Source organism: Nonomuraea sp. 3N208 (genome assembly GCF_052245935.1).
Classification (GTDB): domain Bacteria; phylum Actinomycetota; class Actinomycetes; order Streptosporangiales; family Streptosporangiaceae; genus Nonomuraea.
The window spans coordinates 1-55,428 of the sequence record NZ_JBQQBR010000025.1 but is presented as its reverse complement, the minus strand read 5'-3'; the positions used below and the strand labels follow the sequence as shown (position 1 = coordinate 55,428).

Here is a 55,428-nt window from a genome sequence, read left to right as displayed (position 1 = left end):
CGCACGGCGTCGTCAGCGGCTTTCCCACGGTCGAGCTGTTCCGGGACCGCTGGGTGTTCCTGGTCGCCGAGGACAATCCCAGGATCGGCGACCGGCTCACCCTCGACGACCTGGCGCGCCTGCCCTGGGTGACCTACCAGCGCACCCACGACTCGCCCGCCGTCCGCCAGCTGAGCATGCTCGGCATCGAGCCCCGGGCGGAGATCTCCGCCAACGGCTTCCAGTCGCTGCCGTTCCTCGTCGCCGGGACCCACCGGATCGCCCTCATCCAGGAACTCCTCGCCGCGCGGCTGCTTGGCACGGCTCCTGTGCGCGTGATGGAGGCCCCCTACGACGTCGTTCCGCTCCAGGAGGCGCTGTGGTGGCATCCGGTCCACACCCACGACGCGGCGCACATCTGGCTCAGGGAGATCGCCGCTCGGGTCGGGGCGAAGCTGGACCCGGCCAGCGGCCACACCGGCCAAGGACATCGACCACAAGGATGATCACGATCAGGATTATCGATCGGCTGGAATCAAGCGAGAGCTGATCCACTACCTGCATCGGAACGGACAGGGCAGCCGCCAGGCCCCGCCCTTCAGCGTGAGGAAAGCCTGATCGCCCGGATAGGATTCGAGGGCAGTCTCGCAACCACCCATCCACCTCAGCCGAGCGCGCCCGCGCCGTAGGAGGAGAGAACGGCGACTATCTGCCATGATCGTTCTCGGCGATAGCGGGTGTCCGCTGGTTCCTCCACGCCGGAGTATGACGTGCGGCAGGGCCGCATGGCCGGCAACTTGATCCACACCGCCCAGGCATTCACCGGTAAGGGGTGCGCCGGGCGCTCGTGAAGAGGAATCCAGGGTCCGACGGAGCAATGGTGTGAACCACAGTGAACACACCCCCGTACCCGGCCGCCGGGAGGGCGCATGACGGCCCTGCCGAGGGTCTCCCACCCCCCGCAAGAGATTGACGACGCCACGCTCGTCGAGCAGTCTCGCCGTTTTCCCGACCGGTTCGCGGTTCTCTACGATTGCTATTTCCCTGAAATCTACCGGTATGTGGCCGGGCGGCTGGGGACGCAGGTTGCCGACGATCTCGCCGCCGAGACGTTCCTTGTGGCGTTCCGCAAGCGGGAGAGCTTCGACGGGGCACGCGGCCAGGTACGGGCCTGGCTCTACGGGATCGCGACCAACCTGGTCGCCCAGCACCGCAGGAGCGAGGCCCGCCGCCTCCAGGCCCTCCAGCGGACGCCAGTCGAGCGCCTGACGGACACCGGGCACGAGGATCTCGTGGCCCAGCGCCTGGCCGCCGCCGGCGTGCAGGGGCAGCTCGCGTCCGCGCTGGCGGTGCTTTCCGAGGCCGACCGCGACGTACTGATCCTCACGGCCCTTGCCGGGCTCGGCTACGAGGAGATCGCCCAGGCTCTCGACATCCCACTGGGCACCGTCGGATCCCGGCTCAACCGCGCTCGCAGGAAGCTTCGCAGCGCCCTCGGCGGCGTCAACCCGATGCACCAAGACTTTGGAGACGCAGATGGATGACCTCAACGCGGTGCGGGACCTGCTCTCCGCTCCCCCGCCCTCCCCGCAGGTGACCGCCGAGGGCCGTGCCCGGCTCGTCGCCTCCTTCACCGCCCAGACGACCACCCCGAACCCTCAGGAGAACTTTCACATGGCCACGCAGACCCCTCCTCGCTCGCGCCGGGCCGCAGCCGAGGCGGGGCACCGCCGCGGGGCGCTGCGCACGGCCAGGTGGACGGCGCTCGGGGTGGGGCTGCTCGGTGCGGCGGCCGCCGTCACCGTGGTGATCACGTCGGGCACGGCCCCGGGTGGCCCGGGTTCCACCCCCCTCGCCCAGCCGCCCTCGGCGGACGCGTCCACCGGCTCGTCCCCACGGCCCGACGCAAAACCGTCGGCCCGGCAGATCCTGCTTGCCGCCGCGGCGTCAGTCGCGAAGACTTCGGCGGACGGCGACTACTGGGTGAACCGGGTCGTCAGCGGCAGCACCGAGCCCGCCCCGAACGGAAAGTACCTGCTGGAGCGGACCTACTCCGAGGAACTGTGGGCGTCCCCGGTGGCGGGCAAGCCCACGTGGCGGATCATCCAGTTCCTCGGGGCCAAACCCGCCACCTCGGAGGACGAGGAGGCGTGGCGCGCCGACGGCTCACCGAAGACCTGGACGTACCCGGCGAAGCGCATCACCAAGGGCGGTACGTCCTTCGTGACGAAGAGCCGGACGGTCACCGGCACCCCGGGCGCGCGCGAGGCGTGGCGCGAGGACGCGGGCGGGTCGCTGGGCGTGCTGACCAACGGCGAGCCGATGACCCCTGACCGGCTGGGCAAGCTGCCGTCGACCCCTGAAGGGCTCCGGGACTACCTGGAGTCGGTCATCAAGAAGCACGCCGCAAACGGCACCGGGCCGCGCCTGGGCCAGGACGCCGACCAGCAGCTCTACAACATGGGTGTGCATATCATCATGCACTTCCCGGTGTCACCGGAGGTGCGGGCCGCTGCGTACCGGATGATCGCATCCCTGCCCGGCGTGACGGCCGTCGGCGAGGTCACTGACCCACTCGGCCGCCGCGGCCGGGCTGTCAGCATCCCGCGCACGACTGACAGGGGCGAGTCGGAGGGCGTGGACCGGCTCGTGGTGGACGCCGAAACCGGGCTGCCGCTGGCGCTGGAGCACACCAACGCACCGGACCCGTCGAGGCAGGGGGCGGCTGGCTTCTCCTACGAGGCAGTCAAGGAGACCGGCTGGACCGATGAGAAGCCCGACCTGCCCGCAAATCGACGTAGCCCCGTGGATGCCGTCGGCTGATCCAGGTCCTTCCCGGTCAGCCGGCCGCCGGCGAGAGCTGCCAGGATACGACCGAACTCGGGGGCGACGACCAGGCGTACCTGGCCGTCGCGCCCGGCCACCGGGTCGGCCCTGAAGTCGGCGTGCGAGGGCAGGTCTCAGTCAGGGGGAGCCTGGCCCGCGATTTCGATCTCGGCCGAGCGCAGATGCGCCTCGACCAACGCGTTCAGCCGAGCCCAGGCCGGCTTCTGCTCTTCTCCGTGGTGGCTGAGCAGCCCGTGCCGGATCGCGCCGTCGGTGCGGGCCTGGAGCCCGGCCGGGATGGGCAGCAGTGCGGGATGGGCGAGATAGTGGTCGGCCATGGCTGTGGGTGTTCGTCGAAATGCTCGTGCTTTGTTGCCGCGAGCAGGCTCGTCCGGCACGAGAGAAACCACTTGTCGGCCTACAGGTTCCAGTGCAGCACAACCAGGTGATCGCGGCGCCGCGACGCGTGCCAGCTGGGCGTCTCGCGTCCGGCCATCGCGCTGCAGCCGCCGCTTCGCGAGAAGCTTGTCAGTTCCAGTGGACGACCAAAGGTGAAGGCAAGAAGATCCCTCTCCTTGCCTCTCCTAACGTATAGCGCACCGGGGGGCTTGCGGCAAGACCCGGGTCGTACCGCAGAATCGTCGGCCGAGGCCACAACCTGCGGAATGGGGGCACGACGTGCGTGTGGTTGTCGACGTGTGGGGACGCGGTGAGGTCGAACCAGTGATGGGACTGGCGGTGCGGTTGCGGGCACGCGGCGCGGAGGTGCGGGTGTGCGCACCGACCGACTGGCCGGAGCGGCCGGCCGACCCGTCAGAGGGAAGGCAACGAGGGATGAGGACGTGCCCGACAAGTGTCTCGACAGAGCGCGAGGCGCCGGTGATTCGATCGGCCGGTGCACAGCGACGGAGCACGGCTGCCGCGGAGGTATCGCCATGATTGAGCAGTACGTGATGGGTCTGCAAGAGGTTGACGAGACGCAGGTCGCGGTCGTGGGCGGCAAGGGCGCGCATCTGGGCGCGCTGTCGCGGATCGAAGGGATCCGCGTGCCGGCCGGCTTTTGCGTGACGACGGACGCCTACCGGCGCATCGTGGCGGAAGCGCCGTCGATGGCCGATCGGCTCGATCAGCTGTCGCACCTGAACCCGGATGACCGGGAGGCGATCCGCACGCTCAGCGCGGAGATCCGCCGGACCATTGAAGGGAGCGCGATCCCTGGCGATCTCGCGTCGGCGATCACCCACGCTCTCGCTCAGCTCGGCGAGCACGCCGCATACGCCGTGCGGTCCAGCGCGACGGCAGAGGACCTGCCGACGGCCTCTTTCGCCGGCCAGCAGGATACTTACCTGAACGTCGTGGGTCCGGCGGCGATCCTCCAGCACGTCAGCCGGTGCTGGGCCTCGCTGTTCACCGAGCGGGCCGTGACCTACCGCCAGCGCAACGGTATCGACCACCGTACGGTCCGCATGGCCGTGGTCGTGCAGCAGATGGTCTTCCCGCATGCGGCCGGCATCCTGTTCACGGCCGACCCCGTCACGGGCAACCGGAAGGTCGCCACCGTGGACGCCAGCTTCGGCCTCGGCGAAGCCCTGGTCTCCGGCCTGGTCAACCCGGACGTCTACAAGGTGCGCGACGGCGAGGTCGTCACCAAGGCGGTCGCCGCCAAGCAGCGTGCCATCCACCCGCTGCTGGCTGGCGGGACGCAGGAAGTGGCGATCGACCCGCAGCGGCAGGAGCAGGCGGCGCTGACGGATGCGCAGGTCGTGCGGCTCGTGCAGCTCGGGCGGCGGATCGAAGCGCACTTCGGCCGCCCGCAGGACATCGAATGGTGCCTGGTCGATGATGGCTTCCAGATCGTTCAGAGTCGGCCGATCACCACGCTGTTCCCCATCCCCGAGACCGGCGACCAGGACAATCACGTCTACGTCTCCGTCGGTCACGGGCAGATGATGACCGACCCCATGAAGCCCTTGGGGTTCTCCGTATGGCAGCTGACGGCCATGGCGCCGATGCACGAGGCCGGCGGGAGGCTGTTCGTCGACGTCACCCGGCACCTGGCCTCGCCCGCGAGCCGCGCCGGCCTCCTGGAGATGGCGGGGAGATCCGACCCGCTGATCAGGGACGCGCTGGAGACCGTCCTCGACCGCGGCGACTTCGTCCCGTCGCTCCCGGACGGAGGTCCCGCCGGGCCGCCGGCCGGCCGCCCGCCCGCCCCGATCGAGACGGATCCGGCCATCGTCACCGAGCTGATCGAGCGCAGCCAGGCGTCCATCGCCGCCCTGCGGCGCGACATCCGGACGAAGACCGGACCGGCGCTGCTCGACTTCCTACTGGATGCCTTCGAGGAGCAAAAGCGAGTCCTCAAAGATCCGCTGAACTTTCAGGCGATCATGGCGGGGATGGAGGCCACGTGGTGGCTCAACGACAAGCTGTACGAGTGGCTGGGCGAGAAGAACGCGGCCGACACGCTCACGCTGTCCGCCCCCAACAACGTCACCTCGGAGATGGGACTGGCGCTGCTCGACGTCGCGGACGTGATCCGGCCGCATCCGCAGGTAGTGGCGTTCCTGCAGGGCGTCGAGGACGAGGGCTTCCTGGACGAGTTGCCGAAGCTCGCGGGCGGGACCGAAGCACGCGACGCCATCGAGGCCTACCTCGACCGGTATGGCATGCGCTGCGTCGGCGAAATCGACATCACGAGGCTCCGCTGGAGCGAGCGCCCCACCACGCTCGTGCCCGTGATCCTCGACAACGTCAAGCTCTTCGAGCCGGGCGCAGCCGAGCGGCGCTTCGAGCAAGGGCGGCAGGAGGCGGAGAAGAAGGAACGGGACGTGCTGTCACGCTTGCGGGCCCTGCCGGACGGAGAGCAGAAAGCCGACGAGACCAAGCGGATGATCGACCGGGTCCGGACCTTCATCGGCTACCGGGAGTACCCGAAGTACGGCATCGTCAGCCGCTATCTCGTCTACAAGCAGGCCTTGCTGGAGGAGGCCGAGCGTCTCGTGCGGGCCAACGTGCTTCCTGAGAAGGAGGACATCTTCTACCTCACACTCCAGGAGCTCCACGACGTCGTGCGCACCAACCAGGTGGATGACCAGCTCATCCAGCAGCGCAAGGACGCGTACCGGTCGTACCACGCGCTCACGCCGCCCCGGGTGCTCACCTCGGACGGCGAGGTCATCACCGGGGCGTACCGGCGCGACGACGTGCCCGCCGGTGCCCTGATCGGCCTACCGGTCTCCGCCGGGACCATCGAGGGCAGGGCCCGCGTCATCCTGGACATGGCGGAGGCCGATCTCGAAGCTGGCGACATCCTGGTCACGGCCCATACGGACCCCAGCTGGACGCCCCTGTTCGTCGCCATCTCAGGCCTGGTGACGGAGGTCGGAGGATTGATGACTCACGGGGCAGTGATCGCACGGGAGTACGGTTTGCCGGCCGTCGTCGGTGTGGTAGACGCCACCCGGCTGATCCGGAACGGGCAGCGGATCCGCGTACACGGGACCGACGGGTACGTCGAGATCCTGCCTTGACTGAGCCAATCACCGAGAAGGCCCGTGCGTCGCGTCCGGCCAAGAACAACACAAGCAGCTGATCTTTCTGGGTCAGCGGTCGACGGCCAGCCGCGCGATGGCGGCTTCGAGGTCGTCGGCGGGCAGGGTATGGAGATCCAGGTGGAGTCCGTGAGGCGTGCCCGAGCAGCTGGGGCGGCGGTGCCGGTATGGATGAGGTCGGTGGCGGACGTGGCGTGGCACGTGGGGCCGGGCGACGTCGGCCAGGCCAGCCGCGACGGCGAGGTGGGCGGGTCGGGCGTCTTTTACGCGCGTGTTCGTCTCGCTACGGTGTGGCGCGTCCGTAGGCGGGTTGAGCCGGGAGGCGCGTGCGGTGACGTCGGTCGAGCGGACCGCCTATCGGGTGTTCCCGCGGTTGATGATGACGCGCGAGCTGTACCTCTTCTACTCCCCCTCGCAGGAGGAGATGGCGTGGGCGCGGGAGAAGACCGACACCGATGAGCACTTGCTGGCGTTGACGCTCGCGCTGAAGTGTTTTCAGCGGCTGGGCCGTTTCGCCAGGGCCCGTGAGGTGCCGCCCGTGGTGGTGGAGCACGTACGGCGGTGCCTGGAGCTGGGCGAGGGCGTCGCGCCGGTGTATGCGTCGCCGCGTACGGCGGAGTCGCATCGGGTGCTGGTGCGGCGCCGGGAGGGGGTGGCCTACGCGCCGGGCAAGGCTCGCAAGATCGCGGCCAAGGCGATGACCCGGGCGGCGTGGGTGAAGAACCATCCGCCGGATCTGATCAACGTGGCGTTGGAGCGGCTGGCTCAGGCCCGGCTGGAGTTGCCGGCGTTCTCGACGCTGGACAGCATGGAGTCGACGATCCGCGGTCAGGTCAACGGGCAGATCTTCGAGACGATCTGGCGGCGGCTGAGCACCGGCGATCGTGCCCGGATCGAGGCGTTGCTGGTGGTCGGGCCGGGCGGTAAGAGTGATCTGGATCGGTTGAAGAAGCCGGCGCGGCGGGCGAGCTGGTCGAAGTTCAGGGAGCAGGCCGCCCACCTGGCGTGGGTGGAGGGATTGTGCGACACCGAGGCGGTGCTGGAGGGCATCGCAGCCTCGAAGATCGCCGATTTCGCGGGGGAGGCCGACGCGGCCGATGCCGACGTACTGGCCCGCACCTACAGTGGGCAGACCAAGCGGGCTTGAGCGGCTCGGTGACGTGGCCCGAGTGCCGCCACGGCGGACATCGGCGCTGCACCTTCGGCACCGACCGGCCTGCCTCGGATGCATGAGAACGGCCACGCTCTGCCCGGCCATGTGACGGCCGGGCAAGGTCGCCATCGGGTCAGCCGTCCAGTGAGGTCCAGAAAGCGTAACGGTGGTCACGGACGAAGTCGGCGGGCTTGATGCCGCCGTCGCCCGGGGCCAGGGACTGGACGAAGGTGCGTGCGGCGGTGAAGGGGTGCCAGGCGGGTGCGCCCGGGCCGTTGGGGTCGCCGGTACGGGCGAAGCGGGTCCAGTAGCCGATCATGTGGTCGGCCAGGCGGCGCTGCTGGTCGGTGAGGTCCTCGTTGTAGCCGACGTCGAACAGGTAGGGGAGCTCGGAGGCGTGGTAGGCGCCCATGTCATACGGCTTGGGGAAGGCGGCGAACCACGGCGCTGCGGGGTCGGCGAACTCGAAGGCGTACGCACGGGTGTGCCGTGACAGCGCCTTGCCGGTGTCGAGGGCTGGGCGGGCGTACTCGGCGTCGGTCAGCGCGGTGGCGAGCGCTTGGCTGGGCGAGGCGTAGGCGGACAGAGGGTAGCGGGCCAGGATCTTGCCCGCGTTGGCGCCGAAGGCGGCGCGGGCCTCTTCGTCGTAGCGGTCGGCCGGGATCGGGCCGCGGTACTTGGTCATCTCCAGGCCCCACACGTGCATGCGCTGCTCGTGACGGTTGATGCCGTACAGCACCGGCACCCGGGCGAAGTCGCCAGACGTGACCGCCCGTGCCGGGTCCAGCGGGAGAAGCGCGCCGCCGACGACCGGGCCGAAGCCGGGCTGGGCCGGATCGGCGGCCGCCTGCAGCAGCTTCTCGGCCGGGACCGCACGCAGTTGCCGGGCAGTTGCCGACTCGCCCAGGCCCAGCCGCTTGGACAACGCCCGGCCGTCGCGTTCGGCCTGGACGCGGGGGCGAGGGTTGTTGGCCATGGCCAGTGACGGCGCCCAGGTGGCGGTGCATGGGGCGCTTTGCAGGATCGCGCGGTGGAACAGGCTGGTCGATCCGGGTGCGGCCAGGTGGGCGCACACGGCGATGGCCCCAGAAGACTCGCCGAACAGCGTGACGTTGCCCGAGTCGCCGCCGAAGGCCGCCGCGTTGCGCCGGACCCAGCGCAGGGCGGCCTGCTGGTCGGCCAGCCCGTAGTTGCCCACCGGTCCGTCGGAGTCGTGCAGGGCGGGATGGGACAGGAAGCCGAAGGCGCCGAGCCGGTAGTTGACGGTCACCACGATCACGTTGCCCTGGACGGCGAGGCGGCGGGCGTCGTAGAGGTGGCCGGCGCCGTCTTTGAAGCTGCCGCCGTGGATCCACACCATCACCGGCAGCTTCCGGCCCTGCTGGTGGCGAGGGGTGGTGACGTTCAGGTACAGGCAGTCCTCGCTGGTGCTGCGGCCGCCCAGGTGGTCGCCGGTCTGGGCGCACATCGAGCCCGGCACGCCGGCCGGGCGCGGCTTGCTCCAGGCCGCCACCGGCTGCGGGGCCCGCCAGCGCAGCTCGCCCACCGGCGCGGCCGCGTACGGGATGCCCAGGAACGAACGGTGGTCGGCGGCGACAATGCCGCGCACCGGCCCCCGGTCGGTACGCACCAGCGCCTCATCGGCACCGGCGACCGCCACCGACGGGCTCATCATGGCACCCGCCATTCCCAAGGCGGACAGCCCCGCCCCGATCTTGCGTGTGCCGCTCATCTGCTCACGCTCCCCGCCTTGGCGATCTCATCGCCGCAACGACGCGTGGTGCCAGTGAGCGTCAGGCAGGCCGACGCCCTCGTGCATATATTCATGATCATTTCCTTAGACCATCGGTCGCCGCCCCCGCCGTACAGAGCCGGCAGCACTCGGGGAGCACCGGCGAACCTCACATAAACCCCATGGGGTGCTCTCGAACACTCCTAAGCCTCCGCCAGCGGCGATGCCGCGATCAACGTAGACTTCGTGCACCGATTGATAACCGTGGAGTTATCGGGAGAGGTCGTGGAGCTGCGGGACATCGAGATCTTCCTGGCACTGGCCGAAGAACTGCACTTCGGCCGCACCGCCGAGCGCCTGCACATCTCTCAGGCGCGGGTCAGCCAGGCCATCAAGAAGCACGAGCGCCGCCTGGGGGTCGCCCTGTTCGACCGCACCACCCGCGCTGTGACGCTCACCCCGGTCGGGCGGCGTCTGCGGGATGACCTCCGGCAGGCCTACGACCTGATTCAGAGCGGTCTCGCCCGGGCGAGCGCCGCCGGGCAGGGGTTGCGCGGCACCCTGCGACTGGGGGTTATGGGCGTCTTGGGCAACGAACTGCGGCCGATGATCGAGAAGTTCCTTGTCGATCATCCCGACTGCGACGTCGAGATCGTGGAGTTCCACTTCAGCGACCCCTTCGCGCTGCTGCGGGCGGGCAGAGCCGATCTGCAGCTGATGTGGTTGCCGGTACGCGAGTCGGACATCACCGTAGGCCCCGTCGCGCTCACCGAGGAGCGCGTGCTGGCCGTCCCGTCACACTGCGACCTGGCCGCCCGGGAGTCGGTGTCACTGGAGGACCTGGCCGGACGCACCACGCCCGACGCCGGTCCCGACGCCCCCGCATATTGGATCACCGCCATGCTGCCCGAGCACACGCCCGGCGGACGCCACATTTCGCGCGGACCGGCGGCACGGACCTTCCACGAAATCCTGGCTCTCGTCGCCGCCGGCGCCGCCGTCTGCCCGCTCAACGCACACGTCACCCGGTACTACACCCACTCCGACATCACCTACGTGCCGATCGGCGACGCCCCGCCCACCGAGTGGGCGCTGGTCTGGCACACCACCCGCGACAACCCCTCCCTGCGCGCCTTCGTCGAGACCGCCCGCGCCCTCGGGTCCCGGCCGATGGTCCGCGCCACCCCCACCGGCTGACCGACGCAGGCCCCGGCCTGTGCTTCGGCACCGTGCCCCAGGTGGCGTCCGCGCACGGTGCCTCCCCCGGCGTCGCCGACGACCGGATCTACCTCGACAAGGGCCTGACCGGAACCAACCGCAGCCGCCCCGGCCTTGACCAGGCCCTGGCAGCCGTACGCGCCGGCGACACCTTGGTCGTCCCCAAACTCGACCGCCTCGCCCGCTCGGTCCCCGACGCCCGCGACATCGGCGACACCCTCTTCGCCCGCGGCATCCGCCTCTCACTCGGCGGCAACATCTACGACCCCGCCGACCCCATGTCGAAGATGTTCTTCAACATGCTGGCGGTCTTCGCCGAGTTTGAGGCCGATCTGCTGAAGATGCGCACTCGTGAGGGCATGGCGATCGCCCGCTCCAAGGGCAAGCAGCCCAAACTGTCGGCCCGCCAGCAGGCCGAGCTCGTGCGCATGCACTCCTCCGGCGAGTACAGCATCGCGGACCTGATGGAGGTCTTCACCGTCGGACGCGCCACCGTCTACCGGGTCCTGGACCGGGCCAAAGCCCAGCAGAGCGCATGAGCCAGCCGACCTCGGAGCAGTGGGAGGCGGGCCCTGAGAGTGTCAGCGAGTTCTGCCATCGAGCGTCACTCGGGCACGAACGAGGGCCTGGCCGCCGCGAAGGCCCGCGGGCAGCGTCTCGGACGGCCGCCAGCCACGCCTGAGCAGGTCGGGCACGCCCGCGCCATGCTCACTCAGCCCGACGCGACGGTCTCCTCGATCGCTCGGCTACTTCGCGTCAGCCGCTCCACGATCTACAAGTATCTGCCCGAGCTCAAGCCCGACGGTCCTGCGGCCATCGAGATCCCGCTTGCACGGGCCGAGATGGAAACCCCTGGTGGGTGATGATTGAGCGGTACCGCCCTGGCCGCCCGTGAGGTCATGGTCGCCTTGGGCACCCCGACATCGGCAAGGTCCACGAGGTCGGCCGGCGCCAGGTGCGGTGTGTCGGCGATCAGTCGGTTGTCTCGGCCGATTTGGGGTCGTTGGTCGGAGCGTGCTTGTCGATGGCGTCGTGGGTTGCGGCCCAGCTGGCCAGGAGATTCAGGGCGTCCTGGGTGGGTGAGGCGGGTTCGGCGGTGTAGGTGAGGAGGAACTGGCTGGGGTCGGCGCCCAGAGGGAAGGTCTCGAACGGCAGGTCGAGGTCGCCGACGACCGGGTGGTGGAGGAGCTTCACGCCGGTGGTGTGGATTCGGACGTTGTGGGCTGCCCAGCGGCGACGGAACTCTTCGCTGCGGGTGGACAGCTCGCCGATCAGGTCTGTGAGTCGCCTGTCGTACAGGTCGCGGCCAGCTTCGGCGCGGAGCATGGCGACGGTGTCGTTGGCGACCTTGTCCCAGTCGCGGAAGAACTCAGTCGCCTGCGGGTCGAGGAAGACGAACCGGGCGTTGTTGGGCGGCCGTACCGGGTCGGCGTAGACCAGGGAGAACAGGGCGCGCCCGAGAGGGTTAGTGGCCAGGATGTCCCCGCGTCCGTTGAGGATGAACGCGGGTGTGCCGGTCATGGAGTCCAGGACGCGCTGCACCGGGGGGCGGACGCGTTGCTGGACCGGGCGGCGCCGTGGTGGGCGGGTTGTGCCGGCACCGCGCAGAAGGTCGAGCAGGTGGATTCGTTCGGCCTCGTCGAGCTGGAGCGCTTGCGCGATGCCCTCGATGATGCTCTCGGAGACACCGGTGGCGTCGCCGCGTTCCAGCCGGGTGTAGTACTCGCTGGAGATGCCCGCGAGCAGGGCCACCTCCTCGCGGCGCAGCCCGGTGACCCGCCGGCGCTCTCCGCCGTACACGGGCAGTCCGGCCTGCTCGGGGGTGACCTTGGCCCGTCGCGTACCCAGGAATTCCCGAATCTCCGCCCGGAAATCACCGCGAAAGTCGCGATTAGTGCCATAAGGGTCGTTTCGGCTCGCCATGTGCTCCACCCTACGAGCGCTTCCTTCTGCCTGGGGGTCCCTCTCAGTGACCCCCTCATCAGTGACTCCCACACTCCCGTGACAACGGGTTTTGTTGGTAGCGCACCGCCCCACGGTGGTGTGAATGGGCCGGATACGGCGCTTGTACCACCGGTTTCCAGCCCTCTGCGGCGCCGTCGGCGCCACGATCCTCGGAAGGACGAATCATGCGTCGATATACCAAGCCGGCTGTCGTCGTCACGGCGCTGGGTGCGCTCAGCCTCGCGGTCTTCGGATCGGGTGCCGCGTACGCGGCCAGCACGGTCGGCGGCAACACCGGCACCGGGCCGTCGCCTCGCATCGAGGCGGAATCCGCCTCGTGGCACCACGGGATCTCCCAGGTGAACAAGCGCATCATGCAGCGCTACACCAGTGAGTTCCTGCCCGGTCGCGATCCCGCTCTGGCGAGAAAGTTCGTCAGCCCGGACATCGTCGTGCACTTCGGCGGCCAGACGTGGCAGGGCCGGGACACCTATCTCAGCATCGTCGCCGCGAACCTGAAGGCCTTCCCCGACCTCAAATGGACAGTGGAGGACATGCGGGCCGAGGGTGACACCGTGGCCATCCGCTACAGCATGACCGGCACCCACAAGGGACCCTTCGCCGGGGTCGAGGCGACCGGCAAGGCCATCCGCTCGGAGAGCATGACGTTCTACCGCTTGTCCCACGGTAAGATCGTCGAGGAGAGAGCCCAGCTCGACATGCTCGGCATCCTCCGGCAGATGGGCGCCATACCCGCCGCATAACAGCGGAGCCCTGCACTTCGCCTCCTGCGACGCGTCCGTCCCTGCTCCCGAGGCCGCCAACCTGCTCGCAGGATGGCCCGCCGGCGGAGAGTTCATCGAGGGTGAAGGGCGACGACTCTGGAAGTTTTGTTGGTAGTGCGCCGCCCCTGCGGCGATGGGAATGGGCCGAATACGGCGCTTGTGCCGCTGGTTTCCAGGCCCTCTGCGGCGCCGTCGGCCGCTGTGATCATCGAAATCACCCAGGTGCCCGATCAGGGCACCTGAAAGGAAATCTCATGAGCAAGGTCATTTTTGTCACGGGAGCCGGACGCGGTCTCGGCACGGACATCGCCCGCGAGGCCCTCGCCACCGGCCACCAGGTCGTCGCCACCGGCCGCCGCCCCGAAGAGGTCGAGAAGACCCTCGGCGGACCCCAGGACAACCTGCTGGCCACCAAGCTCGACATCACCAGCCCCGAGGACGCCCAGGCCGCCGCGCAGGCCGCAGTCGACCGCTTCGGCCGCATCGACGTCCTCATCAACAACGCCGGGAACCTCTTCACCGGCTACTTCGAGGAGATCTCGCCCGCGCAGATGCGCCAGCAGTTCGAGACCAACCTCTTCGGCCCGATGAACGTCACCCGCGCCATCCTGCCGCTCATGCGCCGGCAGCGCGCCGGCCACATCATCACCATCACCTCGACCGTCGGACTGGTCGGCATGGAATTCACCTCCGCCTACGCCGTCTCCAAGTTCGCAGAAGAGGGCTGGATGGAGTCCCTGCACTACGACGTCGAGCCGTACAACATCCACACCACGGTCGTGGAACCCGGCTACTTCCGTACTGAACTCCTCGTGGACGGCTCCACCACCTGGCCCGAGCTGTCCATCGACGACTACGCCCCGCGGACCGCCCTGAGGATCGAGGGCATGAAGAGCATGAACGGCCGGCAGCCCGGCGATCCCGCCAAGCTCGCCCGCGCCCTGCTCACCATCGCCGACCAGGACAAGCCACTGCAGCGCTTCGTCGCCGGCGCGGACGCCATCGAGGCCGCCCAGACCAAGGCGAAGGAACTCCTCGCCCAGGCCGAGGCCTCCCGCGAGCTGGGCGGCAGCCTGGCCTACAACGACACCCAGGCCTGAGCAACACGCCCAGCACCCCGGCCGAGGCGGAAGCCAGGTGCATCTTCGACAGCATGGAGGCAGGCAACATGCCACTCAAAGGCGAGTACGAGCCGAGCACGGCGCAGTTTGTACGTGACCAGGTGGAGCTGTACGAAGCTCCGGTGGTACGCAAGGAACGACGCTGAGCATCCTGGTTGCACGTGAAGAAGACGAGAAGCTACGGGACCTGCCCGTCGTCATCCTGACCACCCTGGGCACCAAAAGCGGCAAGATCCGCAAGACTCCCGTCATGCGGGTGGAGCACGACGGCTCCTACGCCGTGGTCGCCTCCATGGGAGGAGCCCCCACACACCCGGTCTGGTGCCACAACGTGGTGGCCGACCCCCGGGTGGAGCTCCAGGACGGCCCGGTGCGACAGGACATGCTGGCACGCGAGGTGACCGGGGACGAGAAGGCCGTGTGGTGGGCTCGAGCCGTCGAGGCGTTCCCGGACTATGCCGAATACCAGAAGAACACCGACCGCCAGATCCCGGTCTTCGTTCTGGAGCCGGCGGCCGAGGAGCACTGACCCCAGCTGACAGCGGCCAGTTCGAAATCCCCCACGGACGGCCAGTACACGCCCGGCTACCTGAACGAAGCCATGCGCATCACCAACGGCTAAGGCGTCGATGTCGTCGGCAGCCTGGTCTACGACGACGCCACGCCTGAGCAACACGCCCCGCACCCCGGCCGAGGCCGAGGCCGCCGCCGGGTACGCCTACAGCAGCTGACCCGCTATCTGGGGAACGGCACCGGCGCCGGCAGCGTGGGCCACCGAAGCATGGCCCTTTAGCTGGTGGGCACCGCACTGGTCATGGACCTCACAGGCCATGACCACAGGCCATGACCACCGACCGGGCCTGACGCCACGAAGGAGTACCTGATGAAGCACGTATCACTGGGTGGGCTTGATGTCTCCCGCATCGGCCTGGGAGCCATGACCATGGCCGGGACCTACACCACGGGCGGGGGGCTCGATGACGCCGAGTCGATCCGCACCATCCACCGGGCGCTGGACCTCGGGGTCACCCACATCGACACCGCCGAGATCTACGGCCCCTTCCACAGCGAGGAAATCGTCGGCAAAGCCATCAAGGGCCGACGCGACGACGTTGTCGTGGCGACGAAGTTCGGCCTGGTCTCCCACTCCGGCGGCGGCCCCGGCGTGATCGACAGCAGCGCCGACAACGTGAAGGCCGCGGTCGAAGGCTCGCTCAAGCGGCTCGGCACCGACCACATCGACCTCTGCTACCAGCATCGCGTCGACCCGAACACGCCCATTGAGGAGACCATCGGCGCGCTGGCCGAGCTGGTCGCCGAAGGCAAGGTGCGCCACATCGGACTCTCGGAGGCCGGCCCCGAGACGATCCGCCGGGCACACACCGCTCATCCGGTGGCCGCGCTCCAGACGGAATACTCTCTCTGGACCCGCGACGTCGAGGCCGAGATCCTCCCGCTGCTGCGCGAGCTCGGCATCGGGTTCGTGCCCTACTCCCCGCTCGGCCACGGCCTGCTGACCGGGCAGATCCGCACCGTCGAGGACTTCACCGATGACGACTGGCGCAAGACCAACCCGCGCTTCACCGGCGAGAACTTCCAGCGCAACCTGCGCATCGTCGACGAAGTGCAGGCCATCGGCGCCGAGATCGGAGCCACCCCGGCACAGACCGCGCTGGCGTGGACCTCCGTCGGCACCTGCTGTCCGTGCCGTCTGGACCAGGTCTCGAGCTGTTCGGCGGTGCCCGGTGACAGGCGGGCGGCGCGCCGGTACAGCGTGTCGGGGTCGAGGCGGCCTTCGGCGTAGGCGCGGGCGAGCAGCCCGAGGGCGAACCGGCCGATGCGGCTGCCAGCACGCACAGTGTCTTCCGGCGGCGCGACGTAGCCGGGGACCGGTGTGCCGTAGGCGAGCCCGAACTCGGCTGGGTGGGCCACCGCCCAGGCCCGGTACGCGTGCCAGACCCCATGCAGCGCCTCCCCCACGTCATCATGCGCGCCGCCGGCTTCGACGGCGTCGGCGTGCTCGTCGAACGCAGCGACGATGAGGTCGGTCAGCAGCTCGTCGCGGCTCGGGAAGTAGCGGTAGAGGGCGGAAACGGCGATCCCGACGTCGCGGGCGACGGCGCGCAGGGACAGGCCGGCGGCGCCGGAGCGGCGCAATTCCTCGAGGGCAGCGGCGGCGGGGAACGCACCCTGCACGAGCGCCTCGCGAAGCGCCGCCGCGCCGTCCGCGGCGGGTAGAGTTACCGACGCGATCTCGCCGGCAAGTTCGACGTGCTCCACTCGATCAAGGCTGCCGACGGACGAATGGACTATGACCGTCTGCTACAAGGCAGCGCCGCGCGTTGCGCACGCGTCGTTCGGCGCGCTTGGCACCTACCAGTATGGAGCGGTCCGAATCGAGTCGGCGGCGGCCCGCAGAAGGCGACAACTCTCAGGATGACACTCCGTAGCGGGTGGCGATCGCGGCGGCGCGGTTGCGCAGGGAATTGCGCAACCACTGCGGGGCCAGGGCTTCCGCGTTCGTGCTGAGCTGCCACAGCGCCCATTCGGCGTGTCTCGGATCTTGGAAGGTCACCTCCAGTCGCAGCCAGCCGTCTGAGTCGGCTTCTTCGGCGCGGACGGCCAGCGCGGTGCCCACCAGGTCCTCCCGCCGCGCCGGGTCCATCCGTACCAGCACGGTGACTTGGTCGCCGCCGGTCCGAAACTGCGTGCTGCGTTCCTGCCAGGCCCGGTCCAGATCGACCCGGTCTGGTCGCTGTGCGGGTTCGGCGAGTTCCTTGGCGGCCAAGACCCGGGACAGCCGGTAGGTGCGGTCCGCGCCAGACCTCGTGGCCAGCAAGTAGCCCCGGTCGCGTATGGTGACCAGACCGATCGGGTCCACCGTGCGCCACTTCGGGGTCTGGTCCACAGCCGCGTAGTGGATCTGCAGCTTGTGTCCGGCGAACACCGCGCGCAGGACCTCGGCCGCTATGGCGTCAGGCACCTCCTCAGCGACCAGCCGACGCGAGAGGAGGTCGGTCTCCGGGTCGATGAGCAATCGCTCGGCCGCGCCGGCCGCGGTGTCCCGATAGCTTTCGGGTAGCGCGTCAACCACCTTCAGCATCGCCGAAGCGAGCGCCGAGCCGAGGCCGAATGCCTGCGCGCCGCGCCGCGATCCGGCGACCAGCAGGGCAAGGGCCTCGTCGGGGTTCAGTCCGGTGAGCTCGGTCCGGAAACCGGGCAACAACGCGAAACCTCCGTGCCGGCCGCGTTCGGCGTAGACCGGGACGCCGGCTGCGGACAGCGCCTCGATGTCGCGCAGCACGGTGCGGGTGGATACCTCCAGCTCGCGGGCCAGCGCGGTCGCGGACAGCCGACCGTGCTGCCGCAGCAGCAGCACCAGCGAGACCAACCGGTCGGCGCGCATACGAGAACTCTACTGAAATACACGACACAGGATGTCGTGATTTGTTGGGAGGCTCATCAACGCGACCAAGAAGATAGCGGCTACCGAGCCGATCGACGTACGTAATGTCGACGAATCGAATGGAGCTGATGTGGCAATGGAGCGAACGGCGGTCAACCCGTGGGCGTGGTCGGTGGAGATGGGGTACAACCAGGGTGAGATCGTCTCCGGGCACACCCGGACTCTGTACTGCGCCGGGCAGACCGCGATGAGCGGCGACGGCAAGCCCCAGCATACCGATGACATGGCGGCGCAGTTGGCGCTGAGCCTCGACAACCTGGAGGCCGTGCTCGGCGAGGCCGGCATGTCCCTCGCGAACCTCGTCCGGCTCAACGTCTACACCACCGACGTCGATCGGCTCTTCGAGCACTACGGCGTGCTGGCGTCGCGGTTGGGCGCCGCCGGGGTGGCACCGTCCACCACGATGCTCGGGGTGACACGGCTGGCGATCCCCGACCTGATGGTCGAGCTTGAGGGTACCGCCGTCGCGTGATGCGACCTCGCCGCCTCCGGCAGGACTGCCGGAGGCGGCACGAGTAGTAGGCAGGTGGGTGATTTCCGGTGCTCAGGGTAGTGACAATCGGCGTCTATGGCTTCGGCGGCGAGTCCTTCCTGCAACGACTGCGACACGCGGACGTTCGTCTGCTGCTCGACGTACGCCAGCGCCGCGGTGTCCGCGGACCCGAGTACGCCTGGGCGAACTCACGCCGGCTGCAGGCGGCCCTCGCCCATGCGCGGATCGCCTACGAGCACCACCCCGAGCTCGCCCCAACCACCGAGTTACGCCAGCTCCAGTACGCCGAGGATGACCGCCAAGGGGTTGGCAAGCGCTCGCGCCGCGAACTCGCTGCCGAGTACACCCGCCGCTACACCACCGAGATCCTCGACCTCGCCGACCTCACGCCGATCGTGTCGGACCTGCCGAGCAGTGGGACCGCAGCGCTGCTCTGTGTCGAGCGCGACCCCGAGGCCTGCCACCGCTCGTTGATCGCCCAGCGGCTGACCGAGCAGCACCACGTCACGATCGAGCACCTGCGCCCGTTGTGACGCGTGAATTCCTCAGACATGTCCGCTACGGAGCGTGGGCGATCTTCGCCCGGGATGTCGCGGGCATTGTGATCGAGGGGGATGAAGGGGTCGCGGCAGCGGTGATTGCCGCCGCTGCTCTGGCCAGCGTCCTGGATCACGCCCGCTAGAGGGATAGCCGAGCAGACGAGCCTGGCCTGCATCTGGGGACACGGGGTCGGCGAGCGACATGGCTAGCGGTGCTGGGGCGGAGGCGGGGGTCGATACTGCGGACAGCCGTTGGCGCGCGAAGGCCAGGAACACCAGCTCGCCGCACTCGGCCTGGTCGCCAACGCCGTCGCGCTGTGGAACATTTGCTACCTGTCGGCCGCCGTCGACCAACTACGCGCCCAGGGCGTCCCGGTCAAGGACGAGGACGTCGCCCGGCTCAGCCCCCTCGGCCACGCCCGAATCAACTTCCTGGGCCGCTATGCCATCACCGCCTCCGCACCCGCCCAAGGCCTTCGGCAGCTCGGCGAAGTCCCCGACCCGCCCGTTACCGCCAGTTGAGCCGAAGGTGCGTGGATCATCCTGGTTTATCTGTTGGGCATAGGGTAGGCGGCATGGCGCTGCGACTTGTTCAGGTGAATTTCAAAGCTCGGGATGACTCGGCGCTCGGCCGGTTTTGGGCGGAGGCGCTCGGTTGGGGTGTTTCCAGCGAGGGACCCGGCGTGACCAACCTCGAGCCCGAGGGCTTCGTCTGGCCGGACCCTGCCGGCTTCTACATCGATGTCGTCACCGTCCCGGACCCCGAAACGGTGAAGTACCGCGTGCACATCGATCTCGCCACCACCTCTGCGGCCCATCACGCGGAGTTGGTCGCGCGCCTGAAGGAGCTCGGTGCGACGCCCGCCGATGCGGGCCAGGGTGACGTGCCGTGGACGGTTCTGGCCGACCCGGAGGGCAACGTGTTCCGAGTGCTGGAGCCTCGGGAGATCTACCGGGATACCGGGCCGATCGCCGCGGTGGTGGTCGACTGCGCGGACCCGCGGGCCATGGCCCGGTTCTGGGGCGAGGCGGTGGACTGGACCCTGCATGAGGTGACCGACGATCATGCGATGCTGCGCTCCGCCAAGGGTGTCGGGCCGTACCTTGAGTTCCTCCGCACAACGCCCGACGTGCAGACCGTGTGGAACCGCGTCCATCTCGACCTGCTGCCGCACCCCGTTGACGATCAAGCGGCGGAGGTGGCCCGGCTGCAGGCCCTCGGCGCAACGCTCGCCGATGTGGGCCAGGGCGACGTCCCGTGGGCCGTCCTCGCCGACCCGGAGGGCAACGAGTTCTGCGTCCTCGGTCGGGCCTGACGCAGAGCCTCCCCCGCCTGCGTGCCGGACATCGGCAAGCCGCTGGACCTAGTACTTGATTTCCACACGCTGAGAGCGTGGCAGACCTCACCGCCGACCTCATCCGCGCATTCCTCGCCGACATCAGCGAACTGTCGGCCGCGACGCGCAAAGCCGGGAGAGGAATACGCGAATTGCGACTCGGCCATGGTGCCAGGCGAGATGTTCGACGGGGTTCAGCTGCGAAACGGCCGCTCCGTGGACGACATTCTGGCTGAGGCACGCAAGCGTAACTTGACCGCGGTGTTCAGCCTCATTCGGACGGATAAGAAGACGGGCGGTCTGTCCTTCGAGCCGCTACCTGCAGACCGGGTCGGTCCCGGCTGGATCGTCTGGAACGCGTGGCAGATGAAGGCCGGCGTGATCCGGCTGCTCGTCACGCCCGAGCGTCTGCCCGAGAACCCGTTCTACAACGGAAGCGCGCCACCGCCCGCATCCTGATCACGCTCACTGACGAGCTGACGATTCAGTTGCGAGACGGAGGCGTCGTCCTCAAGGCAGGGCAGATGGTCATAGTCCCGAACGGCGTGGAGCACTGCCCCATCGCAGATAGGGAAGTCCACGCGCTGCTCATCGAACCGGTGGGGCGTAGCCAACACCGGCGACGCGGGCGGGTCTCTCACTGCGACGTACAATGCCTCGCTGGCGTAGCCAATGCCGCATGACGATCGTCTGTGCGCTCGGCGTCGCGAAATGCGTACTCCCGACCTGGCATTCGAAGTTCGGACGAAGCGAGATCCTCGCTGGCCCGGCAGGTCGCGGAATGCGCCCGCAGGGTCCCCCGGGGCCCGGCCGCCGCTTCGCGCGCCGGTTCGGTTGGGATCCCGGCTACCCCAACTGGTCGCGGCGGCGCGACAGGTAGGCGGTCTCGGCGGTGTTGCCCGCCAGCTCGATGGCTTTGTCGTAGGCCGCGCGTGACTGCTGACTCTGGCCCAGCCGGCGCAGCAGGTCGGCGCGGGTGGCGTGGTAGGCGTGATAGCCGGCCAACGTCTCGGCGAGGCGGTCAACGATGGCCAGTGCCACCTCCGGGCCGTCGAGCTCGGCCACGGCGATGGCCCGGTTGAGGGCGATGATCGGCGAGGGGTCGAGGCGGACGAGTTGATCATAGAGGGCGAGGACCTGCGACCAGTCGGTGTCGCGGATGTCGCGGGCGGAGGTGTGCACCGCGTTGATCGCGGCGAGGATCTGGTAGCGACCCGGAGCCACCCCGGCAGCGGCAGCGGCCAGGCGCTCGCGCACCAGCCGATGACCCTCAGCGATCAGCCCCGCGTCCCACGCCCCACGGTCCTGCTCGTCGAGCGCGACCAGTTCGCCGTTCGCCGAGATCCGGGCGGTGCGGCGGGCCTCGGTGAGCAGCATCAGCGCCAGCAGCCCGGCCACTTCTCCGTCCTGCGGCAGGAGCGCGCGGATCAGGCGGGTGAGCCGGATCGCCTCGGTGGTCAGGTCGTGTCGTACGGGATCGGTGTCGGGGCCGCTGGCCAGGTAGCCCTCGTTGAAGACGAGGAACAGGACGGCCAGGACGCCGGAGACACGAGCCGGCAGATCGTCGGCGGACGGCATCCGATAGGGGATGCGAGCCGCCTTGATCTTGGCCTTCGCGCGGGTGATGCGCTGCTCCATGGTGGTCCCCTGCACCAGGAAGGCACGGGCGATCTCGGGCACGGTCAGACCGCCGACCATGCGCAGCGTCAGCGCCACGCGGGCTTCCATCGCCAGCGCCGGGTGACAGCAGGTGAAGATCAGCCGGAGCCGGTCGTCATCGATGGCGCCAACAGGCTCGGGCGGGTCGTCGTACGTCATCTGCGCCTCCCTGTGCTTGTCGTCGCGCTTGTTCTCACGCCGGATCCGGTCGATGGCCTTGCGGTTGGCGGTGATGGTCAGCCAGGCGCCGGGGTTGGGCGGCACGCCGTCGGCCGGCCACCGCTCCACGGCGGTCGCGAACGCCTCGGCCGCCGCCTCCTCGGCGATGTCGAGGTCACCGAAGCGCCTGGTCAGGGCGGCCACCACCCGCGCCCACTCTTCGTGGTGGACCCGAGTGACCGCCTCGCGGACGTCGACCCTGTTCACTGGAACGGCCGCACCTCGACCTTCCGATCGCAGACCTTCGACGCCTCGGCGGCGAGCTTGAGCGCCACATCCAGATCGGGGGCCTCCCACACCCAGACGCCGGCGAGGTACTCCTTCGACTCCACGAAAGGCCCGTCGCTGAACACCGCCTGCTCGCCCCGGTTGTCGATGACCGTGGCCGCGTCGGTGTCCGCGAGTCCGCCCGCGAAAACCCAGTAGCCCTCGGCGATGAGTCGTTCGTTGAACGCGCTGATGGCAGGCCGCCTGTCCGTGCTGCCGGGATTGCTCTTGTCATCGATCACGGAAACCAGGAACCGCATCTGAAGATCATCTCCTGTGGTGTCAAGACAGCGTGGTTCGGTGGAAGGGACTTCAGGCCGTTGCATACCGCGGGCGCCCGGCCGGCCGGTAGACCTGGATCGTCACACCCTTCGAGTCGACCCGCGACTCGACCAGGTCGAGCGCAAGATCCGGACCGGTCTCCGGGAACAGTCTCGCGCCCTGGCCGAGGATCACCGGGATCACGATCAGAATCATCTCGTCGACCAGGTCATTCTCCAGCAGCCACTGGGTCAGGATGCCACTGCCGTGCACCTGCAGCTCACCCCCGGGCTTGGCCTTCAGCTCACTGATGGCCGCCGCGAGGTCACCGCGGAGAACGGTCGTGTCCTCCCAACGCGGCGCGGTGAGCGTGGTCGAGGCAACGTACTTGGGGGCCTCGTTCAAGGCCACGCCGATGGGATGTGCGCGCATCTGGTCGATTGATCCCCAGGAGCCGGCGAACAGCTCGTAGGTGCGCCGGCCGAACAGGAACGCCTCTGCGCGCTGGTAGGTCTGCGTGATGTACGTCCTGGTCTCGTCGTCCCCCTTCCCCCGGGCCCATCCGCCGCGCTCGAATCCGTTCCTGCGGTCATCCGACGCGGCGCCGTTTCCCTGCATCACTCCATCGATGGTGACCTGAGTCATGGTCGTCAGCTTCATGATCACGGTTCCTCTACCTTGGCGCCGCCCCCTTGCGGGCGGCCTCACCCCTGCTACGAACACCACCGCCCCGATCCGACACCGCCACCCGGATTTCTTTGCAGAATTTTCCTGGACGCCGGTCGTCAGCGATCCGACAGCACAACAGTTGCGCGGCGACCGCGCTCCACTTCCTCAAGCGCGCCCAGTGCGGACAAGCTCGTGGACCAGATCGACCGCGCAGATCCTGACCAGTGGTGGCGGGCAGCGGGCCTGTGCGCTGGGCGGCGACCGCTACGGCGCTTGCGGCCCACCGCTCGGGTTGATGTCACCGGAGAAAAGTAACTCTCCGTAACCGTCTAGAGTGGTGGGTTCTGGCGGGTTCTGCCCGTAGAGATGTCACTGTCGGTGAGGATGCGGTAGACGCCTGCCACGGAGGGGTGGTGGCCTTTGTTCTTGCCGGTGGGGATGATCAGCTTGCGGGCGATGTCGGGAACGAGGGCGCGGTGCGGAACCGTTCAGCGTGTTCCCGCGCCCACTGGGCGAAGCTTCGCGCGGGCGTGCCGGTGACGTCCTCGACGGTGGGCAGGACCACACCGCTGACCTCGGGCGGGTTCGTGGCCAGTTGGATCCCGAACTCCACGTAGTCCTCGTCGTATCCGTAGCCGCGCAGCCGGGCGCGCTCCGCGTCCTCGCTCAGGTGCACGAAGGCGATGTCCTGCCCGGTGGCCTCGGCGATGATCCGGGTGCGTTCGGCCGGGGTAAGGGCTTCGGGCCCGGTGATCGGGTAGCTCCGACCCTCGTGGCCCCCGTGGGTGAGCGCGGTGGCGGCCACGGCGGCGATGTCGGCCTCATGCACCATCGCGCTGGGGAAGGTGGCGAGCATGGACACAGTGCCCTGGGAGCGGATCTCATCGGCCCATTCGAGGGCGTTGCACATGAACTCTGCCGGCTGCAGCAGGGTCCAGCGGATCGCACTGGACTCCAGGGCGCTTTCGATGCTGGTGGGCGACCAGCCGCTGAGGACCGTGGCCCGAGTGATGCCGTGGCGTGCGGCGAGGTCGATGATCTCGGGGCCGTTGGTCAGGTCGTCGTCGCCGCCGAAGGTGATCAGGTGGATCGCGTCGACCCCTTCGAAGGCTGCTCCGAGCGTGGCGGCATTGGTGAGGTCGCCCGCCACCACCTCGACACCGGTCGGGAGGTCGGCTTTGGCGGGGGTGCGGGAGAGTGCGCGGACGTGGTGTCCGGCTTCGTGGAGTTGCGTGACGAGGTGCCGCCCGACCTGGCCGGTCGCTCCGGTGACGAGGATGCGCATGTTCGTGGGTCCTTTCGTGCGGGTGTTGTCAGTCGGTGCTGGCGCGCAGGGTGCGAAGCCCGAGGACGAAGCCGAGGACGGCGGTCGTGCCGGCGGCGAGGAATCCGTAGCCGACGTCGGGGGTCGCGATCTGTCCGGCGAAGAGGTCGCGTTCGGCCTCGACGACGTGGGTGAGGGGGTTGAACTGCGCGAGGACGCGGATCCACTGCGGTCCCTCATCGAGAGGGAGCAGCATCCCGGAGAGGATCATCAGCGGGAAGAGGACCGTCTGGTGCACGGTCCAGAACATCCAGTCCTGCTCGCGCACGGCGATGGCCAGTGCGTAGCTGAGTGACCCGATCCCGACGCCGAGGACGCCCAGGAGCACCAGGCCCAGGACGCCGCCGCCGGCATCAGGGCGGAAACCGAACGGGACCATGACCAGGACGATCATGACGGCTTGGACGACGAGTGGCACGAATTCCTTGAGCGCGCGTCCGATGAACAGCGACGAGCGCGCCAACGGCGTGACCAGGAGGCGTTCATGTGAGCCGCCCTGGAGGTCGTACTGGAGGTTCGATCCGGTCCCCGCCGTTCCGAAGAGCGAGGTCATCACGAGGATCCCCGGGACGAACCGCGCCCACGGGGATTGGTGTGCGGTCCCGGTCGTCGTGTCGTGCACGACCAGGGGCCCGAAGAGGAGCAGGAAGAACAGCGGCTGGATCAGTCCGACGACCAGGGAGAACGGGTCACCGGCCACGGGGCGCAGCTCGCGGGTCATCAGGATGAGGATGTCGCCTGCGACGTTGCGTCTGCGGGGTGGGGTGATGGTGCTCATGCGGCCTTCTCCGGTGTCTGGTCGCTGTCCTCGGTGCCGGTGGCGGGTCGCCCGCCGGCGTCGCGCAGGCTCCGGCCGGTGAGTTCGAGGAACACGTCATCGAGCGTGGGGCGCCGGCTGTCGGCTGCGACCACGGTGATCCCCTGGTCCCGGGCGGCGGCGATCGCGCTCGGCAGTGCCGCGCGGCCGTCGGCGACCTGCCCGGTGACCGCACCACCCTGCCGGGTCACCGTCCCGACACCGTCCATCGCCGCAATGAGCCCACGCAGGCGCTCGGCGGAAGCGTGGTCGGTTGTTTCCAGGGTCAGCCGGTCCCCGACATGACGCTGTTTGAGCTGGGTCGGCGTGCCGTCGGCGATGATACGCCCGTGATCGATGATGACGATCCGATCCGCCTCCTGATCGGCCTCCTCCAGGTAGTGGGTGCTGAAGACGACGGTCATGTCGCTGCGGCGCCGCATCCCGATGATGTGGTCCCAGAGGTTGTTGCGGTTCTGCGGGTCGAGGCCCCTCGTCGGCTCGTCCAGGAACATCAACGCTGGCAGGTGCACCAGCCCGATCGCCAGGTCGAGGCGCCGTCGCTGGCCGCCCCTCATCGCCTGCGTCTTGCGGCGCGCCAACTGTTCCAGACCGAGCACCGAGAGCAGTTCGGCGGCTCGGGCGCGGGCCGCGGCCCGGTCGAGGCCGTAGATGCGGCCCTGGGTGACGACCTCGTCCAGGGCCCGTTGGGTGTGCCCGGCGCCGTTGCCCTGGCCGACGTAGCCGATGCGCTCGCGCACCAGCGGAGCCTGGGTCCGCACGTCGAAGCCGGCGACGCGCGCGGTGCCGCCCGTGGGTGGGAGCAGCGTCGAGAGCATCCGCATGAGCGTGCTCTTGCCCGCGCCGTTGGGGCCGAGAACGGCGACCGTTTCCCCGTGCGCCACGGAGAGGTCGATGCCCCGGACGGCGCGGACCTCATCGCCGTCGGGAGCCCGAAAACTCCGGGACAGATTGGCAGTGCTGATCATGTGTCGGCGTACGCTCCATTCCCGCTTCGGTGGCGGTTCCCATCATCACTGGGCTTGTGGCCGCTATATGTCCACAAGTGGACCTAGAGTGGGCTCATGTCGACCGGCATCCGCGTCCTCGAACTCCTCGGACTGCTGCAGAACCGACGCCATTGGCCCAGCCACGAGCTCGCGCGCCGCCTCGGCGTCAGCCAGCGCACGCTCCGCCGCGACATCGACAGCCTCCAGGAGCTCGGGTATCCGATCACCGCCACACGGGGCACCGGCGGCGGCTACCAACTCAGCCCCGGCGCCTCGCTCCCGCCCCTGGTACTCAGCGAGGACGAGGCCGCCGCCATCGTCATGGGGCTCCAAGAGATCACCTCCGGCCCCTACCCGACGTCAGCCGACGCCGCGCTGAGCGCCATGGCCAAGATCGTCCAGGTGCTTCCCGTGCGGATCCGACGCCGCATCGACAGCCTCCGCGCCGTCGCCGTCCCGGCGCGAAACCCCGAGGCACGCGTGGGCATCACCGATGTCGCCTCGTTGACGACCCTCGCCCTGGCCTGCCGCGACACCGAGACGGTGGAGTTCGCTTACCGCACCCGCACCGGTCAGACCGCGGCCAGGACAGTCCACCCGCACCACATCGTCCGCGTCGAGAACCGCCTGTACCTCATCGCCTGGGACCTCGAGCGGGCCGACTGGCGCACCTTCCGCGTCGACCGCATCGGTGATGCGAGCCGCACCGGCACGACGTTCGCCCCCCGCCCCCTCCCCGCCGACGATCCCGTCGAGTACGTGCGCGCCCGGATCAGGGCGATGCCCGCCAGGTATCCCGTCCGCGCCACGGTCGGGGCCCCCGCCGAACGGGTGCGGGAGGAGATCGCGCACTACGGGACGGTGGAACCCATCGACGACACCTCGTGCTGGGTGGAGATCGCCGCCGACTCCCTGGACTGGGCCACTTTCTGCATCGGAGCGCTCGACGCCCCCGTTGTGGTCCACGGCCCACCGGAAGCCATCGCCTACATGCGCGCCTGGGGACAACGCCTCACCGCCGGCACCCAAGAGCCCCCGTGACCCCCGCAACGGTCTTCAGGGGCGCAGAACCGGGCGGTGCCGACCCGGAGCAGCGGACACGGAGGAAACACGCACCGCCCCAGGCCCCCGGCCCACCCGCGACCCCTCTGCGTCAACGCCCGGCGCCGGGCTGCATGGCCGGTGAGGGATAGACGGTGAACACCCGCTGGCCGTCGAGCCACGCGCTGAGCCGCCGCGCTTCGGCCGCCAACGCCTCGCGGGCCTGCGGGGAGACATCGTCATCAAGCAGGCGCAGCTCGACCACACCGCCGGGATCCTGCACCCATGCACCGACGACGCGTCCGTCGACCCAGGCGGTGGTCCCGGCGTTGCCCGCACTGTCGAACAACTGGGGTGCGTGCGCACCGAGGTAGAAGGCGCGTGCCTTCCAGCCCATCACGGTCGGATCGAGCAACGGCAGGAGCGCGACCCACGGCTCGGCGGCGACGACCGGGGCGAGATCGTCCGCGCGCAGCCACCCGACCGAGCCGTCGTCCAGGGACACCCGCTGCGCGCCGATGTCGTCCAGCGCGGTGCGGACTGCGGACTTCGTGGCGCCGAGCCACCAAGCGAGGTCGTCGACGGTGCCGGGGCCGTAGGACCACAGCCACCGGGACACCAACTCGGCATAGCCCTGCCGCGCCGCAAGCGCCTCGGGCACCTCGTCCCCCCACCACGCCTGTGTCGTCGTCCATGTCGGGCGACTCGTGTGCCAGGCTCCAGCGTTGGCCGCGCGCGCCACCGCGCCGTCCAGGCTCAGCTGGGTGAGCACTCGCGGAGCGATCGCGATCCGTCCTCCCCAGGACTTGTCCGGAGCCTGCTCGATGAAACCGGCGGCCTCGGGCACTTCCTCGCGTACCCGCTTCGACGGCCGCGGCACGCCGTCGGCCAGGCGTGCCAGCACCGCCTCCTCCGCAGTCGCGAGCCATGCGGCTCCCTGCCCCTCAGCGGCCGGCCCCCAGCGTTGGAGGTCCCTGACCAGTCGTTTGCGATGGGCCGCGGCCACCCGGGCCGAGGCACTTCCCCACACCGCCGGCACAAGATCGCGGGGGAACACGAACAGGGTCTCGCGCATCGACTGCTGTCGAATGAGGGAGCGTGTGTCGTAGAGCGCCCGTTCGACGTCGTCGATGTCGAGCGCGTCGACCCGTGCCCAGCAGGACAGGTGGACGCTCGGCGGGTCGGTGGCGTGTAGACACACCACCGCACGGGCGGCCTCCTCGGGAGAGGCCGCTTTGGCCGTGGGTGCGAGAGCGTGCCGCACGCCCAACCGGGCGCGGCGCTCCTCATCGGTTACCAAGCGCATGGGGCCATCCTGGCGAGGAGGGCCGACAGATCGAGGCGCACGCGGCAACTCATCGAAGATCGGGCCTCATGTCATGGTGCCGCCGGCGAATGCGGTGCTCGCCCGCTTCCGTGGGATAGCACACCCATTCGGCCTCCACGGGCTGGCCCAGGTTGATGCGAGTGACGCCCCTGGCGATGAGCGCGTCCGTGGGAGCTGTACCTAGGTACCAATGCAAGCTCCCTTCGGCGTAGCGCCAAAATCCGATCCGATCCTCCCCGAGGGCCTACCGCAGCCTTCCACTGCGGGCCCTCTCACGGTAGGCGCGGTTGAAGGCGGCGTACGACAGGTCGGGTTCGGCCAGTCGGCGGCGCCGCTCGGCGCGCCGGTCACCGGTGACCGCGGCTTGGCCGACGTCGGCCACGGCCCGGGCGCGGGTGTCCCGTTTCATTTGACTTGGCGAGCGAGCGAGGCATTGACCTGTGGGACGCCGAGTTGATTGAGACGCCGAGCGGACGGCTGTCTCACGGATCATGGCGGGCTGAGCGGAACGTCTCAAACTACCTGGCGCACGATCATGGGATGCCGCGCGGTGAGCCGCGTGCCTTTCGTGGCGATGGCAAGGATCAAAACCTCGTGGTCGAGACCCAGTAGCGACGCTTTTGCTCGGTGATGTCGAGCAGCCGTCCGCCGTTGGCTTCGATGACCCGTTGCGAGGCGATATTGGTCTGGTCGCACATGACCAAAGCCTGAGAGATGCCCAGGGACCGGGCGATCGGCAGCGCCGCGGCGAGCATAGCCTTCGCGTGACCCTGGCGGCGTGCGCCAGGGCGGACGTCATAGCCGATGTGGCCGCCGAGCTTCTCCAGTGCCGGGGTAAGCCGGTGACGGATGGCCAATCTTCCCAGGAACTGCTCGCGGTCGATCCACCATAGGGTGGTCATGGGCACGAATCCGGGCCGTACGCCCGATGAGTCCCGCTCATCGACCACGCGCGCGGTGTACGCCTCGAAGGCCGCCGGGTCGACCAGAGCTTGCGGGTCGACATCGTGGACGAACCAGGGAACCGGGTAGTCAGGGTCGGCACGGAACTCGGCCACTGCGGCCAGAAACGACGTCCGCAACTTACCGGTCGGATCGATGAACCCTGGCATGGCGACCATGATGCCTGCGAGGGTAGGTGGTGCCAAGCCGTTATCGGTCTCAGCGACCCCACCACAGTGATGGCGCGAGGTTGTCCTTCTGGCTGGCTCAAGCCTCGCCCGAAGTCCACACTGAGTCGGGGCCACAGTTGATCAGCCCCCGTGCGCCTTCATTGTGCGAACCGGCCAACTGAAGCGATTGTCACTCCTTGCTGGGACAGGCAGACGCGCCAACCATTTGAGATGCATCAACGAAACACGCCAACACCGTGAAACACACGCCACGTCTCCTGAGACGGGACAGCAGGCCAACTCGTCGACGTCGTAGGCGATGCGGCGCAACACCGCGGCGATGCGGGCCAGGTCCACCCGCACGTGGTAGCGGTCGTCATCGTCGGCCGGGCGCAGGTTCACCACCGGGGGGAGGGCATCTTGGCCGGCGAGCTGGTCGACCTATCCCGCGCACTGCAGAATCCAGCCCACCTCATCGACCAGGCGCGCGGCGATGGCTTCGCGACCGTCCAGTTCGTCATCGTCGCTGCCGTCAGGGTCTTCGGGGGCCGGCCATCCGGCCAGGCGCAGTTCGGCCAGGACCTCCTCCAGTCCGGGCAGCGGCGGGGCGGCGGTGCCGATCTGCTGGATTCGCGAGGGCGATAGTCCGGCCTCGGCCGCGACCGCCCGCACCGGCAGGCCCGCGGCGCGGGCCGAAGCGATGGCCCACCGATGTTCGGCCTCAGCCGCCACGCCGCCCGCCGTACCCGGGTGTTGGGACTATCCGGCCGGAATTGAACGATAAGCCCTACGCCGCAGGTCAGGCCGGGTTGCGAAGGGCGTGGGTGGATGGGGGCGCCCACGATGCGACACCTCTGTCTAATCTGTAGGTCATCGGCTGGATACGACCGGTACGATCCGGAAAAGATCACGAGCTCGCGGGCCGCCATCAGCCTGGCCAACCTCCCGCGCTTGTTCGGCGTCTCCGGCGAGGCGGGTGCGGTCGCGCTTCTCCGGTCGCCGCTCGATCAGCGCGGCGAGATCGGCGGTGACCCACGGCCTGGCGGCCCTGCGCAACATCGTTCCCCAGCAACGCAAGGAATGAGCGCCGTCGACGTTGAGCGGGTCCCCGGGGTCGTTGATCGGACGGGGCATCTAACCTCGACGCAGCGATCGCGATTGCAGGCGGCGAACGCAGCTGATGGGATCTACCCATGCTGGATGCGTTGACGTTCCTGGACGCGCCACCAGAGGCGGTCGAGTCGTCCCCGGATCTGGTGGACGATGCGGTGGAGCTTGAATCGGTCGACGATACCGTGTACGGCGATGCACCCAAGTCTGGCCTGTCGTTCGTTGTCGGAGAGAACGGACGGATCGACGCCGTGCACCTGTATGCCGACGGGCACCAGGGCTATGACGGCTACGTGGGCGTGATCCCATCAGGCATCCGGTTCGACATGTCCCGGGCCCAGGTGCGAGCCATCCTCGGCTCACCGAGCGCTTCGCGTGAGCGGCGCCACATCGAGTACCAAGGGGAATGCCCGGCCTGGGATCGATTCGGCCTCGGGGGCGCGCACATGCATCTCGAGTACGTACAGGATCTGCGATCGATCCAGTTGATAACGCTGATGAAGCCGTCGGCGGTTCCTTGACCTGACGCCATGGCGTTCCCCAACGCCTCGTTGCCCTGTCCTCTGGTGTTAGGACCGCCTGGCATGTACGTGATAATGCCGTCAGCGATCACGGCCGAGTAGCGGATCCGTCCTCGGGACTGATGCGCGACTCGGGCGCGTTATCCGGTACATCACTCCCGCGACGGTGAGTCGATGACCACAGCCGCCGACCGGAAGGTCACTGCGCTGCGCAGCGGCGGCATCACCCTCGCCGACGCGGCCGATGAGTTCATCTCGACCCACCGGGTCGCCAACCCCAACACCCACCGCGCCTACGCCTCCGCCATCGACCGCACCATCGCCGCGGTCGGCGGCCGCGACCGCCTCCTGGCCGACGTCGCCGACACCGAGATCGGCGACGCCCTCGTCTCGCTGTGGGGCGGATGCGCGCCCGCGACCTGGAACCGCAACCGCGCCGCCGTCTCCTCCTGGCTCACCTGGTGCACCACGAAGAAGAAGTGGATCGCCCCGACCGTCCCGGCCGACGCCGAACGCCGCCGCGAGAACGTCGACCACACCAAGGCCGTCAGCAAGACCAGGCTGGAGCGGCTGCTGTCACGCCGAGACATTCCGCTGCGCGACAAGACCCTCTACCGGATGCTGTACGAGACCGCCGCCCGCGCCGCCGAGATCCTCTCCCTCGGCGTCGAAGACCTCGACCTGGAGAACCGGCGCGCCCCGCTGACCTCCAAGGGCGGCGACACCGAATGGGTCTACTGGGACGCCGGCACCGCTCGGCTCCTACCCCGCCTGCTCCGACTCCCCGACGGGCCGGTCCGCACCCGTGGCCCCCTCTTCCTCGCCGACCGCAAACCCGTCCCCGCACGCCGCCCCGGACCCGAGCACATCTGCCCGCACACCGGCCGACCCCGCCTCGGCTACGACCGAGTCCGCGTCCTCATGGAGAGACACCTCGGCCTCGATCCCCACCAGCTCCGCCATTCGGCCGCCACCCACCTCGGCGAGCAGAAGGTCCCGCTCGGACTCATCATGGCCAAGACCCGCCACAAGAACCCACGCACCGCCATGCGCTACACCCGCCCGGGCAGCGAGGCCGTCGCCGAGATCACCGGCATCCTCGCCCCGCCCCGCCGCACGCACTGACCTGCAGATTAGCCAGTGAAGACGTCTTCAGGCTGCATTTCCCACAGCGGCCGGCCGAACCAGTCCCGGATCAGCTTCAGATGATTGGCGTCGTTGCGGATGGTGCTGTCGGTCAGCCCGGCCGACGCGCGAGCCAGCACGAACCCTGCCAGGACGTCCGTTTCGAACGCAACAAGGTCTTCTTCGCTGCCCGGGGCTCGGTGATCGCGTAGATCTCGTACGACTCCCAGCGCCAACCCACACCTCCCGGCTTCATTAGCGCTGCCGTTCCATCAATCCCGTGACAGAAGCTTCACGGTGAGTGAAGGTACTTCGGTGGGTGGTGATCGATCCGGCAAACGGGAGAAGACGCAGTTCGCAGGCAGTGAGCGTGCAGAGTGAGGAGGATCCAAAGCCCTCAACTCGAGAACTGTTGCTTACCCGTCCTCGGCCCCCGGAAGGTCTACCTCTCTGCGAGGATACTCAGCGTCGTTCGTACGTCGTCCTCGTTGTTGAAGTAGTGGAAACCGAAACGCACGCGGTCGCCGAGCGCGGTCGCTCGCACGCCTTGTTCGCGCAGCCGCGCGGACAGGCGGTCAGCGTGGTCGGTGCGCAGCACGACGATCTGCGAGAGCGGGCCGCTCACCACGCGCCGGTAGCCGATGCCTGCCGCCTGCTCGGTGAGCTGCCCGGCGAGGTCGAGGCAGTGCCGCTCGACGCGGCCGGCGTCCAGCGAGCCGAGCAGGCGCAGCGCAGCGCAGGCGCCGAGCCAGGAGAACCAGGCGGGGGACGTGTTGCACCGGTCGGCGTCGTCGGCCAGCCGCATGGGCCCGCCGAAGTAGCCGTGCGGCGGGCTGGTGGACTTCCAGTTCGGCGCGAGCGCTGTCAGCTCGCCGAGCCGGTCCGGCCTGGTGACGAGCCAGGCCGCGCCACGCGGGCACAGCATCCACTTGTAGCCGTGCACGGCCAGGTAATCGGGACGCACGGCCGCCGGGTCGAAGCGCAGCGCGCCCAGCGACTGCGTCAGGTTGACGAACAGTCGCGCGCCCACCCGGTCGGTCGCCTCCCGCAGGGCGGCCAGGTCGAGCCGCTGCCCTTCCCTGCTGGTCACCTCGCTGACGGCGAGGAGCACGGTGTCGTGGTCCAGCGCGGCGATCAGGTCCTCCACCCGGGTCGCGCCGTCGCGGGCCGGGACGGCAACCGTGTCGTGCTGTGCCAGCCACGGGAACAGGTTGCTGCGGAACTCCTCGGCCGCCACTACGACTCGGCCGCGCGGCAGGGATCCGGCGACCGTGGCGGCGGCCTCGGCGAGTGAGCCGAGCGTCGAGATCGTGGCGGGGTCGGCTCCGACCAGCGGGGCGAACAGGGTGCGGGCCTCGTCCGCCGCCGCGTCCCATGCCAGCCAGTCGAGCTCGCCGCTGGACCACGCGGACACGGCCTCGTGCAGGGCATCGGTCACCGGTCGTGCGCCGGGCGGCACGCCCGGCGTGTCCAGCCAGACCGTTGACCGCAGTGCGGGGAAGAGTCCGCGGAAGTCCTCCGGGCTCATCGGCGCGGCAGGGCGGCCACGCCCTCGATCTCGACGGTCAGCTCCGGGGCGGCCAGGGCCGTGACCACGGCGAGCGAATGGGCGGGCCAGTCGCCGTCGGGGTACCACTTCGCGAACGTCTCCGCCCGCGCCGCGCGGCAGCCTTCGACGTGTTCGACGCCCGCGACCAGGGTGAACAGTTTCACCAAATGGTGTGGCCCCGCGCCGAGCGAGTCGAGCAGCCGCTCGATGTTGGCGAAGATCTGTCGCGTCTGCGTCTCGGCGTCGGGGCCCGCGAGCGTGCCGTCCGGCAGCGCGCCGACCTGGCCGGAGATCATCACCAGCTCGTGGCCGGCCGGCACGGAGGCGAGGTGGCTGTACTGGCCGATCGGCGGGGCCAGCCTGTCGGGATTCCAGCGGCGGATCATCGGTGAGTTCCTCCTCGGAGACCGGTTGAGGTCTGAGCACGCTAGGCAAGTGTGACCTGCCATTTCACGTGTCCGCATACTGAATTTCAGATAGTCGAAAAACGGGTTCATTCTGATGCGGTGCAGCGAGGCGACAGCGCACAGTAAACGGCCAAAGGGAGGTGACCGGATGCCGCCGCAACCGAGTGACGCCGAGGTGTTGGCCCAGGTGGAGGCGCTGGCCGAGGACATGCTGGAGCTGCTGTCCGCGAGCGTCCGCCAGGCCAGCGAGAGCGGCTGGGAGGACCGGGTGACCGGCCTGTACGCGGAGTGGTTCGCACGCCGGGGCTGGCCGGTTGTCCGGCAGCCGATCGCAGCGACCGGGCTGGCGGACGGCGAACCGCGGGCCGAGTGGAGGGAGAACCTCATCGCCTGGTTCCGCGGCCGCGGCGGGCGGCCCTGCATGGTGCTCAACGGCCACCTTGACGTCGTGCCCGCGGGCGATGAGCGGGCCTGGACGCATCCGCCGTACGCCGGGGTCCGTGCCGGCGGCCGGGTGTACGGACGGGGCTCGGTGGACATGAAGGGCGGCATCGCAGCCGGCCTGTACGCGCTGGCCGCGTTGGAGGACCTCGGCGTCGAGCCGGACATCGACGTGGCCGTCGAGCTTGTCGTCGCCGAGGAGACGACCGGCGTGGGCACCCGGGCGGCGGCCTTGGAGGTCCCGGATCCGGTCGCAGCCCTGATCCTGGAACCGACCGGCGGCGCGATCGTGCCGATCAGCACGAGCCTGCAGTTCTTCACCGTGGAGGTCACCGGGCGCTCCGCGCACACCTCGGCGCCGTGGCGCGGGGTGGACGCCTTCGAACGGCTGATCTGGGTGCGTGAGGCCCTGGTCGAGCTCGGCTGCAAGCGGGGTGAGGGCTACCGGCATCCGCTGTTCGCGGACGTGCCGACCGCGATCCCCTTCGCCATCGGCACCGCGAGCGCGGGGAACTGGCGGGCGGCGGTCCCCGACCATGCCACGATGTCCGGCCGGATCGGGGTCGCGCCGGGCGAGTCGGTGGAGGCGGTGCGCGGCGAGTTCCAGCGCGTCCTCGACCAGGTGGCCGCCACCGACGACTGGCTGCGCGCGCACCCGCCGACCGTGCGCTGGGACGGCGAGGCCAGGACCGGGTGGGAGACGCCCATCGAGCACGAGCTGATCGTCACGCTCCGCGAAGCGCAGCGCACGCGCATGGGCGCCGAGCGGCTGACCGGGTTCACCGCCGGCTCCGACGCCGCCTTCTTTGGCGCGGCCGGGGTGCCGACGGCCGTGTTCGGGCCCGGCGAGGTGGTCAGGGCGCACAGCCCGGACGAGTTCGTCGAGGAGGACGCGGTGGTGCAGGCCGCGGGAGTGCTCGCCCTCGCCCTGCGAGATCTGACAGGGCGAGATCTGACAGGGCGAGACCTGCCGGGGAGGCGGGCATGAGCGAGAAGACCGTGCTGCACACGCTGGAGCGCGGCCTGCAGGTCCTGGAGGCCGTGGCCGCCGCCGACGGCACTGCCACCGCGAAGGTGCTCAGCCGCCAGCTCGGCATCAAGCTCGGCACCTGCTACCACCTGCTGCGCACCCTGCTGGCCAGCGGTTACGTGGTGCGCCTGCCCGGCGGCCGGTACGACGTCGGCCACCGCGCGGCGTCGCTGAACAGGCACCTCCAGCGCAGGTCGGGCCCGTCACCGGAGCTCGCGGTGATCCTGACCCGGCTGCACAACAGGACGCACGAGACGTCCTACATCTCCGGCTGGTACCACGGGACGCTGACGCTGCAGCAGTACATCTCCGGGCTGCACGCGGTCAGCGTCGGCAATCTCGACGTGGGCTACACCGGCCACATGCACGCCCGCGCCTCCTGCAAGGCGGTGCTCGCCTTCCTACCCGAGGAGCAGGTGGCGGCGATGTTCAAGGGAGTGGAGCTCACGGCGGTCACCCCGCACACGATCGTCGACTACGACCACCTCACCGTCGAGCTGGCCCGGGTGCGCAGGAAGGGCTACGCGGTGGACCGCGAGGAGTTCAGCGAGGGCGTGTGCTGCGTGTCCGCGCCCTTCTTCGACGAGACGGGCTCGCCGACGGGCGCGTACACGGTGTCCGTCCCGACTGCCCGGTTCCACGAGCGGCAGGCCGCGCTGACCATGGCGGTCCGCGAGGCGGCCTCAATGGCGACCGGTTTCCTGCGCGCCGGGCACCTGGCAGTGCTTCCCGCCGAGCGGGGCAAATCGCCCGGCCACCGGGACGCGTCATGACGTCCCGATAGCAAGTCGGCGACCAGGGATTTCGTACCGAGAGAGAGGAGAGTGGGTACCCCCATGCCTGAAACAGTCATGCTGCTCGACCATCTGGAGTCGATGCGACGGATCAGGTTCTTCGAGGAAGAGGTCGCCCGCCTGCGGGCGCAGGGTGACGTCGTCGGATCCGTCCATCTGTGCAACGGGCAGGAGGCTATCTACACCGGCGCCTGCGCGGCGCTGGACCTGAGCCGCGATGCGGTCTTCCCCACCTATCGTGGGCACGGGTGGACGCTGGCCTGCGGCGTGCCGCCGTACCCGCTGTTCGCCGAGCTGCTCGGCCGCCAGAGCGGGATCAACGGCGGCCGGGGCGGGTCGGCGTACCTGACGGCGCCCGAGTACGGCATGTACGGCGAGAACTCCATCGTCGGCGCGGGCGCCCCAATCGCCGCCGGCGCGGCGCTGGCCGCCGCCTACGACGGGTCGGGCAGGGTCGCGCTCGCCGCGTTCGGTGACGGCGCGATGAACCAGGGCGCGGTGCACGAGGCGATGAACTTCGCCGCCGTACGCCGCCTGCCGGTGATCTTCCTGGTGGAGAACAACCACTACTCGGAGCTGACGCCGATCGCCGACATGGTGCGGGTGGACCGCCTGTTCAAGCGCGCGTCCGCGTACGGCATGCCGGGGGCGCGGATCGACGGCAACGACCCCGCGGCTGTCCGCGAGGCCGTCTCCGAGGCGGCCGGGCGGGCCCGTTCCGGCGAGGGACCCGTGCTGCTGGAGGCCATGACGCAGCGACTCGTCGGGCACTACATCGGCGACGTCCAGCACTACCGCCCCGCCGGGGAGATGGAGCGGGCGCTGGCCGACGAGCCGATCATCCGGCTCTTGGCCGTCCTGCGCGCCGCGGGCGTCGGCCAGGACGAACTGGACGCCGACGCGGACCGCGTGCACGCCGAGATTGCCGAGGCATCGAAGCGCGCGCTCGCCGACCCGCCGGCCGACCCGACCACCGTTCTGGAGCACCTGTATGCCTGAGCAGACCAAACGGCTCTCCTACGCCGAGGCCGTCAACGCCGCGCTCCGCCGCGCGCTGGAGGAACGGCCGGAGACCCTGCTGTTCGGCGAGGACGTGGCCGCACCCGGCGGCGTCTTCGGCGTGACCAAGGGGCTGCGCAAGCAGTTCGGCGACAGGGTGTTCGATACGCCGATCTCCGAGTCGGCCATTCTCGGTGGAGCCATCGGCGCCGCGATGTTCGGACGCCGGCCGATCGCCGAGATCATGTGGGCCGACTTCTCGCTGGTGGCCTTGGACCAGGTGGTCAACCAGGCGGCCAACGTCCGCTACGTCTCGCGCGGCCTGCTGGGCGCGCCGATCACCGTACGCACCCAGCAGGGCAGCGCCCCGGGCGCGTGCGCGCAGCACTCGCAGAGCCTGGAGGCCTTCTTCGCCCACGTCCCCGGACTGCGCGTGTGCATGCCCGCCACCCACCAGGACGCCTACGACCTCCTGCTGTCGGCGATCTGGAGCGACGACCCGGTGATCGTCATCGAGAACCGCACGCTCTACCACGCCGGCAAGCAGGACGTGCGGCTGGGCGGGGACGTGCCGCCCGTCGGAGGCGCCGCGGTGCGCCGGCCGGGCTCGGACGTCACCGTGCTGACGTGGGGAGCCGTCCAGCAGGAGGTGCTGGCCGCGGCGGAGCGCCTGTCGGTACAGGGGATCGAGACCGAGGTCCTCGACGCCCGATGGATCCGACCGCTCGACCTGGAGGCCGTGCTCGGCAGCCTCGCGCGTACCGGCCGGCTGGTCGTGGTGCACGAGGCGCACACCACGGGTGGGGTCGGCGGCGAGGTCGTCGCCGCGGTCGCCGAAGCAGGGGTGCCGTTGCGGTCCGCGCCGATCCGCGTGGGCGCGCCGCCGGTACGGATCCCGGCCGCGCCGTCGCTGGCGCAGGCCGTCATCCCGTCCGCCGACGTGATCGCCGACGCGCTGACCAGATCGGTGCACGGCACCGCCGTACCGGCAGGAAGGGAGTGAACGTGCTCGCCACGGACAGGACCGCGGTCTCCATGCCCGCGTTCGCGCCCCTCTACGGCCTCGGCAGCGAGACGGCGTCGCTGCGCTGGCTGACCGTCGAGTACCGGACCCGCCCGGACGTCCTCGCCCGAGTGCTGCCACCGCCGCTGTGCCCTACCGAGGAGCCGATCGCCGCCGTCTGGGTCGCCGAGTTCGTCAGCGCAAGCTTCCACCTGCCGGACGGCGGTGTGGAGCGGCGGCCATCGTACATGCAGGCTGGGGTGTGCGTGCGCTGCCGGCGCGAGGACGAGGAGGGGGCCTACCCGCTCACGTTCTTCATCGAGGGGCTCAACCACGGCGTGCTCGGCCGCGAGCTCGCCGGCCTGCCGAAGAAGCAGGCCAGGTCGGTGCGACTGGAGCAGGACGAGACCGGCGTCTCCGGGAGCGTCGTGACCGCCCAGGACATCGAAGTGGTCACCGTCCGCGCGCACGCCACCGAGACCCCGCCGCAGCCGGTCGACCCCATCCCCTGGTGGTTCGGCAACCACTTCACGCTGAAGCTGATCCCGAGCGCCGAAGGCCGCGGCTACGACGTCAACTCCATCGTCCGGGTGCCGTTTCGCACCTCGGGCGCGCGCGGCGGCTGGATCGGGCAGGGCGAGGTCACCCTGACACCTTCTACCGCCGACCCCCTGCACCTCGTCGCGTGCGAGGAGGTCATCGAGGCTCGTTTCGGCGAGCTCGACCTGGAGGTGGGCTTCGGGACCTACCTCGACCAGGTCGACGAGATTCCCACCTTCGGCATTCCCAGCTGGTAAGTCCTCAAGGAGGTTCGTCATGGACAAGGCCGCCGTCGATCGTGGCAAGAGCACGCGGGGGGCAGTGCTCGCAGCCGCGATCGGAAACTTCATCGAATGGTACGACTTCGTCCTTTACGGCTACTTCGCCACCATCATCGCCAAAATCTTCTTCCCGAACGAGGATCCAGCCGCCGCACTGCTGCTCACGTTCGCGCTGTTCGGCATCAGCTTCTTCGTCCGGCCGCTCGGCGGCGTCCTGTTCGGCCACCTCGGAGACCGGTTCGGCCGCCGGCTGACGCTGTACCTGATCATCATCATCATCTCCGCCGCCACTGCGCTCATCGCGCTCGTGCCGTCGTACGAGACGATCGGCGTCGCCGCCCCCTTGCTCGTGCTGCTGCTGCGTTGCGCCCAGGGCCTGTCCGCGGGAGGGGAATGGACAGGCTCGGCGGCGTACGTCGTCGAGCACGCACCCCCGGGCAAGCGGGCGTTCTACGGCAGCTGGCAGACCCTCACCATCGTGCTCGGCATGCTGGTCGCCGCGCTGTCGTCGCTCATCCTCGGCCTGCTGATGTCGGAAGCGGACCTGACCTCATGGGGATGGCGCGTGCCGTTCCTGGTGAGCATCCCGCTCGGCGTGGTCGGGCTGTTCCTGCGACTGCGTCTTGAGGAGTCGCCGGAGTTCACCGAAGCGGCCCGGGAGAAGCAGTCGCTGCGCGCCACCCTGCGCCACGACTACCGCTCCATCCTGCTATGCGCCGGGCAGGTGTGCTCGCCCACGATGTGCACGTACGTGCTGCTCGTCTACGGGCCCACGTTCCTGATCAAGGAGCTCGGCATCGAGCCCTTGCAGGCGCGCCTGGCCGGGTTCGTCGCGATGGCGGTGCTGGCCGCGCTCGTGGTGCCGCTGGCCCGGCTGAGCGACCGCGTCGGCCGCCGGCCGCTCCTGATCTCCGGCGCGGTGTGGGTGCTGGTGTCGGCGCCTATCGGCTTCCTGCTACTGCACCAGGGCAGCCTGGTGATGATCGTGATCGGGCTTGTCCTTGTGGTGATTGGTCAGGCACTGCAGCTCGCTCCCTCGCCCGCCGTGCTCTCCGAGCTGTTCCCGACCGCGCGCCGCTACAGCGGTCTCGCCCTCGGCTACAACCTCGGCGTCATGGTCTTCGGCGGGGCCGGCCCATTTGTCGCCTCCGCGCTGACCACGGCGACCCAGTCCAGCTATGCCCCTGCCATGTACCTGTGCGCGGGCGCGGTGATCAGCCTGGTGGCCGCGCTGTTCACCCCGGAGACACTGCGCCTGTCCCTGCGCAATGGCGTCGCCATGAGTCGGACGACGTCACCGAACGCCGATCCCGCCACCACCATCGGGTAGCCGCACCGAGATATCCCCCGGGCTGCCCGCCGCGCGTCTGCACGGCGGGCAGCCTTCAGCCATGGTGCTTCCTGGGGCGTTCCTGGCGGGTTTTGGCCAGGCAGGTCCCGCCGGGGCTGGTCGATGAGGTCCTGGAGACGACGGGCCGTGCTGAGCGGCGGTTCCGGGCGTTACCGTCCAGGGTGGTGTCTACTTCGTGCTGGCGCTGGCCTTGTTCAGCGAGCGGAGTTACGGCAGCGTGATGGCTACGGTCGTATCGGGTTGCCGGGAACGGCTCGCAGGACCTGAACCACCCGTGTCCTGCCGACCAGATCCTGCCCGCTGCGCTCGAACACCTCCGCCAACAGCGCACGGCGCGCCGCACGCGCCTGGGCCGCCTTAGCCAACGCCTTCGCACGCTGTTCCGCAGTCATCGCCGGCAGAGCCATCACGTCCCTCTCGCGTAGAGATATTGGCTGGTCAGTGACTCCTGTCAAAGATCACGATGGAGCCTCCGCCGATCATCATCCCGCACGGTGTCAACGAATGTGACACTAAACCTGGTTCACCGTTCCACTCCTACTGGCAGGCCTTAACGTGCCGCGCGCGTGCGTGTCCCGGGTCGAGCACGCTGCGTAGCAGCGTTCGAAGATCAGCCGTCGCTGCTCTGCGCAGACCTCAAGCGGGTTGCCGCAGACCTCGCAGGGCTTGTCGTCGCCGGTACCGGGCACTTCGGCCTCCTTCGTCTCGGGGCAACCGTGCGCGTCAGTGATCGTGAGCAGCGCCGGGTCCATCGTGTCCGCGCAGTTCGGCCGGGACGCCTTCGGTCCGTTGGAAGCACACTCCCAGCCCCGGCCGGGACTGCTACGCGGGGCGCGGCCGGCTGGTCGGCGGACTGGTGGCCGTGCAGACATCCTGAGCCGTGGAGCAAAGGGTGTCTCCGATCCCGAGATGTTGAAGCCACGAGTTGGCGGGCGACCTGGCCGAGAAGCGGGCCTCCCAGCACCAAGCTGCATAGTGGACCATGGACGCGCAATGCCGAAGAGCACCGGGCCAACCGGTAATTGTGCGCAGCTTATGCGAGGCGGCGGGGCGACTCTGCGAGGACAGGGAACCGTGCTCCCCGCAGATCGGGGAGGTCCCCACGCGCCCACTACTCAGAAAAGGGCAGCATGCAATCTCATAAGCTGATCGCCGGATTGGCCCTGGCCGTGGGCCTGGTAGCGCCGCTGGCTGTGACCGCGAGCCCGGCCGCCGCCATGGCCACGTCGTGCCGCGTGGAGCTTTTCGACATCGACTCGTTGAACGCCGCGGAACGGGACGGGCGGGATGAGCTCCGCTTCCTGGTCGGCGGGAACCTGTTCCCCAGGTTCAACGACAACTACTTCCCGATGGTGACCGGCGGCGACGGAGACCCCGCCGACTTCGAGTTCCCGACCACAATCGTCGGAACCGTCGGCAGCGTGGGCTTCGACCTGCGCGAGGTCACGCCCCCGGCGGCCAGCACGGGCGTCAGCCTGGGCGTGGCGATCGCGAACGGCCTCACGTGCTTTGGGCTGGCCAGGGGCGGGGTGGCCATCGAGGAGACTTTCATCGACGGGACCGATGAGACCTTCTACTCCTACCAGGTCAGGCTCAAGCTGACCGGGCTATAGGTCAATCCGATCGTGGACCCGTGGGCGCCCGGTCGCACGGGACTGGCAGGACCCCTACAACCCCGCCAACGGGCCCAGCTGGGAGCAATGACCCCGCCCTCGTGGGGCATGCCGCGCAGGGTGTCGGGAGAGGACGGTTAGTGTCCTCTCCCGATCACGTACCTGCCTGGTTACGCGGCGAAAGTGCCGAGCACCAGCGGCTCGGGCCTGTCCACCGCCAGGCCGCTCACTCAGTCGTTGCCTTGATCAGCCAGCACCGTGCTGCGGAAGCTCGCATACCGTTCCCGCTCGTCACCAGTGCCGTAGGTTGCCAGCATCTCCCGGCAGTACGTCACAATGTCCTCCACCCGATGCCCTCGCGGGTGGCGGCCTGACCAGAGTTCGAGGTTGCTCAGGTCATTGTTCGAGCGTCCAGGCTCGCACCGTTGCCGTCCGACTTCGATGTGCCCTGGGTCGGGGCACAGGACCAGTACCTCGCCAGCTATCACGGGTTCGGTCAACCGCGGGAGCGCCACGTGCTCCTGCTGCCTGGCCGGTGGTACGTGGACGTCCTCGACACCTGGGAGTGCACCTTTGACCGGCTGCCCACATCGCCAAGGCCCAGCTCCGCGCCCTCTACACCGAGATCCTCACCAAGCTGCCAGGGCTGGAGGTCACCGGGGAGCCGGAGTATCTGGCCAGGGCCGGATGCCCGCCGCGCGAATCGGCCAGGTGCCGGACATGCCGCGCAACCCCGCCCAGGAACATACCGCCGCTATACCGGCGCTCCCTATTCTGCCGGCTTATGAGATGGGTGAGATCCGGCATCTGTGCCGCCTTAATAGCGATGTCGACGGCCGTGGCCGTCTCGGAGCCCGTCGCGGCCCAGGCAAGCGGGCTGAGCCCGTACGACCAACTGGTCCTCTCGCACGAACCTGCGACCTACTGGCGGCTGTCCCACCCGTCGGCCGGCACGGAACTCGACCGGGCCGGCAACGGGTACAAGGGCACCTTCCGCAACGTCACGAGCTCCGTACAGCTGCCCAACAGGGACGGTGCCGCCGTCTTCAACGGCACGTCGGGCTACTTCGAGGTGCCCAACGCCAATGCCTTCCACATCTCCACCACTGGGAAGTTCACCGTGGAGGCGTGGATCAGGCCGCACACCCTGGACTTCCCCGATGTGGAACAGGACGGCTATGTCTACTTCATGGGGAAGGGGACGAAGTCCAACGCCGGCGGCGACCAGGAGTGGGCCGGCCGCATGTATAACAAGTCCCACCCGGACCGCCCCAACCGCATTTCCGGCTATGCCTGGAACCCCGAGGGCGGATTCGGAGCCGGCGCCGCCTTCCAGCACGCGCTGACCGTCAACCAGTGGATGCACGTCGCGATCACGTTCGACACCTCCGAGGGCACATACGGGAAGGTGCGCATCTACAAGAACGGCGTGCTTTCCGGCTCTGACAACCTGGTCTTTCACCTGGGCCAGGAGGACGAGGTCATCGTCAAGCCCCGGCCCGGCTCGGCTCCCGTCCGGGTGGGCACCCGCAACTTCAACTCCTATTTCAAGGGGGCGATCGGGAAGTTCGCGATGTACAACCGCGCGCTCACAGCGGCCGAGCTCCGCTCGCACTACGCGGTGATGACCGGCGCGAACCAGGATTTCAACCGTGACGGGGTCGGCGACCTCTTCTCGGCCGCCACCGGGACGCTGACCATCTGGAACGGCACGGGCGCCAACGGCTTCGCCGTCGCCACGCCTGTCGGGTCAGACTGGGACGCCTACAGTCGGCCGATCGCGGGCGACTTCAACCGCGACGGCCTCACCGATCTGGCCGCCTCGAAGAAGGACGACGACACCCTGCACATCTGGAACGGCAAGGGTGCCAACAACTTCACCTCCGCCCAGCAGCTCGGGGCTGGCTGGGCGCCGTACGAGGACACGTTGACCTCGCTCGGCGACATCAATCAGGACGGCAACGACGACATCGCGGCCACGTACAACGGCACGCTGTACGTCTGGAACGGCAAGGGCGGTAACGCCTTCGGCCCGAAGACCGCCATCGGCGCCAACTGGGGCGCCTACACCCGGCCGATCGGCGGCGATTTCAACGGCGATGGGATCGGTGACCTGGCGGCGGTAAGGAAGGCCGACCATACTCTCTTCATCTGGAACGGCAAGGGCGCCAACAACTTCACCGTCGGCCAGGAAATCGGACCGGGCTGGGAACAGTACGCGAGCACGTTGATGTCGCCCGGCGACATCAACCAGAACGGCATCAACGATCTCGCCGCCACCCACAACGGCACCCTGTACATCTGGAACGGCAAGGGCGCCAACAAGTTCGGGATCGCCCAGTCCCGCGGGTCGGGGTGGGCCGGGTATTTCTGAGACGTCGCGCCAGTTCCGGTTCGCTGCCGTCGGGCAAGAAAGCCGACCTCCGTCGGGATGAGCAACTCCGCCTCCTGCTCGCTGCCGGGCCAGCGTAACTCCAGGTCTTCCGCTGCAGGCGCCGGAATGTCGGCCAGGGACCAAGCTCCATTGCCATCTAGCAGGGGCGGAAGGTTACTTCTAACTCCCGCCCCTTCATGGACTAGGCAGCAAACGTGGGTCGAAAGGCGTGGGGTTGCAAGCTGCCGCAGTGTTCAGAGCAGGGCCCAAACCGCGCTAGTCGTCGGCGTAGGGCTTGAAGAGCACGTCGCGTTCCATCCATGACTCGTTGAGCAGCTCACTGTGCACCTCGCCCTGGACGATTCCCAGGAGAAGGTCGGTGGTGAGCAGGTCGTACCTCTCCCACACGTCGCCGTTCCGGTCCGAGACCCGGATCGGGTACGAATCGGCCGCCGCCTCGGGTGAGACCTGCCAATAGAGCGTGACCCCCGTGCCGGTCGAGGCCCAGGGCAGCAGCCTGGAATCAGGGTCGAGATCGTCGGGCGGTCCCACGACCTCGTCCTCGAACAGGTCCTGGAGCTGTTCGAACTCCAGCCCCGACCGCTCGAGATCGACGTCCTTGAGACCGGGGCCGGGCGCCGGAACGTAGAGCCTCAAGTAGTCCAGCCAGAGTCCGCCACCCCCTGCGTCGAGAAGCTTGCGGTAGTCCTGCGGCACGGGCGCCCCGAGCCGGTGCTCGACCTGTTCCCAGTCGAACGGGCCGGCCAGCGGTGCGAGACGTGCCGTTTCGATCAGCTGCTGAGCACTGGTTGTCATGCGGGTGCATTCCTCGGGGTTGCTGGTCCAGGTCCGATCTGTCCGAACCGGATCCCGCCCGCGCCCGGCCAGGAAGGGCGCCGCTGGTGCACCTGGCCGTCGACGCCCTCGCCGAGCCCTGACGCAGGCGCCGGGCGCCTCAGTGGTCCTTCTGGGCGAAGGAGTGTAGCCGTCGAACAGGGCGCGGTGGAACACGGCGCTGATCCGTCGCGCCGCAGACGTCGTGGGGCCGTTCGGGGCAGCCCGGTAGTTCGGCAGCGGCGTCCCGTAGATGAGGTGGAACAGCTGGATGTTCTCCAGTGCCCACCCGCGGTAGCCCTCGGCGGCGACGAGCATGGCGGTTGACCCCCGGCCGTGCCCGGCGCCGGCCGCGGCGAGCCCCTCGTACGCCTCCAAATCAGCGGCGTCAGCAGGTGGCCCTTGCTGGGGAAGTAGTGATACAGCGCCTGCACGGTCATGCCCAGCTCGCGGGCGACGGCACGCAGAGACAGGGCGGCGGCGCCCTGGGCGGCCACATGCCGCCGCGCCGTCGCCAGGATCTCGGCCATCGCCATGGCGCGGCGCCGCTCGCGCACCGATCGCTGGCTCGTCACGGCCCGCGCCTCCTCCTTGACGGTGTCAAAGCACTGCTACGGCCGGGGCGGTCGCTCTTAGCCTGGCGTCGCCATCACCGACCGATCATATCCGGGCGTTCTCCACCATGCCTCCTGACCGACGTCGTCGCCCTCCACCACAATGGGCTCGACCACGCCGTCCGCGACCAAAGCGCGCACCTGTCCGGAGGGCAGCGCCAGCGGCCACTCTGGCCGACGACGTCCGTGGGCGCGGTCACCGAGCAGCTCATCGCGCGCCACGTCGCGGAGCTGCGCCGGAACCGCACCACGATCGTGATCACCAGCAGTCCGGCCCTGCTGGACGCCGCCGACCGCGTCCTGACCCTGGACGGCGGCGTCATCACCGCGGAGGACACCCGTCGGAACCTGCTCACCACCGACGAGACCTATCGCCTGGCCGTGGCCAGGCGATCGCGGCCGTCAGCTGTAGAGGGGGTTCTTCGGGACCTGGTCGGGGGTGACGAGGAGGCGGACGTGGCCGGACTTTACCGGCTGGGCTTCCCAGACCCGCCAGTCCCGGCCGACCTCGTCCTCAGAGATCGGCTCCAGCGACAGGGACCTTCCTGTCGACTCCCCGCCGGAGGAGCCGCCGGCGGGGCCCGCACCTGTGCGGACGCGGCTGTAGGTGACGGTCAGCTTCCGCTCGCGGATCTCGGGCAGCAGTTGTGCCACCGTACGGCCCTCCCGTACGGGGACGCCTTCCAGTACCTCACCCGGGGAGGCGGCGGAGGCGCCGTTCTGGTAGGACTCGCCCGGTCTGGCCTCCCTGCCGATCTGAACTTCACCGCGACCGGCGAAGTCGGCGGGGACGCGCAGGCTCATCCAGCAGTCCGCACCGGTGCAGTCGTCGATCGCCATGTCCAAGCTGCCCCCGGCTCCGGGAGACCCTGGGGAGTAGGCGACTCCGAAGCCGACCAGCTTGCCGACGCCGCTGGGCGAGGAGGGCACCAGGCGAAGCTCCACGTCCAGGCCCACGGCGGCGAAGGCCTCGGTGTACCTGTGGTGGTCGGCGTAGGGGTCCTTGATCCTGGCCAGCCACTGGTCGCCGTCCCGCTGGAGTTCGATGGCGGAGTTGGCGTACACGGTGGCATCCGGACCGGCGAGCAGACCGGGGCCGAGCACCACGGCGGCCGCGGCGGCGCCGGTGACCAGTGCCGTGGCCACGACCAAGCGCGCCTTCCCGGCACGGGCGGGACGTGGCACGGCCGGTGTGACGTCGCCGGCGACGATCAAGGCGAACAGCTCCCGGGCGGCGCCGGTGTCCGCCTGACCCTTCAGGGCTCCGTCGTGAGCCTTGGCCAGTCGCTGCATGATGGGGCCGGTGTCGGTCATGGTGTCCTCTCTGCCTGCGCCGGGTCTGCCTGCGCGGGAGCCGGGCGTGCGGAGGCCGCCTGGGCCGGATCCGCCTGGACCGGGGCGGTGTGGTGGGCTGAGACTCCGGAGCGCCGGAGTGCTCGGGCCAGGCGCTTGCGGGCGCGGTGGAGCCTGATGCGCACGGCGTTGGATGAGCGGCCCAGGACGTTCGCGACCTGCGCGGTGTCCAGGCCCTCCCAGGCCAGCAGGGACAGCAGCTCGCGGTCCTCCTCCGGTAAGGAGCGGAAGACGCCGATGATGGCGAGCAAGCCGAGACTCTCCTCAGGACCGGGAAAGAACGGGGCGATGGTGCGGGCCAGCTCCTCCTGGTGATGCCGGCGGCGCCGCTCCCCTCTGCGGTGGTTGGCCAGGGCCTTGCGGGCCACGCCGTACAGCCACAGCGTGGCCTCCTCCCCCGCCGGCACGTCGTCGATACGGCGCCAGGCGATGGCGAAGGTCTCCGCCACCACGTCGGACGCGTCCTCGGGAAGTTCGCAACGCCGGATGGCGTAGCCGAGGATCGGCTCGTAGTTGCGCCGGTAGACCTCCTCGAAGCGTTTGACGCGATCATCGTCCACAGGCGGTTCTCATGGTCGGTCTCCTCGGGGCGGATGGGGTCTTCCCTTCACCCAGTCCATGTCCGGGGGCGCCGGGGCTATTTCAAATCCGCCGTCACCTCAGTCAAGACACAGTTTCCGAACGTGACACTTCGCCGCAGCGAACCGGCCGCACCACCTTCCCAAAAGGACGCCGGCCACCATCGATTCGCCCACCGATCAACTCCTCAACCCGTACATACGTGTACCAGGGGTCCCCGTAGCGAACGGCGGAAATCCAACGGATTCAGGTCTGACCTGCGGTTACTGGGGTCCCGATGGGACGGGGCGCTCCAGGAACCTCGCGGTTGCCGGAGTGGTTGTGACCTCGCCTGCCGGTGACTGTCGCCCAAGGGCGCGTGGAGACGAGGCGGGCGCGGGACCAGCTGTTGTCGCGACTATTCATTGAATGTATAGTCGCGATCATGTCAACCGGTCATGTGCTGCTCGGCTTCCTCGCCGAACGCCCGAAGCACGGCTACGAGCTTAAGAGGGAGCACGATCACCGTCTCGCCGGCGCCAAGCCGCTGGCGTACGGACAGGTCTATGCCACGCTGCAACGCCTGGAACGCGACGGCCTGGCAGAGGTCGCCGAGACGCAGCGGGAGGGCGGCCCCGAGCGCACCCTGTACGCGATCACCGACAACGGGCGGACGGAGTTGGAGCGGTGGCTGAACACCGTCGAGCCGTCGGCGCCGTATGTCGCCAGCCCTTTGTTCGCCCGCGTCGCCGTCGCGGGAAAGGCCGCCGACGGCTATCTCCTGCGGCAACGCGAGGCGCATCTGGCCCGCATGCGGGAGCTGATAGCCGAGAAGGCATCTGGCGCACCAGCCCAGGTGCTGGCGGCCGATTACGCGCTCCAGCACCTTGACGCCGACCTGCGCTGGATCGAGACCGCGCTCGCGCGGATGAAGGAGGAAAGCAATGCTTGAAGCCAGGGGCGTGGGCAAAGCGTTCGGCGAGACCAGGGCGTTGACCGGTGTCTCCCTGGAGATCGCGGAGGGCGAGATCGTCGCCATCACGGGGCCGAGTGGCGCGGGCAAGTCGACGCTGTTGCACTGCCTGGCCGGAATCGACCGGCCGCAGTCCGGCGAGGTCGTCTTTGACGGCAGGCGGATCGACACGCTGCCCGAGGCGGAACTAACCAAGTTGCGGCGCGAGAACTTCGGCGTCATCTTCCAGTTCGGTGAGCTGGTGCCCGAGCTGACCGCAGCCGAGAACGTCGCGTTACCTATGCTGTTCAACCGGCACGGCAGGCAGGAGGCGATGACCGCCGCGGCGCAGTGGCTGGCCCGGCTGGAGGTGTCCGATTGCGCCGGCCAGCGCACCGGTGAGCTGTCCGGGGGGCAGCGGCAGCGGGTGGCCGTAGCGCGGGCTCTGGTGACCGGTCCGCGCGTGGTTTTCGCCGACGAACCCACCGGAGCGCTGGACACGCTCGGCGGCGAGCAGGTGATGCGCGCGCTGCTCGGCGCGGCCCGCTCCAGTCGTATCATCGTCGTCCTGGTCACCCACGACAATCGGGTGGCCGCCTACGCCGACCGGGAGATCGCCCTGCGCGACGGAGCGGTGCTGGCAGGGGTGAACCAGTGATCGCCATACTGCGGATGCTGAACAGGGGACGTTCGCGGGCCGAGCGGGTACGCGCCCGGCTGGTCGTCGCGGGCGCAGCGGTGGCGACGTTCGTGGTCTGTACGGCTGTCAGCCTGGCGGACTACCGGGATGAGGGCGGCTCGCTGACAGGGCTCGGCCTGGCTCTGCTGGCCGTGCCGGTCGCCGGCCTCGTCCATCAGGCCAACCGGCTGGCCTCGGCCACCAGGGAGCGGCGGCTGGCTGCCCTGCGGCTGGCGGGGGCGACGCCAGCTGACGTGCGACTGCTGGGCGCCTTGGAAGGAGGCTTGCTGGCACTGGGCGGGTCTCTCGTCGGCAGTGCGCTCTACGTGCTCACCCATCTTGCTGGGCCGCTACCGCAGGTGCCGGTGGTGGTGGCTTTGGTGACGCTCGGCGGGGTCTTGTCGGGGGCGCGCGCCGGGCGGCACGTCGTCGCCTCACCGCTGGGAGTGGTCCGTCGGGCACGCGTGCGGGGGCCGCACGTGCGAGACCTGGTCCTCCTCGTGGCAGGGGTCGGCTTCTTCGTTCTCGGAGCCGTGGTGAAGGGCCGTTTCCCGCTCGTCGGCAAGTACGGCTCTGCGGTCGTCATGGCAACCGGGCTGGTGCTGCTGCTGTTCGGCGTGACCCTGGCCGCGACCTGGCTGATCAGGGCGTACGCCCGCCGCGCCGGTCGGCGGGCCCGGTCCCCGGAGACGTTGCTGGCGGCGCGGCTGGTCGAGGCCGATCCGCGGGCGTGGGCCAGGGCCCTGTCCGTGGTGAGCTTGACGGTGTTCTTCGGCGCCGGGGCCGGGGCCCAGCAGGCTGGCGTCGGCTACTCCCAAGCCCACGCGCTGGTCGACGTCGCGCTCTTGGTGGCCCTGGTGACCTCAGCGGTCGCTCTGGTGGTGCACCAGGCGGAGGAACTGATCGACCTTCGCCGCTCGTTCGCCGCGCTGGCCGCTTCCGGGGTGCCGGAGGGGGCGCTGGGCGGGGTGCTCGTGCGGCAGGCGGTCATTGCCGCGCTGCCGGTCTGCGTGGTGGCGGCCGTCTTGGGTGTCGCGGTGGTGGTCCTGCCCCTCATGGACATCTATCAGGTCCAGTGGCTCGGTTGGGCGGTTGCCAGGGCCGTGGCCATGGCAGGCGTCGGGGTGCTCACCGCACTGCTCGTCGCCCTGGCGGCCCGCTCTCTGCTGCGCGGCGCACTCCGTTTAGAGACGCGGACCTGACCACGATGCCGTCGTAGAAGACCGGGGAAAGCACGAGCCGTCCAGTCAGGAGACTGGGGAAACCGTGGGAACGTGAGGTGCTAGTCGAAGACGCGGTTGACGACGGCGGCTTGCTCGGTTGTGCCGGCGCGGAAATACCGAGCCGAGGTGTCGAGGGAGGCGTGGCCGAGGAGGGCTTGGACTTGGGCGACGTCGGCACCGCCTTCGCGCAGCCGGGTGGCGTAGGTATGGCGGAGCCGATGGGGGCGGAGGCCGGGAAGCTTGGCGTCGTCGCCGACGGCCAGCACAACCTGGACGATCCCGGAGATGGTCAGGGCTCCGCGCTGGCCGATCCACAGCGGGCCGGGTTGGCGGCCGCGGATGTCGAGCCAGGCGGAGATGCGGGCCCGGGCGGTCGGTGGGATCGGGACCGTGCGGACCTGGTCGCCCTTGCCGTGCAGGCGGACCGTGCCGGTGCGGGCGGTGATCGCGATGTCGTCGACCTCCAGCCGTACGCACTCCTCCTCGCGGGCTCCGGCATACAGCAGGACCGCGATGATCGCCGCGTCGCGGTCGCCGCTCTGGCCGTCGCCCATGCCCAGTGCCCGCTGCCCCCGCGCGCGGCTGCCCGACCTCGCCGCCACGGTCATCGACGTCGCCACCACCGCCGGCCGCACGCTCCACTCAAGCTGACCAAGACCACGGCGAGCTGTCCAAAGTAGAGGATGGGTCGCTACCGTTACGCCGGGCAGTTTCGGGGGCCGACGGTCTGCCCAGCACCGGTGACGGTGACCTGGGCAGGGCTTTCCGGCGACGTGGCGGCGGCCGTGCACACGATCTGCTCGACGGCCAGTGTGGACAGTTCGTCGGCCGGAGTGGACAGGGTCACCACCAAGTGGCCGGCCGCCTTGGCGGTCACCGAGAACGGGCCGGCTTCGGGCGGGACGTCGGTGGTGAATCCGTGCGCCTGTTCCTCCGCGGTGGGTCCGGCTGCCAGCAGCGCGAGGGTGTCCGCTTTGAACAGTGGACGACCACCGGGCCCGGGCCGCGTTACCGCACTGAGTCGGCCGTTCTTCACCAGATAGAGGATGATCGTCGTGGTTGGTGCGACGCGTCCGCTCGGCGGGTCGCCGGCTTCGATGACGTCGCTGGGTCGCACGCCGCAGCCGGCCACAGCGACGAGCGATACGAGGCCCGCGGCGAGCATGCGGCGGGCCAGCCCGGTCCTCACTCGGGGCCTCCATCCGGATCGGGTGCCCGGCGTGGCAGGCGCAGCGTGAACATGGCGCCGCCGTCCGGGGCGTTGGTGACGGTGAGATCGCCTCGATGCAGGCGCGCGTTCTCCCTTGCGATGGCCAGGCCCAGGCCGCTGCCCTCGGACCTGGCCCTGGCCGCGCTGGCCTTGTAGAACCGGTCGAACACATGCGGGAGCGCCGCCTCGTCCAGCCCCGGTCCGTGGTCGCGGACCTCGAGAGCGATCCAGTGCGCGTCGGCGCTAAGCCGTACCGACACCGGTGGCTCGCCGTGCCGCAGGGCGTTGCCGACCAGGTTCGCGAGGATGACGTCCACTCGGCGCGGGTCCAGCCGTGCCGTCACCGCGGGTGGAAGCTCGGTGTCCACCGACTCCGACCAGCCCCGAACGCGCAAGGTCGCGCGCACCAGCTCGGCCACGTCTATCTCGTTAAGCGCGAGGGCCGCGACGCCGGAGTCGAACCTGCTGATCTCGATGAGGTCGTTCACCAGCCCGGTGAGGTTGAGCGTCTCCTGGCTGACCAGCCTGGCGGCCCTGCCGGCGGGCTCGGGCAGCCGGGCCGCCTCCTCATCGAGGACGTCGGCGACCGCGGCGAGCGCGGCAAGCGGGGTGCGCAGCTCGTGGGACACGTCGGCCACGAACCGGCGGGCGTCGGCCTCCATCTCGCGGAGCTGCTTGACGTGCCGTTCCAGCTCCGCGGCGGTGTTGTTGAACGTGCGTGCCACCTCGGCCAGCTCATCGGAGCCGCTGACCGCGATCCTGGTCCGCATCTCGCCCTCGCCCAGCAGGCGTGCCGCCCGACCGAGCTCGCGCACCGGGCGCAGCACTCCACGGGTGGCCAGCAACGCGAGGACGACCGCGAACGCCAGGGCCGCCCCGCCGGTGAGCCAGGCGGATGCGGCGAGCCCGTCGATGCTGCGCTGTTCGGGAATCAGGCTGCGCACGGTGTAGACCTCGATGCCGGACACCCGCGTCGTCCGATCCTGCTCGATGATCAACAACGGCGTGCCGATGAGCAGGAAGGGCTCGCCCTGCCACACCACGCGTTGCCACGCGATGTCGCCGTCGGCCACCGTCCGCCGCAACTCCGGTGGAATCACCCCGAGATCCACGATCGGCGCGTTCTCGCCCGGCCTCTCGCACCCCAGCCGGCCGGCCGGCGAGTGCACCTCGTGGTAGACGGCGACCGCGAAGCTGCACCGGTCGGTCACGGTGGCGGCGATCTCGGCGAGCTCGGCCGGGCCCGGCGCCGGATTCGGCAACGGAAAGAGCGTCTCCAGGCGGCTCTTCATCGCCTGCACCGCGGCATCCTGGGTCCGCTGCAGGATGTCGTTGCGGGCCTGGACGTAGATCCCGCCGGCCACCGCCGCCGCGGTGACCACACACAGCAGTGCGAACGCGAACAACAGCCGGGCGCGCAGCCCCAGGCTCGGCCGAGGTGTCACCGGCGGCTCACACCGGCCCGAACCGGTACCCGAACCCCCGCACCGTCTGCACGTAGACGGGCGCCGCCGAGTCGTCCTCGATCTTCGCGCGCAACCGCTGCACGCACGCGTCCACGAGACGCGAGTCGCCGAAATACCCGTGCTCCCACACCGACTCCAGCAACTGCTGGCGGCTGTGCACCCGGCCCGGCGTGCCGGAGAGCTCGAGCAGCAGGCGCAGCTCGGTCGGGGCGAGGCTGACCGGCACGCCGCGGTTGGCGACCACCAGCCCGGCCCGATCGATGGTGAGGTCCCCGTGCCGCTCCAGCTCCGCCTGGTCCCGGCCGATCCGCCGGAGAATCGCGCGAATGCGTGCCTCGAGCACCCTGGGCTGCACCGGCTTGACCACGTAGTCGTCGGCGCCCGCCTCCAACCCGGCCACCACGTCCATGTCGTCGCCGCGCGCGGTCAGCATGATGATCGGTACCTCCCTGGCGGCCCGGATGCGGCGGCAGACCTCGAACCCGTCCATGCCAGGCAACATCAGATCGAGCACGACGACGTCGGGAAGGTCCATACGCAGCCGGTCCAGCCCCTGCTCGCCGGACTCCACCGCGCGCACCCGGTGCCCATGCCGGGTCAGGGCCAGCTCAAGGCCCTCCCGCACGGCCGGGTCATCCTCGATCAACAACACTCGCGACACGCCGCCGAGTATCACAACACGCTCCGTAACTCGCCCCCCCGGTTAACCCCATCCACTGTGGGCCGGCCGTGTCCCTGCCTCGTCCGCGCCGTGTCATGGTTGTGTCACCGTCGCGCCGACGGGGGCCGCCGTCGATAAACGGTGACATGCGGCGGACAACGCACGCATATTCGGCACCAATCGTAGTTCGTCATGAACGAACCACGTACCATCCCACCTCGGCCCCGTGACCGGTTGTACGCCGCGGTCACGCTGGTGCTCGCCGTGCTCCTGCTGCCCGCGGCGTTCGTTCGCCATCCCGGCCGCGCCCGCGAACTGGCCTGCCGCTGGGCGTTGGGGATGCGATTCCCCGCCGAGGACCTCACTGGGCTCACCGACGGCGCCATGGCGGCGTTCACCGCAGCGCGCACCGAGGCGCTCTGGCGTCACGGCCAGCTCATCGGCCTCACCTCGGGATACCGCGATCCCCTTGTCCAACAACGGATGTTCGACGAGGAGGTGCGCCGTTCCGGCTCCCCTGCCTCGGCACGAATGCTCGTGCTACCACCGGCGGAATCCAGCCACGTCAAGGGCATCGCGCTGGACGTGCGCCCCCACGAAGGCGCGCGCTGGCTCGAGGAACACGGCGCCCGCTACGACCTCTACCGCATCTACGACAACGAGTGGTGGCACTTCGAGTACCGCCCAGACAGCGGCGGCACGCCACCACGACGACGACCCCACCCCGGCGTGGGCTACGTGCTCGAGAACGGGGACCAGATGTAGCCCAGGTCCGGGTCCACGGGCCTGTCCAGAAAACGGTGTAACTCGATCTTGAATTAGTTCTATCGAGTGGTCGGGGTCAGACGGCCTTCGAAGGTGATGGCGAAGGCGTTCAGAGCGGCTTTCCAGCGGGTGATCCAGCGTTT

56 protein-coding genes and 4 pseudogenes (1 of these 60 only partly in view) are annotated in these 55,428 nt (G+C 69.3%); 34 read left to right on the top strand and 26 right to left on the bottom strand.

Annotated features, from left to right (window positions below; translation table 11 throughout):
• From ACTWPT_RS33690 to ACTWPT_RS33680, 3 genes are all read left to right on the top strand, one after another.
• Window positions 1-485: the 3' end of a LysR family transcriptional regulator gene (locus tag ACTWPT_RS33690; protein WP_443181541.1), read on the top strand. The gene continues 496 nt to the left of window position 1, outside the view; 485 of the gene's 981 nt are visible here — the last part of the coding sequence; its start codon lies beyond the left edge, outside the window; the stop codon is at window positions 483-485.
• A 423-nt stretch (window positions 486-908) separates the two neighbouring features.
• Window positions 909-1,523 (top strand): RNA polymerase sigma factor, encoded by a 615-nt coding sequence (locus ACTWPT_RS33685; protein ID WP_443181540.1) that lies wholly within the window; start codon window positions 909-911, stop codon window positions 1,521-1,523.
• Window positions 1,516-2,802, top strand: coding sequence for a CU044_5270 family protein (locus ACTWPT_RS33680; protein WP_443181539.1), 1,287 nt, complete (start codon window positions 1,516-1,518; stop codon window positions 2,800-2,802). Before ACTWPT_RS33685 ends, ACTWPT_RS33680 begins: the two co-directional genes overlap by 8 nt.
• Window positions 2,803-2,939: 137 nt before the next feature.
• Here ACTWPT_RS33680 and ACTWPT_RS33675 read toward each other — a convergent pair whose 3' ends face one another.
• Window positions 2,940-3,143 (bottom strand): hypothetical protein, encoded by a 204-nt coding sequence (locus tag ACTWPT_RS33675; protein ID WP_443181538.1) that lies wholly within the window; start codon window positions 3,141-3,143, stop codon window positions 2,940-2,942.
• 597 nt (window positions 3,144-3,740) lie between these two features.
• Here ACTWPT_RS33675 and rph point away from each other — a divergent pair.
• Together rph and ACTWPT_RS33665 are read left to right on the top strand one after the other, a co-directional pair.
• On the top strand, window positions 3,741-6,338 hold the full coding sequence (gene rph / locus ACTWPT_RS33670; protein WP_443181537.1) for a rifamycin-inactivating phosphotransferase: 2,598 nt from the start codon (window positions 3,741-3,743) through the stop codon (window positions 6,336-6,338).
• Between the two features lie 352 nt (window positions 6,339-6,690).
• A complete protein-coding gene (locus ACTWPT_RS33665; protein ID WP_443181536.1) occupies window positions 6,691-7,506 on the top strand; it encodes a DUF4158 domain-containing protein in 816 nt (271 codons plus the stop codon).
• Between the two features lie 139 nt (window positions 7,507-7,645).
• On the opposite strand, the gene ACTWPT_RS33660 is transcribed toward ACTWPT_RS33665, so the two are convergent.
• Window positions 7,646-9,244, bottom strand: a complete 1,599-nt coding sequence (locus ACTWPT_RS33660) for a carboxylesterase/lipase family protein (RefSeq protein WP_443181535.1) — start codon at window positions 9,242-9,244, stop codon at window positions 7,646-7,648.
• A gap of 246 nt (window positions 9,245-9,490) precedes the next feature.
• On the opposite strand from ACTWPT_RS33660, the gene ACTWPT_RS33655 reads away from it, so the two are divergent.
• The 3 genes from ACTWPT_RS33655 to ACTWPT_RS33645 are packed head-to-tail and all read left to right on the top strand — an operon-like array spanning window position 9,491 to window position 11,325.
• Window positions 9,491-10,441 (top strand): LysR family transcriptional regulator, encoded by a 951-nt coding sequence (locus ACTWPT_RS33655; RefSeq protein ID WP_443181534.1) that lies wholly within the window; start codon window positions 9,491-9,493, stop codon window positions 10,439-10,441.
• A 41-nt stretch (window positions 10,442-10,482) separates the two neighbouring features.
• Entirely contained in the window at window positions 10,483-11,001 is a 519-nt protein-coding gene (locus tag ACTWPT_RS33650) for a recombinase family protein (RefSeq protein ID WP_443181533.1), read from the top strand.
• Between the two features lie 39 nt (window positions 11,002-11,040).
• Window positions 11,041-11,325, top strand: a complete 285-nt coding sequence (locus tag ACTWPT_RS33645) for a helix-turn-helix domain-containing protein (RefSeq protein WP_443181532.1) — start codon at window positions 11,041-11,043, stop codon at window positions 11,323-11,325.
• 109 nt (window positions 11,326-11,434) lie between these two features.
• Here the strand turns inward: ACTWPT_RS33645 and ACTWPT_RS33640 are convergent, their stop codons facing one another.
• Window positions 11,435-12,385 (bottom strand): helix-turn-helix transcriptional regulator, encoded by a 951-nt coding sequence (locus ACTWPT_RS33640; protein WP_443181531.1) that lies wholly within the window; start codon window positions 12,383-12,385, stop codon window positions 11,435-11,437.
• Between the two features lie 206 nt (window positions 12,386-12,591).
• Between ACTWPT_RS33640 and ACTWPT_RS33635 the strand changes: the two genes are divergently transcribed.
• The 4 genes and pseudogenes from ACTWPT_RS33635 to ACTWPT_RS33620 all read left to right on the top strand — a co-directional run bounded on the left by ACTWPT_RS33635 (window position 12,592) and on the right by ACTWPT_RS33620 (window position 16,116).
• Window positions 12,592-13,170 carry an ester cyclase gene (locus ACTWPT_RS33635; protein WP_443181530.1) on the top strand — a complete coding sequence of 193 codons (579 nt, stop codon included), beginning with the start codon at window positions 12,592-12,594 and terminating at the stop codon, window positions 13,168-13,170.
• Between the two features lie 275 nt (window positions 13,171-13,445).
• Complete coding sequence (locus ACTWPT_RS33630) at window positions 13,446-14,291, top strand: SDR family oxidoreductase (RefSeq protein WP_443181529.1); 846 nt, start codon at window positions 13,446-13,448, stop codon at window positions 14,289-14,291.
• Window positions 14,292-14,359: 68 nt separating this feature from the next.
• Window positions 14,360-14,841: pseudogene (locus tag ACTWPT_RS33625) on the top strand (nitroreductase family deazaflavin-dependent oxidoreductase).
• 354 nt (window positions 14,842-15,195) lie between these two features.
• Entirely contained in the window at window positions 15,196-16,116 is a 921-nt protein-coding gene (locus ACTWPT_RS33620; protein ID WP_443181528.1) for an aldo/keto reductase, read from the top strand.
• An 11-nt stretch (window positions 16,117-16,127) separates the two neighbouring features.
• On the opposite strand, the pseudogene ACTWPT_RS33615 reads toward ACTWPT_RS33620, so the two are convergent.
• Both ACTWPT_RS33615 and ACTWPT_RS33610 read right to left on the bottom strand, forming a co-directional pair.
• A pseudogene (locus tag ACTWPT_RS33615) lies at window positions 16,128-16,508 on the bottom strand (TetR/AcrR family transcriptional regulator); the annotation flags it as partial.
• Window positions 16,509-16,743: 235 nt separating this feature from the next.
• Window positions 16,744-17,718, bottom strand: coding sequence for a helix-turn-helix transcriptional regulator (locus tag ACTWPT_RS33610; RefSeq protein ID WP_443181527.1), 975 nt, complete (start codon window positions 17,716-17,718; stop codon window positions 16,744-16,746).
• 136 nt (window positions 17,719-17,854) lie between these two features.
• On the opposite strand from ACTWPT_RS33610, the gene ACTWPT_RS33605 reads away from it, so the two are divergent.
• The 5 genes and pseudogenes from ACTWPT_RS33605 to ACTWPT_RS33585 all read left to right on the top strand — a co-directional run bounded on the left by ACTWPT_RS33605 (window position 17,855) and on the right by ACTWPT_RS33585 (window position 20,606).
• Window positions 17,855-18,250 carry a RidA family protein gene (locus ACTWPT_RS33605; RefSeq protein ID WP_441129291.1) on the top strand — a complete coding sequence of 132 codons (396 nt, stop codon included), beginning with the start codon at window positions 17,855-17,857 and terminating at the stop codon, window positions 18,248-18,250.
• Window positions 18,251-18,318: 68 nt separating this feature from the next.
• Window positions 18,319-18,804 (top strand): DUF488 family protein, N3 subclade, encoded by a 486-nt coding sequence (locus tag ACTWPT_RS33600; RefSeq protein ID WP_443181526.1) that lies wholly within the window; start codon window positions 18,319-18,321, stop codon window positions 18,802-18,804.
• A gap of 267 nt (window positions 18,805-19,071) precedes the next feature.
• Window positions 19,072-19,332: pseudogene (locus ACTWPT_RS33595) on the top strand (Tn3 family transposase); the annotation flags it as partial.
• A gap of 53 nt (window positions 19,333-19,385) precedes the next feature.
• The gene (locus ACTWPT_RS33590) at window positions 19,386-20,126 is read left to right on the top strand and encodes a VOC family protein (protein WP_443181525.1); all 741 of its coding nucleotides are present in this window, start codon (window positions 19,386-19,388) and stop codon (window positions 20,124-20,126) included.
• Between the two features lie 21 nt (window positions 20,127-20,147).
• Entirely contained in the window at window positions 20,148-20,606 is a 459-nt protein-coding gene (locus ACTWPT_RS33585; RefSeq protein WP_443181524.1) for a hypothetical protein, read from the top strand.
• A gap of 387 nt (window positions 20,607-20,993) precedes the next feature.
• Here ACTWPT_RS33585 and ACTWPT_RS33580 read toward each other — a convergent pair whose 3' ends face one another.
• The 6 genes from ACTWPT_RS33580 to ACTWPT_RS33555 all read right to left on the bottom strand — a co-directional run bounded on the left by ACTWPT_RS33580 (window position 20,994) and on the right by ACTWPT_RS33555 (window position 26,331).
• Window positions 20,994-22,232 carry an RNA polymerase sigma factor gene (locus ACTWPT_RS33580; RefSeq protein ID WP_443181523.1) on the bottom strand — a complete coding sequence of 413 codons (1,239 nt, stop codon included), beginning with the start codon at window positions 22,230-22,232 and terminating at the stop codon, window positions 20,994-20,996.
• Window positions 22,229-22,552, bottom strand: coding sequence for a YciI family protein (locus tag ACTWPT_RS33575; RefSeq protein ID WP_443181522.1), 324 nt, complete (start codon window positions 22,550-22,552; stop codon window positions 22,229-22,231). The genes ACTWPT_RS33580 and ACTWPT_RS33575 overlap by 4 nt, the downstream gene beginning before the upstream one ends.
• A gap of 52 nt (window positions 22,553-22,604) precedes the next feature.
• On the bottom strand, window positions 22,605-23,213 hold the full coding sequence (locus tag ACTWPT_RS33570) for a dihydrofolate reductase family protein (protein ID WP_443181521.1): 609 nt from the start codon (window positions 23,211-23,213) through the stop codon (window positions 22,605-22,607).
• 451 nt (window positions 23,214-23,664) lie between these two features.
• Window positions 23,665-24,507 (bottom strand): NAD(P)H-binding protein, encoded by an 843-nt coding sequence (locus tag ACTWPT_RS33565; RefSeq protein ID WP_443181520.1) that lies wholly within the window; start codon window positions 24,505-24,507, stop codon window positions 23,665-23,667.
• A 28-nt stretch (window positions 24,508-24,535) separates the two neighbouring features.
• Complete coding sequence (locus ACTWPT_RS33560) at window positions 24,536-25,324, bottom strand: ABC transporter permease (protein ID WP_443181519.1); 789 nt, start codon at window positions 25,322-25,324, stop codon at window positions 24,536-24,538.
• Window positions 25,321-26,331: an ATP-binding cassette domain-containing protein gene (locus tag ACTWPT_RS33555; RefSeq protein ID WP_443181518.1), complete on the bottom strand. Its 1,011-nt coding sequence runs from the start codon at window positions 26,329-26,331 to the stop codon at window positions 25,321-25,323. The genes ACTWPT_RS33560 and ACTWPT_RS33555 overlap by 4 nt, the downstream gene beginning before the upstream one ends.
• A gap of 96 nt (window positions 26,332-26,427) precedes the next feature.
• Here ACTWPT_RS33555 and ACTWPT_RS33550 point away from each other — a divergent pair, with 96 nt between their 5' ends.
• Entirely contained in the window at window positions 26,428-27,393 is a 966-nt protein-coding gene (locus tag ACTWPT_RS33550) for a helix-turn-helix transcriptional regulator (RefSeq protein WP_443181517.1), read from the top strand.
• Window positions 27,394-27,505: 112 nt separating this feature from the next.
• Here ACTWPT_RS33550 and ACTWPT_RS33545 read toward each other — a convergent pair whose 3' ends face one another.
• From ACTWPT_RS33545 to ACTWPT_RS33530, 4 genes are all read right to left on the bottom strand, one after another.
• Window positions 27,506-28,699 (bottom strand): winged helix DNA-binding domain-containing protein, encoded by a 1,194-nt coding sequence (locus ACTWPT_RS33545; RefSeq protein ID WP_443181516.1) that lies wholly within the window; start codon window positions 28,697-28,699, stop codon window positions 27,506-27,508.
• A gap of 265 nt (window positions 28,700-28,964) precedes the next feature.
• On the bottom strand, window positions 28,965-29,129 hold the full coding sequence (locus ACTWPT_RS33540; protein WP_443181515.1) for a hypothetical protein: 165 nt from the start codon (window positions 29,127-29,129) through the stop codon (window positions 28,965-28,967).
• A gap of 175 nt (window positions 29,130-29,304) precedes the next feature.
• Window positions 29,305-29,832: a GNAT family N-acetyltransferase gene (locus tag ACTWPT_RS33535; RefSeq protein WP_443181514.1), complete on the bottom strand. Its 528-nt coding sequence runs from the start codon at window positions 29,830-29,832 to the stop codon at window positions 29,305-29,307.
• Window positions 29,833-30,273: 441 nt separating this feature from the next.
• Window positions 30,274-30,564 carry a hypothetical protein gene (locus tag ACTWPT_RS33530; RefSeq protein ID WP_443181513.1) on the bottom strand — a complete coding sequence of 97 codons (291 nt, stop codon included), beginning with the start codon at window positions 30,562-30,564 and terminating at the stop codon, window positions 30,274-30,276.
• Window positions 30,565-31,025: 461 nt separating this feature from the next.
• Between ACTWPT_RS33530 and ACTWPT_RS33525 the strand changes: the two genes are divergently transcribed.
• Window positions 31,026-31,463, top strand: a complete 438-nt coding sequence (locus ACTWPT_RS33525) for a hypothetical protein (protein WP_443181512.1) — start codon at window positions 31,026-31,028, stop codon at window positions 31,461-31,463.
• 174 nt (window positions 31,464-31,637) lie between these two features.
• Window positions 31,638-32,588 (top strand): tyrosine-type recombinase/integrase, encoded by a 951-nt coding sequence (locus ACTWPT_RS33520; protein ID WP_443181511.1) that lies wholly within the window; start codon window positions 31,638-31,640, stop codon window positions 32,586-32,588.
• An 8-nt stretch (window positions 32,589-32,596) separates the two neighbouring features.
• Here the strand turns inward: ACTWPT_RS33520 and ACTWPT_RS33515 are convergent, their stop codons facing one another.
• From ACTWPT_RS33515 to ACTWPT_RS33505, 3 genes are all read right to left on the bottom strand, one after another.
• Entirely contained in the window at window positions 32,597-32,824 is a 228-nt protein-coding gene (locus ACTWPT_RS33515; protein ID WP_443181510.1) for a hypothetical protein, read from the bottom strand.
• A gap of 206 nt (window positions 32,825-33,030) precedes the next feature.
• Complete coding sequence (locus ACTWPT_RS33510) at window positions 33,031-34,116, bottom strand: aminotransferase class V-fold PLP-dependent enzyme (RefSeq protein WP_443181509.1); 1,086 nt, start codon at window positions 34,114-34,116, stop codon at window positions 33,031-33,033.
• On the bottom strand, window positions 34,113-34,523 hold the full coding sequence (locus ACTWPT_RS33505) for a RidA family protein (protein ID WP_443181508.1): 411 nt from the start codon (window positions 34,521-34,523) through the stop codon (window positions 34,113-34,115). The genes ACTWPT_RS33510 and ACTWPT_RS33505 overlap by 4 nt, the downstream gene beginning before the upstream one ends.
• Before the next feature lie 169 nt (window positions 34,524-34,692).
• On the opposite strand from ACTWPT_RS33505, the gene ACTWPT_RS33500 reads away from it, so the two are divergent.
• From ACTWPT_RS33500 to ACTWPT_RS33455, 10 genes are all read left to right on the top strand, one after another.
• Window positions 34,693-35,973 (top strand): M20 family metallopeptidase, encoded by a 1,281-nt coding sequence (locus ACTWPT_RS33500; protein ID WP_443181507.1) that lies wholly within the window; start codon window positions 34,693-34,695, stop codon window positions 35,971-35,973.
• Window positions 35,970-36,788 (top strand): IclR family transcriptional regulator, encoded by an 819-nt coding sequence (locus ACTWPT_RS33495; RefSeq protein WP_443181506.1) that lies wholly within the window; start codon window positions 35,970-35,972, stop codon window positions 36,786-36,788. The genes ACTWPT_RS33500 and ACTWPT_RS33495 overlap by 4 nt, the downstream gene beginning before the upstream one ends.
• A gap of 63 nt (window positions 36,789-36,851) precedes the next feature.
• On the top strand, window positions 36,852-37,808 hold the full coding sequence (locus tag ACTWPT_RS33490; protein WP_443181505.1) for a thiamine pyrophosphate-dependent dehydrogenase E1 component subunit alpha: 957 nt from the start codon (window positions 36,852-36,854) through the stop codon (window positions 37,806-37,808).
• Window positions 37,801-38,811: an alpha-ketoacid dehydrogenase subunit beta gene (locus tag ACTWPT_RS33485; RefSeq protein ID WP_443181504.1), complete on the top strand. Its 1,011-nt coding sequence runs from the start codon at window positions 37,801-37,803 to the stop codon at window positions 38,809-38,811. Before ACTWPT_RS33490 ends, ACTWPT_RS33485 begins: the two co-directional genes overlap by 8 nt.
• A gap of 2 nt (window positions 38,812-38,813) precedes the next feature.
• Complete coding sequence (locus ACTWPT_RS33480) at window positions 38,814-39,608, top strand: acetoacetate decarboxylase family protein (RefSeq protein ID WP_443181503.1); 795 nt, start codon at window positions 38,814-38,816, stop codon at window positions 39,606-39,608.
• Window positions 39,609-39,627: 19 nt separating this feature from the next.
• On the top strand, window positions 39,628-40,962 hold the full coding sequence (locus ACTWPT_RS33475) for an MFS transporter (protein WP_443181502.1): 1,335 nt from the start codon (window positions 39,628-39,630) through the stop codon (window positions 40,960-40,962).
• A gap of 92 nt (window positions 40,963-41,054) precedes the next feature.
• Window positions 41,055-41,204: a transposase domain-containing protein gene (locus ACTWPT_RS33470; RefSeq protein ID WP_443181501.1), complete on the top strand. Its 150-nt coding sequence runs from the start codon at window positions 41,055-41,057 to the stop codon at window positions 41,202-41,204.
• Window positions 41,205-42,113: 909 nt separating this feature from the next.
• A complete protein-coding gene (locus ACTWPT_RS33465) occupies window positions 42,114-42,596 on the top strand; it encodes a hypothetical protein (protein WP_443181500.1) in 483 nt (160 codons plus the stop codon).
• Between the two features lie 443 nt (window positions 42,597-43,039).
• Complete coding sequence (locus tag ACTWPT_RS33460; RefSeq protein WP_443181665.1) at window positions 43,040-43,384, top strand: DUF5605 domain-containing protein; 345 nt, start codon at window positions 43,040-43,042, stop codon at window positions 43,382-43,384.
• Window positions 43,385-43,422: 38 nt separating this feature from the next.
• Window positions 43,423-44,970: an FG-GAP-like repeat-containing protein gene (locus ACTWPT_RS33455; RefSeq protein ID WP_443181499.1), complete on the top strand. Its 1,548-nt coding sequence runs from the start codon at window positions 43,423-43,425 to the stop codon at window positions 44,968-44,970.
• A 276-nt stretch (window positions 44,971-45,246) separates the two neighbouring features.
• On the opposite strand, the gene ACTWPT_RS33450 is transcribed toward ACTWPT_RS33455, so the two are convergent.
• The 4 genes and pseudogenes from ACTWPT_RS33450 to ACTWPT_RS33435 form a co-directional block, all read right to left on the bottom strand.
• Entirely contained in the window at window positions 45,247-46,182 is a 936-nt protein-coding gene (locus tag ACTWPT_RS33450) for a WHG domain-containing protein (protein ID WP_443181498.1), read from the bottom strand.
• Window positions 46,183-46,205: 23 nt separating this feature from the next.
• Window positions 46,206-46,334: pseudogene (locus ACTWPT_RS33445) on the bottom strand (helix-turn-helix domain-containing protein); the annotation flags it as partial.
• A gap of 486 nt (window positions 46,335-46,820) precedes the next feature.
• Entirely contained in the window at window positions 46,821-47,732 is a 912-nt protein-coding gene (locus ACTWPT_RS33440) for a hypothetical protein (RefSeq protein WP_443181497.1), read from the bottom strand.
• A complete protein-coding gene (locus ACTWPT_RS33435; protein ID WP_443181496.1) occupies window positions 47,729-48,331 on the bottom strand; it encodes an RNA polymerase sigma factor in 603 nt (200 codons plus the stop codon). Before ACTWPT_RS33435 ends, ACTWPT_RS33440 begins: the two co-directional genes overlap by 4 nt.
• 443 nt (window positions 48,332-48,774) lie before the next feature.
• Between ACTWPT_RS33435 and ACTWPT_RS33430 the strand changes: the two genes are divergently transcribed.
• From ACTWPT_RS33430 to ACTWPT_RS33420, 3 genes are read left to right on the top strand one after another with little or no spacing between them, the layout of a single operon-like run.
• On the top strand, window positions 48,775-49,281 hold the full coding sequence (locus ACTWPT_RS33430; RefSeq protein ID WP_443181495.1) for a PadR family transcriptional regulator: 507 nt from the start codon (window positions 48,775-48,777) through the stop codon (window positions 49,279-49,281).
• Entirely contained in the window at window positions 49,274-49,939 is a 666-nt protein-coding gene (locus tag ACTWPT_RS33425; RefSeq protein ID WP_443181494.1) for an ABC transporter ATP-binding protein, read from the top strand. Before ACTWPT_RS33430 ends, ACTWPT_RS33425 begins: the two co-directional genes overlap by 8 nt.
• Window positions 49,936-51,162 (top strand): hypothetical protein, encoded by a 1,227-nt coding sequence (locus ACTWPT_RS33420; protein ID WP_443181493.1) that lies wholly within the window; start codon window positions 49,936-49,938, stop codon window positions 51,160-51,162. Before ACTWPT_RS33425 ends, ACTWPT_RS33420 begins: the two co-directional genes overlap by 4 nt.
• Before the next feature lie 80 nt (window positions 51,163-51,242).
• Here the strand turns inward: ACTWPT_RS33420 and ACTWPT_RS33415 are convergent, their stop codons facing one another.
• The 4 genes from ACTWPT_RS33415 to ACTWPT_RS33400 form a co-directional block, all read right to left on the bottom strand.
• Complete coding sequence (locus ACTWPT_RS33415; protein WP_443181492.1) at window positions 51,243-51,818, bottom strand: tyrosine-type recombinase/integrase; 576 nt, start codon at window positions 51,816-51,818, stop codon at window positions 51,243-51,245.
• A gap of 62 nt (window positions 51,819-51,880) precedes the next feature.
• Window positions 51,881-52,372, bottom strand: coding sequence for a hypothetical protein (locus tag ACTWPT_RS33410; RefSeq protein ID WP_443181491.1), 492 nt, complete (start codon window positions 52,370-52,372; stop codon window positions 51,881-51,883).
• Entirely contained in the window at window positions 52,369-53,838 is a 1,470-nt protein-coding gene (locus tag ACTWPT_RS33405) for an ATP-binding protein (protein ID WP_443181490.1), read from the bottom strand. The genes ACTWPT_RS33410 and ACTWPT_RS33405 overlap by 4 nt, the downstream gene beginning before the upstream one ends.
• Window positions 53,839-53,845: 7 nt before the next feature.
• On the bottom strand, window positions 53,846-54,520 hold the full coding sequence (locus tag ACTWPT_RS33400; protein ID WP_443181489.1) for a response regulator: 675 nt from the start codon (window positions 54,518-54,520) through the stop codon (window positions 53,846-53,848).
• Window positions 54,521-54,712: 192 nt separating this feature from the next.
• Here ACTWPT_RS33400 and vanY-N point away from each other — a divergent pair, with 192 nt between their 5' ends.
• Complete coding sequence (gene vanY-N / locus ACTWPT_RS33395) at window positions 54,713-55,285, top strand: D,D-peptidase/D,D-carboxypeptidase VanY-N (RefSeq protein WP_443181488.1); 573 nt, start codon at window positions 54,713-54,715, stop codon at window positions 55,283-55,285.
• The last annotated feature ends 143 nt before the right edge of the window (window positions 55,286-55,428 follow it).

Bases quoted from the DNA above. Each gene is read 5' to 3' on its own strand.
- ACTWPT_RS33685 (WP_443181540.1), top strand. From the start codon at position 909: ATGACGGCCCTGCCGAGGGTCTCCCACCCCCCGCAAGAGATTGACGAC.
- ACTWPT_RS33680 (WP_443181539.1), top strand. From the start codon at position 1,516: ATGGATGACCTCAACGCGGTGCGGGACCTGCTCTCCGCTCCCCCGCCC.
- ACTWPT_RS33675 (WP_443181538.1), bottom strand. From the start codon at position 3,143: ATGGCCGACCACTATCTCGCCCATCCCGCACTGCTGCCCATCCCGGCC.
- rph (WP_443181537.1), top strand. From the start codon at position 3,741: ATGATTGAGCAGTACGTGATGGGTCTGCAAGAGGTTGACGAGACGCAG.
- ACTWPT_RS33660 (WP_443181535.1), bottom strand. From the start codon at position 9,244: ATGAGCGGCACACGCAAGATCGGGGCGGGGCTGTCCGCCTTGGGAATG.
- ACTWPT_RS33640 (WP_443181531.1), bottom strand. From the start codon at position 12,385: ATGGCGAGCCGAAACGACCCTTATGGCACTAATCGCGACTTTCGCGGT.
- ACTWPT_RS33635 (WP_443181530.1), top strand. From the start codon at position 12,592: ATGCGTCGATATACCAAGCCGGCTGTCGTCGTCACGGCGCTGGGTGCG.
- ACTWPT_RS33630 (WP_443181529.1), top strand. From the start codon at position 13,446: ATGAGCAAGGTCATTTTTGTCACGGGAGCCGGACGCGGTCTCGGCACG.
- ACTWPT_RS33620 (WP_443181528.1), top strand. From the start codon at position 15,196: ATGAAGCACGTATCACTGGGTGGGCTTGATGTCTCCCGCATCGGCCTG.
- ACTWPT_RS33610 (WP_443181527.1), bottom strand. From the start codon at position 17,718: ATGCGCGCCGACCGGTTGGTCTCGCTGGTGCTGCTGCTGCGGCAGCAC.
- ACTWPT_RS33605 (WP_441129291.1), top strand. From the start codon at position 17,855: ATGGAGCGAACGGCGGTCAACCCGTGGGCGTGGTCGGTGGAGATGGGG.
- ACTWPT_RS33590 (WP_443181525.1), top strand. From the start codon at position 19,386: ATGGCGCTGCGACTTGTTCAGGTGAATTTCAAAGCTCGGGATGACTCG.
- ACTWPT_RS33575 (WP_443181522.1), bottom strand. From the start codon at position 22,552: ATGCGGTTCCTGGTTTCCGTGATCGATGACAAGAGCAATCCCGGCAGC.
- ACTWPT_RS33570 (WP_443181521.1), bottom strand. From the start codon at position 23,213: ATGAAGCTGACGACCATGACTCAGGTCACCATCGATGGAGTGATGCAG.
- ACTWPT_RS33565 (WP_443181520.1), bottom strand. From the start codon at position 24,507: ATGCGCATCCTCGTCACCGGAGCGACCGGCCAGGTCGGGCGGCACCTC.
- ACTWPT_RS33560 (WP_443181519.1), bottom strand. From the start codon at position 25,324: ATGAGCACCATCACCCCACCCCGCAGACGCAACGTCGCAGGCGACATC.
- ACTWPT_RS33555 (WP_443181518.1), bottom strand. From the start codon at position 26,331: ATGATCAGCACTGCCAATCTGTCCCGGAGTTTTCGGGCTCCCGACGGC.
- ACTWPT_RS33550 (WP_443181517.1), top strand. From the start codon at position 26,428: ATGTCGACCGGCATCCGCGTCCTCGAACTCCTCGGACTGCTGCAGAAC.
- ACTWPT_RS33545 (WP_443181516.1), bottom strand. From the start codon at position 28,699: ATGCGCTTGGTAACCGATGAGGAGCGCCGCGCCCGGTTGGGCGTGCGG.
- ACTWPT_RS33540 (WP_443181515.1), bottom strand. From the start codon at position 29,129: ATGAAACGGGACACCCGCGCCCGGGCCGTGGCCGACGTCGGCCAAGCC.
- ACTWPT_RS33535 (WP_443181514.1), bottom strand. From the start codon at position 29,832: ATGCCAGGGTTCATCGATCCGACCGGTAAGTTGCGGACGTCGTTTCTG.
- ACTWPT_RS33525 (WP_443181512.1), top strand. From the start codon at position 31,026: ATGCTGGATGCGTTGACGTTCCTGGACGCGCCACCAGAGGCGGTCGAG.
- ACTWPT_RS33520 (WP_443181511.1), top strand. From the start codon at position 31,638: ATGACCACAGCCGCCGACCGGAAGGTCACTGCGCTGCGCAGCGGCGGC.
- ACTWPT_RS33510 (WP_443181509.1), bottom strand. From the start codon at position 34,116: ATGAGCCCGGAGGACTTCCGCGGACTCTTCCCCGCACTGCGGTCAACG.
- ACTWPT_RS33505 (WP_443181508.1), bottom strand. From the start codon at position 34,523: ATGATCCGCCGCTGGAATCCCGACAGGCTGGCCCCGCCGATCGGCCAG.
- ACTWPT_RS33500 (WP_443181507.1), top strand. From the start codon at position 34,693: ATGCCGCCGCAACCGAGTGACGCCGAGGTGTTGGCCCAGGTGGAGGCG.
- ACTWPT_RS33495 (WP_443181506.1), top strand. From the start codon at position 35,970: ATGAGCGAGAAGACCGTGCTGCACACGCTGGAGCGCGGCCTGCAGGTC.
- ACTWPT_RS33490 (WP_443181505.1), top strand. From the start codon at position 36,852: ATGCCTGAAACAGTCATGCTGCTCGACCATCTGGAGTCGATGCGACGG.
- ACTWPT_RS33485 (WP_443181504.1), top strand. From the start codon at position 37,801: ATGCCTGAGCAGACCAAACGGCTCTCCTACGCCGAGGCCGTCAACGCC.
- ACTWPT_RS33475 (WP_443181502.1), top strand. From the start codon at position 39,628: ATGGACAAGGCCGCCGTCGATCGTGGCAAGAGCACGCGGGGGGCAGTG.
- ACTWPT_RS33465 (WP_443181500.1), top strand. From the start codon at position 42,114: ATGCAATCTCATAAGCTGATCGCCGGATTGGCCCTGGCCGTGGGCCTG.
- ACTWPT_RS33455 (WP_443181499.1), top strand. From the start codon at position 43,423: ATGTCGACGGCCGTGGCCGTCTCGGAGCCCGTCGCGGCCCAGGCAAGC.
- ACTWPT_RS33440 (WP_443181497.1), bottom strand. From the start codon at position 47,732: ATGACCGACACCGGCCCCATCATGCAGCGACTGGCCAAGGCTCACGAC.
- ACTWPT_RS33430 (WP_443181495.1), top strand. From the start codon at position 48,775: ATGTCAACCGGTCATGTGCTGCTCGGCTTCCTCGCCGAACGCCCGAAG.
- ACTWPT_RS33425 (WP_443181494.1), top strand. From the start codon at position 49,274: ATGCTTGAAGCCAGGGGCGTGGGCAAAGCGTTCGGCGAGACCAGGGCG.
- vanY-N (WP_443181488.1), top strand. From the start codon at position 54,713: ATGAACGAACCACGTACCATCCCACCTCGGCCCCGTGACCGGTTGTAC.